General features: G+C 71.5%; 69 protein-coding genes and 2 pseudogenes. 55 read left to right on the top strand and 16 right to left on the bottom strand.

Features of this window, described 5'->3' with window-relative positions:
- Positions 1 to 156 precede the first annotated feature (156 nt).
- The 6 genes from O7620_RS31825 to O7620_RS31800 are packed head-to-tail and all read left to right on the top strand — an operon-like array spanning position 157 to position 4,309.
- Complete coding sequence (locus O7620_RS31825; protein WP_278127289.1) at positions 157 to 2,292, top strand: hypothetical protein; 2,136 nt, start codon at positions 157 to 159, stop codon at positions 2,290 to 2,292.
- Positions 2,293 to 2,305: 13 nt separating this feature from the next.
- Positions 2,306 to 2,758, top strand: a complete 453-nt coding sequence (locus tag O7620_RS31820) for a hypothetical protein (protein WP_278126773.1) — start codon at positions 2,306 to 2,308, stop codon at positions 2,756 to 2,758.
- Between the two features lie 10 nt (positions 2,759 to 2,768).
- Positions 2,769 to 3,548: a hypothetical protein gene (locus O7620_RS31815; protein ID WP_278126771.1), complete on the top strand. Its 780-nt coding sequence runs from the start codon at positions 2,769 to 2,771 to the stop codon at positions 3,546 to 3,548.
- Between the two features lie 6 nt (positions 3,549 to 3,554).
- Entirely contained in the window at positions 3,555 to 3,845 is a 291-nt protein-coding gene (locus O7620_RS31810) for a hypothetical protein (protein WP_278126770.1), read from the top strand.
- Positions 3,842 to 4,072 (top strand): hypothetical protein, encoded by a 231-nt coding sequence (locus O7620_RS31805; RefSeq protein WP_278126769.1) that lies wholly within the window; start codon positions 3,842 to 3,844, stop codon positions 4,070 to 4,072. The genes O7620_RS31810 and O7620_RS31805 overlap by 4 nt, the downstream gene beginning before the upstream one ends.
- 9 nt (positions 4,073 to 4,081) lie before the next feature.
- On the top strand, positions 4,082 to 4,309 hold the full coding sequence (locus tag O7620_RS31800) for a holin (RefSeq protein WP_278126768.1): 228 nt from the start codon (positions 4,082 to 4,084) through the stop codon (positions 4,307 to 4,309).
- A gap of 92 nt (positions 4,310 to 4,401) precedes the next feature.
- On the opposite strand, the gene O7620_RS31795 is transcribed toward O7620_RS31800, so the two are convergent.
- From O7620_RS31795 to O7620_RS31775, 5 genes are all read right to left on the bottom strand, one after another.
- On the bottom strand, positions 4,402 to 4,698 hold the full coding sequence (locus O7620_RS31795; RefSeq protein ID WP_278126766.1) for a hypothetical protein: 297 nt from the start codon (positions 4,696 to 4,698) through the stop codon (positions 4,402 to 4,404).
- A gap of 242 nt (positions 4,699 to 4,940) precedes the next feature.
- Positions 4,941 to 5,366 carry a hypothetical protein gene (locus tag O7620_RS31790; RefSeq protein WP_278126764.1) on the bottom strand — a complete coding sequence of 142 codons (426 nt, stop codon included), beginning with the start codon at positions 5,364 to 5,366 and terminating at the stop codon, positions 4,941 to 4,943.
- 81 nt (positions 5,367 to 5,447) lie between these two features.
- Complete coding sequence (locus O7620_RS31785; RefSeq protein WP_278126763.1) at positions 5,448 to 5,702, bottom strand: hypothetical protein; 255 nt, start codon at positions 5,700 to 5,702, stop codon at positions 5,448 to 5,450.
- A 17-nt stretch (positions 5,703 to 5,719) separates the two neighbouring features.
- Positions 5,720 to 6,040: a hypothetical protein gene (locus tag O7620_RS31780; protein ID WP_278126761.1), complete on the bottom strand. Its 321-nt coding sequence runs from the start codon at positions 6,038 to 6,040 to the stop codon at positions 5,720 to 5,722.
- On the bottom strand, positions 6,037 to 6,201 hold the full coding sequence (locus tag O7620_RS31775) for a hypothetical protein (RefSeq protein ID WP_278126759.1): 165 nt from the start codon (positions 6,199 to 6,201) through the stop codon (positions 6,037 to 6,039). Before O7620_RS31775 ends, O7620_RS31780 begins: the two co-directional genes overlap by 4 nt.
- 132 nt (positions 6,202 to 6,333) lie before the next feature.
- Here O7620_RS31775 and O7620_RS31770 point away from each other — a divergent pair, with 132 nt between their 5' ends.
- On the top strand, positions 6,334 to 7,089 hold the full coding sequence (locus tag O7620_RS31770) for a GntR family transcriptional regulator (protein ID WP_278126758.1): 756 nt from the start codon (positions 6,334 to 6,336) through the stop codon (positions 7,087 to 7,089).
- Between the two features lie 10 nt (positions 7,090 to 7,099).
- Here the strand turns inward: O7620_RS31770 and O7620_RS31765 are convergent, their stop codons facing one another.
- Positions 7,100 to 7,351, bottom strand: a complete 252-nt coding sequence (locus tag O7620_RS31765) for a hypothetical protein (protein ID WP_278126756.1) — start codon at positions 7,349 to 7,351, stop codon at positions 7,100 to 7,102.
- A 116-nt stretch (positions 7,352 to 7,467) separates the two neighbouring features.
- Between O7620_RS31765 and O7620_RS31760 the strand changes: the two genes are divergently transcribed.
- On the top strand, positions 7,468 to 7,707 hold the full coding sequence (locus O7620_RS31760; protein ID WP_278126755.1) for a winged helix-turn-helix domain-containing protein: 240 nt from the start codon (positions 7,468 to 7,470) through the stop codon (positions 7,705 to 7,707).
- Between the two features lie 261 nt (positions 7,708 to 7,968).
- Positions 7,969 to 8,298, top strand: a complete 330-nt coding sequence (locus O7620_RS31755; RefSeq protein WP_278126754.1) for a hypothetical protein — start codon at positions 7,969 to 7,971, stop codon at positions 8,296 to 8,298.
- A 67-nt stretch (positions 8,299 to 8,365) separates the two neighbouring features.
- Here the strand turns inward: O7620_RS31755 and O7620_RS31750 are convergent, their stop codons facing one another.
- Positions 8,366 to 9,214: a tyrosine-type recombinase/integrase gene (locus O7620_RS31750; RefSeq protein WP_278126753.1), complete on the bottom strand. Its 849-nt coding sequence runs from the start codon at positions 9,212 to 9,214 to the stop codon at positions 8,366 to 8,368.
- Between the two features lie 60 nt (positions 9,215 to 9,274).
- Complete coding sequence (locus O7620_RS31745) at positions 9,275 to 9,682, bottom strand: helix-turn-helix domain-containing protein (RefSeq protein ID WP_278127287.1); 408 nt, start codon at positions 9,680 to 9,682, stop codon at positions 9,275 to 9,277.
- A gap of 123 nt (positions 9,683 to 9,805) precedes the next feature.
- On the opposite strand from O7620_RS31745, the gene O7620_RS31740 reads away from it, so the two are divergent.
- From O7620_RS31740 to O7620_RS31565, 36 genes and pseudogenes are all read left to right on the top strand, one after another.
- Complete coding sequence (locus tag O7620_RS31740; protein WP_278121069.1) at positions 9,806 to 10,054, top strand: helix-turn-helix domain-containing protein; 249 nt, start codon at positions 9,806 to 9,808, stop codon at positions 10,052 to 10,054.
- A gap of 113 nt (positions 10,055 to 10,167) precedes the next feature.
- Positions 10,168 to 10,383 carry a hypothetical protein gene (locus O7620_RS31735; RefSeq protein WP_278121068.1) on the top strand — a complete coding sequence of 72 codons (216 nt, stop codon included), beginning with the start codon at positions 10,168 to 10,170 and terminating at the stop codon, positions 10,381 to 10,383.
- Between the two features lie 47 nt (positions 10,384 to 10,430).
- The gene (locus O7620_RS31730; RefSeq protein WP_278121066.1) at positions 10,431 to 11,162 is read left to right on the top strand and encodes a hypothetical protein; all 732 of its coding nucleotides are present in this window, start codon (positions 10,431 to 10,433) and stop codon (positions 11,160 to 11,162) included.
- Complete coding sequence (locus tag O7620_RS31725) at positions 11,159 to 11,446, top strand: hypothetical protein (RefSeq protein ID WP_278121064.1); 288 nt, start codon at positions 11,159 to 11,161, stop codon at positions 11,444 to 11,446. The genes O7620_RS31730 and O7620_RS31725 overlap by 4 nt, the downstream gene beginning before the upstream one ends.
- The gene (locus O7620_RS31720; RefSeq protein ID WP_278121062.1) at positions 11,443 to 11,745 is read left to right on the top strand and encodes a hypothetical protein; all 303 of its coding nucleotides are present in this window, start codon (positions 11,443 to 11,445) and stop codon (positions 11,743 to 11,745) included. Before O7620_RS31725 ends, O7620_RS31720 begins: the two co-directional genes overlap by 4 nt.
- An 80-nt stretch (positions 11,746 to 11,825) precedes the next feature.
- Positions 11,826 to 12,398, top strand: a pseudogene (locus tag O7620_RS31715) (sigma-70 family RNA polymerase sigma factor); the annotation flags it as partial.
- Entirely contained in the window at positions 12,395 to 12,913 is a 519-nt protein-coding gene (locus O7620_RS31710) for a hypothetical protein (RefSeq protein ID WP_278121061.1), read from the top strand. The pseudogene O7620_RS31715 and the gene O7620_RS31710, both read left to right, overlap by 4 nt.
- Positions 12,906 to 13,118: a DUF6011 domain-containing protein gene (locus tag O7620_RS31705; RefSeq protein WP_278121060.1), complete on the top strand. Its 213-nt coding sequence runs from the start codon at positions 12,906 to 12,908 to the stop codon at positions 13,116 to 13,118. The genes O7620_RS31710 and O7620_RS31705 overlap by 8 nt, the downstream gene beginning before the upstream one ends.
- On the top strand, positions 13,115 to 13,354 hold the full coding sequence (locus tag O7620_RS31700; protein ID WP_278121058.1) for a hypothetical protein: 240 nt from the start codon (positions 13,115 to 13,117) through the stop codon (positions 13,352 to 13,354). Before O7620_RS31705 ends, O7620_RS31700 begins: the two co-directional genes overlap by 4 nt.
- Positions 13,351 to 13,776, top strand: coding sequence for a hypothetical protein (locus tag O7620_RS31695; RefSeq protein ID WP_278121056.1), 426 nt, complete (start codon positions 13,351 to 13,353; stop codon positions 13,774 to 13,776). The genes O7620_RS31700 and O7620_RS31695 overlap by 4 nt, the downstream gene beginning before the upstream one ends.
- Positions 13,773 to 15,068, top strand: a complete 1,296-nt coding sequence (locus O7620_RS31690) for a hypothetical protein (RefSeq protein WP_278121054.1) — start codon at positions 13,773 to 13,775, stop codon at positions 15,066 to 15,068. Before O7620_RS31695 ends, O7620_RS31690 begins: the two co-directional genes overlap by 4 nt.
- Positions 15,061 to 15,960, top strand: coding sequence for a hypothetical protein (locus O7620_RS31685; protein WP_278121052.1), 900 nt, complete (start codon positions 15,061 to 15,063; stop codon positions 15,958 to 15,960). The genes O7620_RS31690 and O7620_RS31685 overlap by 8 nt, the downstream gene beginning before the upstream one ends.
- Positions 15,957 to 16,139, top strand: a complete 183-nt coding sequence (locus tag O7620_RS31680; protein WP_030488180.1) for a hypothetical protein — start codon at positions 15,957 to 15,959, stop codon at positions 16,137 to 16,139. The genes O7620_RS31685 and O7620_RS31680 overlap by 4 nt, the downstream gene beginning before the upstream one ends.
- 35 nt (positions 16,140 to 16,174) lie before the next feature.
- Positions 16,175 to 16,480, top strand: a complete 306-nt coding sequence (locus O7620_RS31675; RefSeq protein WP_278121049.1) for a hypothetical protein — start codon at positions 16,175 to 16,177, stop codon at positions 16,478 to 16,480.
- Positions 16,480 to 16,836, top strand: a complete 357-nt coding sequence (locus O7620_RS31670; protein WP_278121047.1) for a hypothetical protein — start codon at positions 16,480 to 16,482, stop codon at positions 16,834 to 16,836. The genes O7620_RS31675 and O7620_RS31670 overlap by 1 nt, the downstream gene beginning before the upstream one ends.
- Positions 16,829 to 17,125 (top strand): hypothetical protein, encoded by a 297-nt coding sequence (locus O7620_RS31665; RefSeq protein ID WP_278121044.1) that lies wholly within the window; start codon positions 16,829 to 16,831, stop codon positions 17,123 to 17,125. Before O7620_RS31670 ends, O7620_RS31665 begins: the two co-directional genes overlap by 8 nt.
- Before the next feature lie 119 nt (positions 17,126 to 17,244).
- Entirely contained in the window at positions 17,245 to 18,474 is a 1,230-nt protein-coding gene (locus O7620_RS31660; RefSeq protein ID WP_278121042.1) for a hypothetical protein, read from the top strand.
- A gap of 31 nt (positions 18,475 to 18,505) precedes the next feature.
- Positions 18,506 to 18,820 carry a hypothetical protein gene (locus O7620_RS31655; RefSeq protein ID WP_278121039.1) on the top strand — a complete coding sequence of 105 codons (315 nt, stop codon included), beginning with the start codon at positions 18,506 to 18,508 and terminating at the stop codon, positions 18,818 to 18,820.
- Positions 18,811 to 19,185 carry a hypothetical protein gene (locus O7620_RS31650; protein WP_278121037.1) on the top strand — a complete coding sequence of 125 codons (375 nt, stop codon included), beginning with the start codon at positions 18,811 to 18,813 and terminating at the stop codon, positions 19,183 to 19,185. Before O7620_RS31655 ends, O7620_RS31650 begins: the two co-directional genes overlap by 10 nt.
- Positions 19,186 to 19,387: 202 nt before the next feature.
- The gene (locus O7620_RS31645) at positions 19,388 to 19,807 is read left to right on the top strand and encodes a hypothetical protein (RefSeq protein ID WP_278121035.1); all 420 of its coding nucleotides are present in this window, start codon (positions 19,388 to 19,390) and stop codon (positions 19,805 to 19,807) included.
- A complete protein-coding gene (locus O7620_RS31640) occupies positions 19,689 to 21,221 on the top strand; it encodes a terminase (protein ID WP_278121034.1) in 1,533 nt (510 codons plus the stop codon). The genes O7620_RS31645 and O7620_RS31640 overlap by 119 nt, the downstream gene beginning before the upstream one ends.
- A 62-nt stretch (positions 21,222 to 21,283) precedes the next feature.
- Positions 21,284 to 24,472, top strand: a complete 3,189-nt coding sequence (locus O7620_RS31635) for a phage portal protein (protein WP_278127302.1) — start codon at positions 21,284 to 21,286, stop codon at positions 24,470 to 24,472.
- 41 nt (positions 24,473 to 24,513) lie between these two features.
- On the top strand, positions 24,514 to 24,942 hold the full coding sequence (locus O7620_RS31630; RefSeq protein ID WP_278127300.1) for a hypothetical protein: 429 nt from the start codon (positions 24,514 to 24,516) through the stop codon (positions 24,940 to 24,942).
- A 12-nt stretch (positions 24,943 to 24,954) separates the two neighbouring features.
- Positions 24,955 to 25,533, top strand: a complete 579-nt coding sequence (locus tag O7620_RS31625; protein ID WP_278127299.1) for a hypothetical protein — start codon at positions 24,955 to 24,957, stop codon at positions 25,531 to 25,533.
- 3 nt (positions 25,534 to 25,536) lie between these two features.
- The gene (locus O7620_RS31620; RefSeq protein WP_278127297.1) at positions 25,537 to 25,950 is read left to right on the top strand and encodes a hypothetical protein; all 414 of its coding nucleotides are present in this window, start codon (positions 25,537 to 25,539) and stop codon (positions 25,948 to 25,950) included.
- 2 nt (positions 25,951 to 25,952) lie between these two features.
- Complete coding sequence (locus O7620_RS31615; protein WP_278127295.1) at positions 25,953 to 26,357, top strand: hypothetical protein; 405 nt, start codon at positions 25,953 to 25,955, stop codon at positions 26,355 to 26,357.
- Between the two features lie 12 nt (positions 26,358 to 26,369).
- Positions 26,370 to 26,693 (top strand): hypothetical protein, encoded by a 324-nt coding sequence (locus O7620_RS31610; RefSeq protein ID WP_278127294.1) that lies wholly within the window; start codon positions 26,370 to 26,372, stop codon positions 26,691 to 26,693.
- Positions 26,694 to 26,736: 43 nt separating this feature from the next.
- On the top strand, positions 26,737 to 26,862 hold the full coding sequence (locus O7620_RS31605; RefSeq protein WP_278127293.1) for a hypothetical protein: 126 nt from the start codon (positions 26,737 to 26,739) through the stop codon (positions 26,860 to 26,862).
- Between the two features lie 7 nt (positions 26,863 to 26,869).
- Positions 26,870 to 27,283, top strand: coding sequence for an HK97 gp10 family phage protein (locus O7620_RS31600; RefSeq protein WP_278127292.1), 414 nt, complete (start codon positions 26,870 to 26,872; stop codon positions 27,281 to 27,283).
- 1 nt (position 27,284) lies between these two features.
- Positions 27,285 to 28,811, top strand: coding sequence for a hypothetical protein (locus tag O7620_RS31595; protein ID WP_278127290.1), 1,527 nt, complete (start codon positions 27,285 to 27,287; stop codon positions 28,809 to 28,811).
- Entirely contained in the window at positions 28,808 to 30,943 is a 2,136-nt protein-coding gene (locus O7620_RS31590; protein WP_278127289.1) for a hypothetical protein, read from the top strand. The genes O7620_RS31595 and O7620_RS31590 overlap by 4 nt, the downstream gene beginning before the upstream one ends.
- 13 nt (positions 30,944 to 30,956) lie before the next feature.
- Positions 30,957 to 31,409 (top strand): hypothetical protein, encoded by a 453-nt coding sequence (locus tag O7620_RS31585; RefSeq protein ID WP_278126773.1) that lies wholly within the window; start codon positions 30,957 to 30,959, stop codon positions 31,407 to 31,409.
- 10 nt (positions 31,410 to 31,419) lie between these two features.
- Positions 31,420 to 32,199 carry a hypothetical protein gene (locus O7620_RS31580; RefSeq protein ID WP_278126771.1) on the top strand — a complete coding sequence of 260 codons (780 nt, stop codon included), beginning with the start codon at positions 31,420 to 31,422 and terminating at the stop codon, positions 32,197 to 32,199.
- A gap of 6 nt (positions 32,200 to 32,205) precedes the next feature.
- Positions 32,206 to 32,496, top strand: coding sequence for a hypothetical protein (locus tag O7620_RS31575; protein ID WP_278126770.1), 291 nt, complete (start codon positions 32,206 to 32,208; stop codon positions 32,494 to 32,496).
- Entirely contained in the window at positions 32,493 to 32,723 is a 231-nt protein-coding gene (locus O7620_RS31570; RefSeq protein ID WP_278126769.1) for a hypothetical protein, read from the top strand. Before O7620_RS31575 ends, O7620_RS31570 begins: the two co-directional genes overlap by 4 nt.
- 9 nt (positions 32,724 to 32,732) lie before the next feature.
- Complete coding sequence (locus tag O7620_RS31565) at positions 32,733 to 32,960, top strand: holin (protein ID WP_278126768.1); 228 nt, start codon at positions 32,733 to 32,735, stop codon at positions 32,958 to 32,960.
- 92 nt (positions 32,961 to 33,052) lie between these two features.
- On the opposite strand, the gene O7620_RS31560 is transcribed toward O7620_RS31565, so the two are convergent.
- The 5 genes from O7620_RS31560 to O7620_RS31540 all read right to left on the bottom strand — a co-directional run bounded on the left by O7620_RS31560 (position 33,053) and on the right by O7620_RS31540 (position 34,852).
- Positions 33,053 to 33,349, bottom strand: a complete 297-nt coding sequence (locus O7620_RS31560; RefSeq protein WP_278126766.1) for a hypothetical protein — start codon at positions 33,347 to 33,349, stop codon at positions 33,053 to 33,055.
- A 242-nt stretch (positions 33,350 to 33,591) separates the two neighbouring features.
- A complete protein-coding gene (locus tag O7620_RS31555) occupies positions 33,592 to 34,017 on the bottom strand; it encodes a hypothetical protein (RefSeq protein WP_278126764.1) in 426 nt (141 codons plus the stop codon).
- 81 nt (positions 34,018 to 34,098) lie between these two features.
- Positions 34,099 to 34,353 (bottom strand): hypothetical protein, encoded by a 255-nt coding sequence (locus O7620_RS31550; RefSeq protein ID WP_278126763.1) that lies wholly within the window; start codon positions 34,351 to 34,353, stop codon positions 34,099 to 34,101.
- Between the two features lie 17 nt (positions 34,354 to 34,370).
- Positions 34,371 to 34,691, bottom strand: coding sequence for a hypothetical protein (locus O7620_RS31545; protein ID WP_278126761.1), 321 nt, complete (start codon positions 34,689 to 34,691; stop codon positions 34,371 to 34,373).
- On the bottom strand, positions 34,688 to 34,852 hold the full coding sequence (locus tag O7620_RS31540) for a hypothetical protein (RefSeq protein WP_278126759.1): 165 nt from the start codon (positions 34,850 to 34,852) through the stop codon (positions 34,688 to 34,690). Before O7620_RS31540 ends, O7620_RS31545 begins: the two co-directional genes overlap by 4 nt.
- A 132-nt stretch (positions 34,853 to 34,984) precedes the next feature.
- Between O7620_RS31540 and O7620_RS31535 the strand changes: the two genes are divergently transcribed.
- Entirely contained in the window at positions 34,985 to 35,740 is a 756-nt protein-coding gene (locus O7620_RS31535; RefSeq protein WP_278126758.1) for a GntR family transcriptional regulator, read from the top strand.
- A 10-nt stretch (positions 35,741 to 35,750) separates the two neighbouring features.
- Here the strand turns inward: O7620_RS31535 and O7620_RS31530 are convergent, their stop codons facing one another.
- Complete coding sequence (locus O7620_RS31530; RefSeq protein ID WP_278126756.1) at positions 35,751 to 36,002, bottom strand: hypothetical protein; 252 nt, start codon at positions 36,000 to 36,002, stop codon at positions 35,751 to 35,753.
- 116 nt (positions 36,003 to 36,118) lie between these two features.
- Between O7620_RS31530 and O7620_RS31525 the strand changes: the two genes are divergently transcribed.
- Together O7620_RS31525 and O7620_RS31520 are read left to right on the top strand one after the other, a co-directional pair.
- Entirely contained in the window at positions 36,119 to 36,358 is a 240-nt protein-coding gene (locus O7620_RS31525) for a winged helix-turn-helix domain-containing protein (RefSeq protein WP_278126755.1), read from the top strand.
- 261 nt (positions 36,359 to 36,619) lie between these two features.
- Positions 36,620 to 36,949 carry a hypothetical protein gene (locus O7620_RS31520; RefSeq protein ID WP_278126754.1) on the top strand — a complete coding sequence of 110 codons (330 nt, stop codon included), beginning with the start codon at positions 36,620 to 36,622 and terminating at the stop codon, positions 36,947 to 36,949.
- Positions 36,950 to 37,016: 67 nt separating this feature from the next.
- Here the strand turns inward: O7620_RS31520 and O7620_RS31515 are convergent, their stop codons facing one another.
- On the bottom strand, positions 37,017 to 37,865 hold the full coding sequence (locus O7620_RS31515; RefSeq protein ID WP_278126753.1) for a tyrosine-type recombinase/integrase: 849 nt from the start codon (positions 37,863 to 37,865) through the stop codon (positions 37,017 to 37,019).
- Between the two features lie 60 nt (positions 37,866 to 37,925).
- Entirely contained in the window at positions 37,926 to 38,333 is a 408-nt protein-coding gene (locus O7620_RS31510; RefSeq protein ID WP_278127287.1) for a helix-turn-helix domain-containing protein, read from the bottom strand.
- 123 nt (positions 38,334 to 38,456) lie between these two features.
- On the opposite strand from O7620_RS31510, the gene O7620_RS31505 reads away from it, so the two are divergent.
- The 7 genes and pseudogenes from O7620_RS31505 to O7620_RS31475 all read left to right on the top strand — a co-directional run.
- Positions 38,457 to 38,705: a helix-turn-helix domain-containing protein gene (locus O7620_RS31505; RefSeq protein ID WP_278121069.1), complete on the top strand. Its 249-nt coding sequence runs from the start codon at positions 38,457 to 38,459 to the stop codon at positions 38,703 to 38,705.
- A 113-nt stretch (positions 38,706 to 38,818) separates the two neighbouring features.
- A complete protein-coding gene (locus O7620_RS31500) occupies positions 38,819 to 39,034 on the top strand; it encodes a hypothetical protein (protein ID WP_278121068.1) in 216 nt (71 codons plus the stop codon).
- Between the two features lie 47 nt (positions 39,035 to 39,081).
- Positions 39,082 to 39,813, top strand: a complete 732-nt coding sequence (locus O7620_RS31495; RefSeq protein ID WP_278121066.1) for a hypothetical protein — start codon at positions 39,082 to 39,084, stop codon at positions 39,811 to 39,813.
- Complete coding sequence (locus O7620_RS31490; protein ID WP_278121064.1) at positions 39,810 to 40,097, top strand: hypothetical protein; 288 nt, start codon at positions 39,810 to 39,812, stop codon at positions 40,095 to 40,097. Before O7620_RS31495 ends, O7620_RS31490 begins: the two co-directional genes overlap by 4 nt.
- Positions 40,094 to 40,396, top strand: coding sequence for a hypothetical protein (locus tag O7620_RS31485; RefSeq protein WP_278121062.1), 303 nt, complete (start codon positions 40,094 to 40,096; stop codon positions 40,394 to 40,396). Before O7620_RS31490 ends, O7620_RS31485 begins: the two co-directional genes overlap by 4 nt.
- 80 nt (positions 40,397 to 40,476) lie before the next feature.
- Positions 40,477 to 41,049: pseudogene (locus tag O7620_RS31480) on the top strand (sigma-70 family RNA polymerase sigma factor); the annotation flags it as partial.
- On the top strand, positions 41,046 to 41,314 hold a 269-nt coding region (locus O7620_RS31475; RefSeq protein WP_278127286.1), incomplete at its 3' end, for a hypothetical protein. The pseudogene O7620_RS31480 and the gene O7620_RS31475, both read left to right, overlap by 4 nt.

Here is a 41,314-nt window from a genome sequence, read left to right as displayed (position 1 = left end):
TGAGGAGATCGCGTCGCGCAGCGCCTCCGGCGGCGGCGAGGCGCGGATCGTCATCGACTCCGCCGGGGCGCAGCTCGACATTCTGCTGCTGGAGGTGCTGCGCCGGGCTATCTCGAACCGCGGCGGCAACGTCCAGGTCGTGCTGGGCGGCGCGAAGTGACCGCCCCGGCCGCCAACGCCCGCTTCCAGGTGAAGATCGAGCTGCACCTTGGGCCGGTCCTCGGCTGGGTGGACATCACCGCCGACCTACGCGGACCGGTGACCATCACCCGGGGCCGCACATCCGAGGGCAACCGGGCCGACCCGGGCCAGTGCGGGTTCCGGCTCGACAACCTGTCGGGGGACTACTCGCCGCGCAATCCGCTCGGCCAGTGGTACGGCTACCTGGGCCGCAACACGCCGGTGCGTGTGTCCGCCGGCCCGGTCAGCGGGGCGCTGGTAGGCCGCTTCTACGGCGAGATCGCGTCGTGGCCGCCCGGCTGGAACATCAACGGCAGAGTCCGGTACGTCGACGTCGACGCCGCCGGGATCCTGCGCCGTCTCGGGCAGGGCGAGCAACCGGAATGGTCGCCGATCCGCCGCACCGCCCAGGCGGGCACGCCGCTGCTGGCGTACTGGCCGCTGGAGGACGAAGCCGACGCCACGGAAGCCGCCTCCGCGGTCACCGGGGTGGCGCCGATGCGCCGCGCGGGCACCGTGGCGTTCGCCGCCGGCGACGTCAACGTGTCCACCGCCGGCACCATCCGCTGGGGCACGCTACCGCTGCCGTCCCTGACCGCCGCCGGTAGCCTCACCGGGCAGGTGCCAATCGGCGTGTCCACACCGGTGGCGTGGTCGGTGCACCTGTTCTGGCAGTCCGTCGGCGGCACCGACGACAACCTGGTGCTGGTCGGCTGGGGCGCCGCCCCGGGCGGCACCTACGTGCGATGGGAACTCGTTCAGGACCGCGGCGGCGTGGACGGCACCTACCTGGTGGGCTACTCGATCACCGGGACCGCGACGGTGGTGTGGAGCACCGCGACGACGTTCGCCGGCCCCGCCGACCTGGTGATCTCCGCCGTCCAGTCCGGCGGGAACATCAGCGTCACGGTCAAGTTCGGCACCCTGTCGTCGAGCGCGTCGGTGGCCGGCACGCTGACCCGGATCACCACGGTCGCACTGAATCCCAACCTGGCGACCTTCGCCGCCGCCGACGACTTCATCGTCGGGCACCTGCGGATCTGGGACACCGCCGCGGTCTCGCCGATGACGTACGGCGAGCTGCAGTCGTACCGCGGCGAGACGGCGACCGCCCGACTGGCCCGGGTGTGCGCAGAGGCGGGTATCCCCCTGACCGGCACCGCGACGCCGTCGGAGACCCTCCTGGGCCCACAGCCCGTCGCCACGCTGGAAGACCTGCTCGACGAGACAGTGCAAGCCGACGCGGGCATGCTCTTCGAGCAGCGCGGCACGCTCGGGCTGGCCTGCCGGACGCGGGCGAGCCTCTACAACCAGACACCCGTCGACGTGCCGTACACGCGGCTGATCCCGCCGTTCGCACCGGTCGACGACGCCAGCCGGGTCCGCAACGACGTGACGGCCAAGCGCACCGGCGGCAGCTCGGCACGGTCGGTGCAGACCACCGGCCCGCTGGCCGCCGTGCCACCACCGGCCGGGGTTGGCGTGTACCGAACCGAGGTCGAGCTGAACCTGTTCGCGGACGGACCCCTGCCAGATCACGCGGCGTGGATCCGGCACCTGGGCACCGTCGACCAACCGCACTACCCGTCGGTGTCGGTGCAACTCGCCGACGCGGACTGGCAGGCGGACCTGCCGGGGACCGCCGCGCTGCTCGCCGCGGACAGCGGCGACGTGCTGCGGGTGCCGACGCTGCCCTCGTGGGCGGCCGGTGACGCACGCCTGCTCGTGACCGGATACACCGAGACGGTCGACGAGTGGCTGTGGCAGATGACCTTCACGGGTGCGCCAGCGCAGCCGTGGGACGTCGCCGAGGCCGACGGCGAGCAACGCGCCCCGGCCGACGGGTCGACGCTCGGCACCGGTGGCCTGTCCTCGTCGGGCATGAGCTTCCTGCTGACCTCGACCGCCGCCAACGGCGTATGGACGACCGACCCGTCGAGCTTCCCGCTCGACGTCCGGGTGGGCGGGGAACGCCTCACGCTGTCCGGGATCTCCGGCACGACCAGCCCGCAGACCGCCGCCATCTCCGCCCGCGGTGTCAACGGGGCACAGCGAGCATGGCCCGCCGGCACTGAAGTGAACGTGTGGCAACCCGCAGTAGCGGCGCTGTAGGAGAGGACCCCCGATGTCTGTCCATACCGGCGACTATCTGACCCCCGCCCGGCTGAACACCCGCAGCGTGCGAGCCCGCCGCTCGACCACCCTGTCGTTGACGTCCGGCACCATCACGGGCGTCACCTTCGACACCGAGGACTGGGACAACGCGGCCATGTTCGCACCCTCGTCGACCGTGATCACCCTGCCCGTCGCCGGCCTGTGGGCCTTCGCGGCGTTCGGCGCGTTCACCTCCAACGCCACCGGCCTACGGCGGCTACTCATCGACGTCAACGCCACCTCCACCTACCCGTACATCGACTCCCGGCCAGCGGTGTCCGGCGACAACACACACGTCACCCTCACCGACACGCACGTCGCCGCCGCCGGCGACACCCTCCAACTATTCGCACACCAAACCAGCGGCAGCACCTTCAACCTGCTCGCCAACTGCCGCCTCGCAGCCTGGCTGATCGAGTCCTGAGGGAGGCATCGTGACCCGTGCAGCGAACATGCAGGCGCTGACCGACGACGTCAAACGCCAGTGGCCCGGCGTCGTCGTGTACGGCATCGGCGACGCGGCACACAAGGCCAGCGCGTCCGGGCACAACGAGGACGACACCCCCGGCAGCCGGCCCGAGCTGGAGGACGCCGACAACCGGCCGGAGCACCGCGCCATCGACATCATGCTCGGCCCGAAGTTCACCAAGGCCGACGCCGACGCCCTGGTGGCCCGGCTGGTCGCCGACCCGAAGGCCCGAGCCCGGCTCTACTACGTCATCTGGAACGGCTACATCTGGTCTCGGTCCAACGGGTGGCGCAAGACGAAGTACACCGGTGCCGACCAGCACACCGGCCACGTCCACGCCTCGGGGTGGGCGGCCGACGATGAGAACGCCGGCCCGTGGCCCGCCGTGGCCGCAAGGACATCTTCAACCAGCAGCACGGAGGACGACATGACTGCGAAGGCCAGCAGCATCATTGAGGCGTGGGGTGTCGGCGACCCGTCCGTGGAGCCGGTGAAGTGGCGCATCCGCGACGAGGCGTGGCAGAAGCGCACCGACGCCACCCTCGCCGCTGTGCTCGCCGCGGCGAAGGGCCTCGACACCAAGGCGATTCTCGACCGCATCGACCAGGTGGCCGCCGTCGAGTCGGAGCGTGACGCCGCCCTGGTCGAGCTGGTCCGCCGCGCTGGCACGGGCGAGCTGACCGCCGAACAGGTCGTCGACGAGCTGGCCGCGCGCCTGGTCGCCGGCGACGATCCGGCGTCGTGACCGTGCGTGAAGATCGAACGCGTCATCAGGATCGCACTGGATCTCGGGTGCATCCTGGTGGGACTCGGGGGGATCGTCCATCAGACCGTGCTCGTGCCGCCGGGGCAGGCGTCCGAGGCGCTGCTGGTCACGTTCGTGTCGGTGCTCGGGATCCCGGCCGGGGTGGGCCTGTTGTCGCTGCGCAGCAGTGGCGGTACTACGACAGCGTCCGGTCCATCGCCGTCTCCGGCGCCGGACTCGCCGCCGCCACCGTCATCATCTCCATCGCCAACGCCGTCCGGGGCGGCTGAACCATGACGTTCCGCGGCTGGCAGACCCTGATCGTCGCCCTGGTCGCCGCGCTCGGCGCCGGGCTCGCGTCGATCGCGTACACGAACGCGTCCGCGCGCGAGTCGGAACGCAAGTGGTGCGGCGTCGTCACGACCTTGGACGACGCGTACGAGGTGACCCCGCCGCAGACGCCGGCGGGCCGGAAGATCGCCGAAGACATCGCCCGCCTGCGGGCCGACTTCGGCTGCCCATGAGGAGGCTCAATGTTCACCCGCACGTTCTGGAAGGCCACCGTCGAGCGCGCCGGTAAGTCCGCCGCGCAGGCCCTGCTGGGCCTGTGGGCCCTCGACGGGTTCAACGTGTTGCACGCTGACTTCCCGCTCGCCGGCGGCGTCGCGGCCGGCGCCGCGCTGCTGTCGGTGCTCACGTCGATCGTGTCGGCCGGCGCGGGCGAGCCCGACTCGCCGAGCCTCGTCGGAGGCGAGCAGTAGCATCGGATCCGCCTGGTACGAACGACAGCGCCCCGACCGCCTCAGAGGCGGGGTCGGGGCGCTGTCGTTGGCCTCTGCCTTGTGGGTGCCGCTCATCGGCTCCGCTGGCACAGAGCCGCGTACGCCTCGGCGAGCGCGGCGTCCACGGTGCCCGGCGCCCATGCCTGCCCGCATCCCAGGACCGCTCGGGCTTGTGCATCTTCCCGGCTGAGCTTGGGTGCCCCGGCGGGGGCGATCTTCAGATAGGCATCGTATGGGTCGGCGGCGGCCGTCGAGGTGGTGACGGGCTGGTCCGCCGGTCCGGTCTGGTCGAGGTAGAGGACGGTGCCGGCGATCCCAGCACCGAGGACGACCACGGCGGCACCGATCATGATGGGAGTTCGGGTCATCGCCGCACCGTACGCAGTGGAGTCAACTCGGGCTGTCAGGTACGCGACCGGACTCGCGTGTCGGCTAGGAACGGCAGCGCCCCCGCTCACTTCGGTGAGCGGGGGCGTTTTCGCGGTGCGTGTTGGATGCCATACTGCCTGTATGACTGCTGGTGGCTGGCGACTGAATCCCCCGGAGCACGTTCTGGCGCTCGGTTGGCGTCAGCGGGTCCGCCGAGCCTGGGCGTGGTTGACGCGCCGGGTCACCGCGAGGTCGTGAGTTTGCACTGCACCTGACCTGCGCCGCGCTCCCGGGCGCGTTTCTCGCCGTCGGCGATCTCGCAGCGGAACATGTCGGTGCGGTGGCCGGTCGCGGTAATGGTGATCTCGATCTTCAGCCCCGACGTGTAGTCCAGTGTCTGCTTGTACTCACCGCCCGCGATCTTGTCGCGGGTGTGGTCGCCTCGCGCCTCGCCGGCCTTCGCAGCCCGTACGTACACGTCGTAGGGGCCGGTGGCCTCGGTGATGCGGATGGTAACGGTGCGCTGAGCTTTCGGGTCGACGGCGCGGTCGCCGGCAGGCCGATCGCTCTTCACGCCGCCTTCGCCCTCGCAGGCGAGCGCCGCGGCGATCGCGAGGACGAACGCCAGGGCCTTGACGGTGCGGCGTGTTCGGTGAGGATGGTGCATGGGTCAGACCTCCCGTGTCTGATCAAGGCCCTGGGGCGGCGGTTGCGTCGCCGTTCCCGGGGCCGTCCAATCTGGGGCGGATCAGGTGCGCGTACGCGGCCGGGCCCGCCGCGCCGGCGCCGTGACAGTGGCGCGGGGCGCGGCGACCTCACGGAGCCCGGCGTGCTGGACGTACAGCTCGCGTTTCTCCAGGGCATCGCCGGTGGGTCCGAGGACGTACCCGGTGAGCCAGATCCAGCCCGGGTAGGTGGGCCGGTCGTCGACGCTGATCACCCGGACCCGCAGTGCGCGACTGTCGGCGAACTGCACGCTGCACGCTTCGCCGACATGGACCACGGTGCCGGGTGTGGGGATTATCGGATCCAGCCGACGATCCGGTCGTACAGCTCGTCCAGGTCGTCGCCGGGCCGCTCCGCCGCGGCGATGTGGTACAGGGCGCCGACGTGCATCGACAGTCCGATCCGGTCACGGCGGTACGCCTCCAAGAGACGCACCTGAGCCGGCGCGCACGGCCAGGGCGTGCCGGGCTCGTCGCAGGTCTGGCACTCCCACTCCGGCCGGCGGGGCACGTGCTCGTCGGCCAGGCGGGCCTCCAGCGCGTCCAGCTCGCGGATGGCCTGCTGGTAGCGGGCCTCGGAGGCGGCGCGGACGCTGGACGGCGTTTCGGCCATCATGCCGACGGCCCGTCGTAGAGATGCGCGGCCCGCCGCCGCGCCGCCAGGTCGCGTAGCCGCTGCTGCGCGGCCTGCCGGTCGGCGGCTTCCCAGGTCCGGCCGGCGGAGGGCTCGCAGCGGGGCCACCGGCGGGTGAATCGGTTGATCAGGTTGCGCCACATCGACGTCCCCTCAACGGTGGTTTGCGTACGCAAACCTCTACCCTGAGTGTGCGCACGATCCGGGGTGTCCGTCAAGCTTCTGCGTACGCATACTGGTGACTGATCGACCGCTCGGGACGGGAGGCAGACCTGATGCCCATGGGCTACCGCGAGATCGCCGCCGCGCTGCGCAGCGCGATCGAGGCCGGCACCCACCAGCCAGGCGACCGGCTGCCGACGGAGCAGGCTCTCGCCGCGGAGTACGACGTGTCCCGCGAGACGGTGCGCCGGGCGCTCGCCGCGCTCAAGACCGCCGGCCTCGTAACCACGGCGACCAGCCAGGGCACGATCGTCGCGCGGCCGCCGGTGCGGGTGACCCTCACTCACTACGCCGGCGCGGTCGACCCGAGCCGCCCGGGCCGGGAGCTGGGCCCGTGGGAAACCGCCTGCGCGGAGCAGGGCGTGCCGTCGCGGGTGGAAGTGACGGGTGTCGGCCGGGAGCCGGCGCCGGCGGACGTGGCGCGGCGCCTGGAGCTGCCGCCCGACGCCGAGGTGGTGCACCGCCGGCGGCTGATGCACGCCGGTGACGACCTGGCGCAGTTGCAGGATTCCTGGATCCCGGTGGACGTCGCCGCCGGCACCGCGCTGGAGCACAGCGCCAAGGTCGTAGGCGGTCTCTACGCCGCGCTGACCGCCGCGGGCATAGAGCTGGCCACTGCGACGGAAGAGGTCGCCGGTCGTGGCCCGACCACGGACGAGCAGGAGCAGCTGGATCTGCCGGACGCGGGCATGGTGCTGGAGACCTGGCGGACAACCCGGGATCGCGCCGGCCGTCCAGTGGAGCTCCTGCGGTCCGTTGCCGACGCACGCCGGGTCGCTCGCGTCTACGACCGGATGCCGCTCGGCTGAGGCGCCAGGGTCAGTGCGTCGGGGGCGGGCTCCCATACAGCCGGTCCATCTCCTCGAGGAGCCGCTGCCGCTCGTACTCACGCCGCTCCAACTCGGTGGCCGGCCGCCACGTCCGTGCCGGCGACGTCGGCGGCGGCTGCAGCTGCGGCGCTGCGGCGCCGATCGCCATGAGGAGCAGTCCGGCCAGGATGGTCGCCAGCGCGAGCTGCACGGCGACGATCTGGCGGAACCCCGCACTCGACTCCCCCGCACTCTCGATCATCAGTCAGCAACTCTCTGCACCCTAGAAAGGCTAGATATCTAGGGCAAGCAGGCCGTTGATGCGGCGATTCGCACATGGTGTGATCCCTGGGCCCAACCCACGGAGATCACGATCCGATGCCCGCCCGCCGGCTGACGTACGAGCAGATTGCTGACGACCTCGCAGCTCGCATCGCCGCCGGTGAGTACCCGCCACACACCTCACTGCCGAGCATGCGCGAGCTGGCCCTGCTCTACTCGGTGTCCGTCCCCACGATCCAGAAGGCGCACATCGTGCTACGTCAGCGCCGCCTGACGTACGGAGTGCCGGGTGCGGGGGTGTTTGTGGAGGATCGCGACTCGTGGCGCGTCCAGTGATATCGGGCAGCGGCCCGCCCGCGCGCGTGACTACAGGCATCAATCTCACGATTACGCACGGTAATCGGAATTAATTCGGTGATACGTCGGCCCCGTCACGGTCGGTCGCTCATATCACAACGATGATCCACATCTCCGCTGACCGATTGGCCCTGGGCCGGTTGGGCCGTCGAGACTCCACCGGTCGGCCCTCCCGTCTCGTCCACGGGACGTTGTCTGATGGTCCTCCCCCGATGATCACCATCACCAAGGGAGCCCCGTATGCCCGACCATGCTGTTGTGTTCGTGCCCGCATCCCTCGCCACCCCAGAGGCTTTCTCCGCTGCCGCCACGCCCTGCATCGAGCGTGTGGAGGCCTGCGGGTACGTCTTCGGCGGCGTTGTCCGTACGTGGGACGATGCGCTGCGGATGATGCGCTCCGGCCGGGCTGATGTTGTGGTGGTCGCCAGTCGCGCGCTGTTGCCTCATGACCGGCGTCCGCGCGTGGAGGCGGCGACTGACCCGGTGCGGGCCGCCGAGTCGGCGAGTCGCCACGTGGTGCCGCCGGAGGTGATGCGCCAGCAGCTGCGCCGGCCGCGCCGGATCCGCTAGCCCGACACAGCAGCGCCCGGGATCATCCATGCAGGGGAGGATGAACCCGGGCGCCGGCGTTATCCGCTCAGATCGGCAGCGGGAGCGCGGTCACCGCGGCCCGCTTGGCCCCGCCGGCGACCGCCACGTAGACCTGCGTCGTCGTCGGGCTGGCGTGGCCGAGCAGCTCCTGCACCACCCGGATGTCGCCACCGGCCGCCTGGTGGACGTACGTGCCGTACCAGTGGCGCAACCGGTGCATGGTGACACCACGGTGGCGCAGTCGGGACTGCAGGTAGAAGTTCGCCCGCTCTCGGACCTGCCGGCGATCCGCCCGGGCTGACCCGTCTGGAGTCCGGGCGATCGGTCCTCGAGGTAGGTCGACGACGGAGGCCCACACCGCGGGGTGGGTGGGCACGATCCGCTCCCGGCCGCCCTTGCCGTAGATCCAGGTGTCCGTCTCGGTGATGTCCTCGCGGTCCACGCGCGAGATCTCGATGCACCGCATGCCTTGGCCCGAGGCCATCAGGTACCACGTGCGGTACGGCTCTCGCGCCCGGAGGAGGATGTCGCCGAGCTGCTGGTGAGTGACGGGCCGGGGTGCGCGGGCCCGAACGTTGGCGGCGGGCAGGTGCTGGGCCGGGTTGTAGTCCAGCCACGGATCGGAGTCCCGGGTCGCCCAGCTGTAAAAGGCGACAGCGGCGGCCCGGTAGAGCGCCGTGGTGGCCGGCTTTCGGTCGCCGGCGTAGATCTGCTCGCGCAGCTCGTCGGTGCACGCGTAGGCCAGGCCCTCGGGCAGGGTGCGGTCCAGCCGGCAGAGCAGGTCGCTGTACGTCTCGATCGTGGTGGTCGCGCGGCTGAGATCGCGCAGATGCCGGACGAACGCGTCAAGCATCTCGTGCGAGTGCGGCGCGCGAGCGGCTGTGATCATGATCATGTGGTGGTCCCCCCGGACGACGACAGGGTGTCGATGGTGTGCCGGTGCGGCGGGGTGCGGCTATCGGCCGGCGGGCCGGTGGATCGGCGAGGGCCGGCGCCTGGTCGGCGGCACGGGGGATACCGGGCGGATGCTGTTGCGGCTGGGTCGGCTCTTCGGCCGGGAGGGTTCGGTGCGCGTCGGGGACGTGGCCCGGACGGGTGAGTCAGCCGAACGATTGTTAGGACGCACCTTAGCTGAGGGCAGCAGGTCGACGACGGTGACGCCGAGCACGTTTGCGATGCGCGCGAGGTCGTCGACGTCGAAGGCGGTATCCCCCGACATGCGCCTCGCCAGGTACGACTGCGTCATTCCGAGCGTGCGCGCGAGCTTGCTGGCGGAGATGCGTTGCCGGGCCAGCAGCACGCGAATCTCTTCGGCGACGAGCTCGCGCATCGGGGTCGCGGTCCCCGCAGCGTTGTCACTCATGGCGTGATTCTGACGCGCTGAGCGAGTAACAGCAAGCCTAGGCGCCATGATCCTTCATCCACGTGCGTGAATAACTCGCTCAGCGACTTGACGCTAAGTCGCTGAGCGAGTAGAAATACCGCCATGCGAACAAGTGCGTCGCCTAGCGATGGAACCGCCACCGACGTTGGCCGTCGGGTCCTCGAAGAGATGGACCGGCAGTGCATCCGGCAGACCACCGTGGCGGTGCGCCTCGGGATCTCCCAGCAGGCCGTCTCCCGCCGGATCCGCGGCGTCGTCCCGTTCAACGTGTCCGAGCTCGAAGAGATCGGGCGTCTGCTGGGCGTACCGGCCGCCCAGTTCCTGTCCCCGTCGCTCAGCCCGGTCGCATGAGCCCGCGCCCGTCTCCGTGGACGCCGGCTCCGGCACCAGGCCCTCGCCCCAGTGCGCCGGTCAGCCCGCGTCCACAGCCCCGGCCGCAGCCGCAGCCGAGGCCGGGTCGCGCCGTGGCGCTGGCCGCGCAGGCGATCGCGCTGATCGCGGCCGGTCTGGTCCTGGTCGTCGCCACGGTCACCGCGCCGGCTCCGCCGTCGGCGGAGCCGCTGCGGATGTGGCTGCGTCCGGCGACCGCCGAAGAGCGGCGCGAGTACGAGCGGCAGCGGCTGCACGAGGAGATGGACCGGATCCAGCAAGAAGGGGTCACGGCGCTCCACACGCCGTGACCCCAGATCTCTACCCGCAACCAACCCAGTCAGGAAGGACGGTCGAGATGACCAACGTACCGACTCCAGCGCAGGACGCGCTCGCCGCGGTAACGCCGGTGCGTCTGCCGGAGCTGCCGCACTGCGCCAACCGGTCGACGACCCGCTACGAGATCCGCCGGCCGGTCGCCCCCGACCTCGACGCCAGGGTGCTCGGCGACCTGGTCGGCACGGTCAACCTGTGCGCCGAGCACTCCGGCCCGGCGGCGAGCATCATCACCGCGGCCGGCTTCACGCCCTTCGGTCTGACCCAGGACGTCCGCAACCGCCCGTGCGGCTCCGGCGTGGACTTCACCGACGCTGAGCCGGTGTCGCTTGCCGACCGCCGCCGCGCTCAGGTCCGCGCCGAGGCCAAGCCGGTCGCCCAGGTATCGGCGGCGCACGTGCCGGTCGCGGCGGCGCCCGCCAACCAGCCGGCGCGGATCCGGATCGCTCGGGCGAACATGCTCCGCGAGATCTCCCGGCTCTGCTTCGCGGTAGACGACCCGGCCCTGCCCGCACCCCGCATCGTCCGCTTCACCGCCGACGAGGCGATCAACGTGGAGCTGGACACCCCGACCGACGCGGCGGAGTGGGCCGTCGTGCTCGGCGTGGCCGCCGACGCGAAGACCGAGGAAACGGTCGACCTGGCCGGCGACCGGTGGCTGATCTACACCGTGCACGCGACCTGGCGCGGCTTCCCCATCACCGTCGCCGCCTGCATCCGCCCGGCCCAGCAGCGGGAAGCGGCCTCGGCATGACCGTCAAGCTGACGGTCCAGCAGGCGCTGGAGCGGATGGAAGAGCGTCGGCGCTGCGTGTCGCCCGAGGGCCGGGCCATGCTCGCCGCCGCCGTGCAGATCGATCACGACTGGGCGCTGCCGTGCAGCAGCGAGGACCTGCTCATCGCTGCGGTCGCGGAGATGTCCGTCAAGGATCTGGAGGCCGCGAACCTGCTCGTGCAGTCCCTCCAGTCGGCGATCACGGTCGCTCTGATCAAGCACGACGCGGCTCGCGACACCGAGACCCGGGACGGTGGCGCGTGATCGCCGGGATCGCCCAGGGCATCCGGGACGCCGCTCCGGAGGTCGGCGGGCTGCTCGTCACCGTGCTGCTGGTCGCGCTGGTCGCGTGGCTGTGCCGCAGGCACGACGTGCGGGTGGCGCAGCGGCGACGGGAAGAGCGCGCCGCTCGCCGGCGTGCCCTGCGTACGTCGGCCGTGCTCCCGCCGGTGTCCGGGGCGTGGGGCGTACTGCCGCCGCCGGCGGATCCGTGGCCGGACACCGACGAGGGCGACCTGGTCCTGTTGACCGTGCTCGACGTGTCCCCGGCGGGTGTCCGGTGACCGCCGCGGTGACCGTGCTGGCGCGGGTGCCGGGGCAGGCCGGCCCGCCGGCGATCGAGCAGACCGACGACGACGGCCGCGAGCGGTGGCAGCTGATCGACGCGGCGAAGACCGGCGACCGAGAGGCCTTCGCCGAGCTGTACCGGCTGTACCACCCGATGGTCTGCAAGGTGATCCGCAGGCGTGTCGGCGATCACCACCTGACCGAGGACCTGGCAGCAGACACGTTCGTGCGCGCTCTGCGCAGCATCGACCGCGTGACCTGGCTGGGCCGTGACCCGGGCGCCTGGTTCGTGACGATCGCCCGGAACCTGTCCGTCGACCACTTCAAGTCGGGCCGGTACCGCCTGGAGCGCCCGACCGACGTCGCCGAGTACGGCGCGGATCGCGTCGACCGCACGCCGGAGGGCCGCCCCGACCAGCTGGTCGTCGACCACATCACGAACCTGACGCTGCTCACCGCAGTGCAGCAGCTCAACCCGGAGCAGCGCAAGTGCATCGTCCTGCGCTTTCTGCAGGGCCTGTCCGTCGCCGAGGTGGCGGCCGAGATGGGCAAGAACGAGGGCGCGGTCAAGGCGCTCCAGTACCGGGCCACCCGGGCGCTCGCCCGACTGCTCCCCACCGGCTTCGAGACCCCGGAGGTCCCCCGATGAAGCTCGACATCTACGCCGTGACCAGTCTGGTGATCGGCGCGCTCATCGCCGGCGGGATCCTCGGTGCCCTGGTCACCGGACTCGGTGCCCGTGCCCGGCAGCTCGACGACGGTGAACGCGCCGGCGCCGCGTACCGGGAGCTGCGCGACGTCGCGCTGCACTGCGCGAACCCCGCCGACGTCCCCAAGCTGATGCGGCAGGCGGCGGACATCTGGGACCAGTGGCGGCCCGACGGGCTGCACCTGGCCGCCTTCTACCGCAACCAGGCCGACGTCCAGGTGACGCCGGTGTACGTGCACCGCATCGTCGACGCATACGGCACCGGTGACCCGGTCGACCTGTCCGGCTGCTGGGTGCCCCCAGACGTCCGTGGCCGCCTCCGGGCGATCCTGATCGGCGCGGCCGAGGCGACCGCCGCGCTCCCCCACCAGCTGGTCCGGCACCCGATCACCGCGGTGCACCCGACCGACGTGATCGACCGCTGGCCGGTCCGGACCGGGCTCAGCGATGGATAAGAACTGCGACCTGTGCGGGCGGAAGCTGCGTACGCCGGAGAGCCGAGCTCGTGGTCGCGGCCCGGTGTGCGACGCGAACACCAGACCGGAACCCGCCGTCCTGCCCGGCCTCGGCCGGGCGGGCGGCGGGCCCGCCCAGACCGGACCGGATCTGCTCGCCGACGTCGACCAGGTGGTCGACGAGACCGAGGGCGGCGACCGGTGACGGCACCGCGCTACTGCGACACGTGGGATCCGGACCCGGGGATCGGCCCGGACCACCGAGGCCGCCGCGTCTGCCGCTCCTGCCAGCGCGTGGGCGCCGCCGGCGACGCCGGCCACACCGCACCCCCGCCCCAAACCGTGCCCGCACCGAAGCCGCAACCGGCGTGGCGCATCGAGGCCGCCGCAGCGCTCGACGCCGCGGTGCTCGGCGAACACGATCGAGAGGAGTACCGGTGAGTGGTCGTGGACTGAACGACGCCGAACTGCGCGTTGCCGCCGCCCGTCGGCCCGGGTACGCCACGTACCCGCAGTACCGGCCGGGCCAGGCCGAACGCCTCGGCCGTCTGCCCGCTGCGGTTCGGCCTGCTGTTCCGGTCGTCGCGGACCGTGCCGAGCCGGCGAACGTCCGGCATCCGCTGGACGGACGTCGCCCGCTGCCGACGTCGTCGCAGACCACCGTGACACTGCTGCTGGAGTCCCTGCCGCCGGCCCGCATCTACGACTTCGTTCCCCGGTTGATCGAAGCCAGACCGTGGTGGCAACCCCGCTGGCATTGGGGCGTCCTCGCCGCCGACGGCCGCAAGCAGCTCGGCTACGCCTGGACCCAGGGCGGCGCCCGCCGCCGCACCGCCCGGGCGGCCCGGAGGGCAGCGCGGTGACCCTCGAAGAGCTGACCGAACGGTCCACGGAAGAGGTCGCCCGGGCCCGCGCCGAGCGGATCCGCCAAGGCCTTCGCGACTACCTAGAAACGGTGGCCGAGTTCGCCCTGGCGTGGGAGCGCCAGGACTGGCAGGTCCTCGGCTACGCGGACTGGCAGGCGTACCTGGACGGTGAGTTCGGCGAGCTGCGCCTACGGGTGCCGAAGGTCCACCGCGACGAGGCGGTGGAGACCCTGCGAAGGGTCGGCATGTCGACCAGGGCGATCGGCAGCACGCTGGGCATCAGCAAGGACACCGCCGCCCGGGCCATCACGACTGTCGCAACTGAGACAGACGACCTCCCGGACACCGTCCGGTCTCTCGACGGCCGCGAGCGCCCCGCCAACCGCCCTCCTACCGCCCCGGCTCGTCCGGCCAAGGGCAAGGACACGTCGGTGTGGGTCGCCGCAGCCCGCAAGGGCATTCCGGTTCACAAGCTGCGTTCCGCCGACTTCACCGTGTGCGGCCGGTCGACCCGCAACGGCTTGACCATGCTGCTCAGCCAGGCCGAGAAGCGTTACGAGGTCGTCCGCTGCCAAGACTGCGACCCACTGATCGTCACCCGTTTCGCGGCGGGTGAACCGGTCCCGACCGGGCCGGCCGGCGAGGCCCACGACCCCCGGGCCTCACGGGAAGCCGGGGCGGAGCGTCGCGACTCCGCCCCGGCAGGCACCCCCACCACCGAAACGGCCACCGGGCACCTCACGTCCCGCCCGGCGGATGGAGCGGACGTCGGACCCGAGGCCCTGAGACCCGGTACGCCGGTGGTGCCCGACGTCGACCACGCCGCTCCAGCTCCCGCCCCGCCGGCCGCCACTTCCTCGGCGGCCGGCGGGGCGGGGGTAACCCCCACTCCCAGCGACCGGCCGAAGCTGGCGTTGACGCAGATCGGCCTGGTCCGCGCTGCGCTCGCTCACCTCAGCGCCTGCGGTGGCAACCGCACCGACGCGCGGAGCTATGAGGTGCCGTACGCGCCGACCGCGCCGTGCCTGACCAGCCCGCAGCCCGTGGACGCCGCCGACGTCACCTGGTGGAGCGACGGGCAGATGCACGTCCGCTTCCTCAGGGCCGGCGGCTACTGCGAGGCAGCCACCGAGCTGTACGCCGCCGACGTCAACCAGGCGATCGACATGCTGTGCGCGCTGCGTCTGTTGCCGGCCCGCCTGTCCAGCCAGTACGCCGCCGGCGTCCAGGCCGGCATGCGCGCCGGCAACGCCATCGACGGCGAGTGGACGGAGACGACCGATGCGTGATCCTCTGCCGAGTGAGCTGCCCGCCTACGAGGGATGGCGGCAGGTGCCGGCCGGCCTGTTCAGCAAGACGCAGCTGACAGGTCTCGACTTCCCCCGCACACCGGGTGGACCGGTCCGCGCGTACGTGCACACCCGCGACTGGAACGACCGCAAGACCAGCGTGAAGCTGTACCGGCTGTCGGAGTCGGTGCCGTCGCCAGCGAGCGCAGCGCAGCTGGAAGCGGCCCGCAACCGCAGCGCCCCGGGCGCCCGCGAGTGTCAGGCGTGCGGCGCGTACCCGGACCGGCCGCCGGCCTCGGCTGGCCTCTGCGTGGCGTGCGCGCAGATCACCCGGTTGCAGAAGGCAGTGGAGTCGGCCCGCCGCTCCCGCGCCGAGGTCGGCGAGTGGGCGCGGACCGTCCTGGACCCGCTGTTCGAGCCTGCGGTGGTGCTGCGCATCGAGCAGGTGCTGCGACCGCCGGCGCTGTCCGGCCGTCAGAACCTCACCCCGGTGGCGCTGCGCGTCGACGCCGTGGACGCCACGGGCCGCCGGCTGCTCGACGCGACCATCCGGCTGGCCGGCGCGCGGGTCAAGGCGGTCCCCGCCGACGCGGTCGCGCCGGACGACGTCGCCGAGCAGGTGCGGGCGGTGCTCGGCTGGCCGGTGCTCGTCACCTGGCACGAGCGCGGCGTCTTCCTGCTCCGCGACATGTACGGCATCAAGGCGCCCGGCGGCTGGTACGGCGGCAACCCGAATGCCCTCGCCGTCCGGGCCGCGCATTGGCGCGGCGACCTCGACCCGGACACCCTGCACCCCCGCGCGGCGATCGACCCGGGCACCGCGGACCGGATGCTGCTGCTCCTGCGTCGCATGGCCGCCACCGAACCGCCCGACTCGTCGGCGGCGCCGTGACGAAGGACAAGCTGATGGAGCTGCTCCTCGTCGAGCGGTACGCGCACCTGCCTCCCCCGCCCGTCGCCCCGGATCCGGTGGTGCGGGCGCCCGCCGAGCTGCCCGCCCCGCCCCCACCTGTCCGCCGCCGGCACCTGCGGGTCGTCGGCGGCGACGCGACCACCACGGCGGCGGCGTGACCGCCCGCCCGCACAACACACGATCGGAGCAACTGATGGAGATCGCCCTGGACCTGGAGCAGGTGCAGCTGCTCACCGCCGTGGCGCAGGGCCGCGTGCACACAGACCCGCAGTTCAACTCGCCGGACTTCGAGAAGCTCGCGGAGTACCCGTTCGGCCAGCGCCGCGCCACCGCGCGACTTCGGCCGCTGAAGGCCGCACGACTGGTGGAGCTGGTCGACGACGACGCCGCCGGCGGGAAGCCCGCCCGCCCGTACAAGCTCACGGACCTCGGCGAGCAGGTGCTCACCGTGGCCCTGGAGCAGGAGCGCATCGCGAACGGACAGGCAGAGGCCCGCTGATGGCCACGAAGATCAAGCAGTCGCTGCCGCCGTACGAGGTCAACGGCCTGTCCGAGATCCGCCAGCAGCTGCTGGAGTACCCGGAGGGCCAGCACGTCGCGATCGTGGTGCTCGACTGCGTGAGCATCAAACACGACGTGGTGGAGGGTGACCTGGTCCCCACCCCCACGATCCGGATCCTGCGCATCGAGCCGGAGACCGACCCGGACGAAGCCGCCCGGCTGCTCGCCCATGCGAAGCGGCTGACTGACAAGCGGATCCCGCCGCCGACGCGGCCGGACCCGCTGCCGGGTATGGACCTGCGCGACGGTGCCGGCGTGCACCTGACCTCGGTCGGCGGTGGCCAGCGTGGCTGACCAGTCGAACGGCATCCGCATTCCGATCCCGACTGAGGATGATTTGCTTTCCTACGGTCGCCCACCCTGTGACCACACCACCGAGCAGCACCGCGCCGTCGCCGCAACTCTGGTCATTCGGCCCGGGGACACCTTGATTGTGGCCTTAACCGGTGACCTGACGATGGCCGAAGCCGACGAGATCAGGGGGGCGCTCTCCGCCAAGCTGCCGGGCCTGGAAAACGTAGTGCTCATCACCAACGCCACGGCGCTCGCGGCGTACCGACCAGAGGATCCACCGATCCCGTAGGCACGGACGTCCCTGCCTGTTCTGCTGCTCCGACCCTCCGGCGCGGCCATCCCCGTCGGGTGGCCGCGCCGCTGCACAACGGGAGATCCATTGACCAAGATCGCTAGACCGGGTGTCCCGTGGCTTGGCTGAAGTCGTCCGACAGCAGCAACCAACATCCGGCGGTGCTAGCCCCGTTGGCGTGGGAGAAAGGGCCGGATGACGACCTGGACGGCTGGGACCTCCGGCTACCAGCCGTCGCCGGCATCGCTTGGCTCTGCGCGACGTACTCCGCCGACCAGACCACCGACTACGTGGTGCCCGCAGCGACAGTCGCGCTCTACGGCGGCCCGCAGTGGCGCCGCCTCGCCGAGTGGGCGACCCGCGCCGGCATCTGGACCCCGCTCGCGGACGGTAGCTACCTGCTCGCCGACGACTCCGAACACCTGTTCCACATCCGCCTCAAGGCCGAACTGGAGTGGGAACGCAATCGCAAGAACGACAACGGCAACCCCGCCCTCACCATCCCGGTACGGCTGCGCGACGGCGATGCGTGCCGCTACTGCGGCCGAGTCGTCAACTGGGACGCCCGCAAGGGCGGTCTGGCCGGCACGTACGACCACCGCAACCCGGGCCGCAGCGCGGCCGGCCCGGACGACCTGGTGGTCGCCTGCAACCAGTGCAACGGCCGCCGCGGCAAGGACTCCCACCCGGAGCGGTGGCAGCTGCTCCCCACGCCCGCGAAGCCGTACTACGGGCAGATCACCGTGACGCACCTCGCGAAGCACGGCTACGACGTGCCGCTCTCCAGCGGCAAGCGGCCCACCGGCCTGCCCGGTGGACCCCGCATCGACGAAGCGCGACCCGACGACCAGCCGGACCCCGCGCTCCAGCAGCACCCGCGTCGACCCGGCACCCGGCCGGACCACGACGACCAGGGCGACCCGGCACCCGGCCGGACCACGCCCACCCGCCGCGAGCGCGCAGCCAGCCGCCCGCAACCCAGCGCGACCCCCACCGAGGGGCACCGCGCTCGCACCGTCAGCGCGACCCCACCACCGGGACACCGCGCTCACACCACCACCAGCGCGACCCCTGCCAAGGGACACCGCGCTTCGCGCGACCGGGCCGCTGGCCCGACACCGCGCAACCCGACCCAAGATCAACAGGTGCGGGGGAAGCCCATCGGCCGATCATCGGCCGATCCGGCAGAACCCAAGCCTCCAGGATCTGGAAAGCCCGGGTCGGGTCGGGACGGGTCGGGCGCTCCACCCCGCCCAGCCCAGACGAACCGCAAGCGAGGACGAAGAGCACCACGCTCCCGCCCCGCTCCCCCACGCACGCCGCCCGAGAACCCTTCGCAGCCATGATCGGTTGTACGGAGACAGCGGGGAGGTGGGCATGAGCGAGGGCTGGCAGGGCGGCAGCACCAGGAGGTGGCGCCGCACCCGCGCCTACGTGCTCACCCGGGATCTCGAACGGTGCCGGGCCCACGCCGACGGGTGGTGTGCACAGGTGGAGGGCGAACACCTGTGCACGGGCGTGGCCGCGCTGACTGGACCAGACGCTGGCCACGCCCACCACACCCTCGGCAAAGCGGTCACGGGCGACGACCCGCGGCACATCGTGGCGGCGTGCGCCCCGTGCAACCTCCACATCGGGGACCCAGCCAAGAGCAGCGACCCACCGAACAAGGCGGTCACCAGATGGATCTGACCATGGTCTACGTGTCCTGGGACGACGGCGGCGGGGCGGTACTCCGGTGCCACCAGCACGACGCCTGGGAGCTGCCTCTCGTCGGCGACAACGACACCGTGCCGAGAGTCGTCGAGCAGGCCGAGCAGCACGTCACCGAGGACCACCGCCCCACCATCGACGACCAGCTGATCGAGGTCACAGCGCCCAAGCCTGAGCTGTACGTGATCAACATGAGCACAGGCGAGGTGACCGGCGGACCAGAGCCGGGCATCGTCCAGCACTGGGACCGCGAGACGTTCGAGCTGGTCGTGCACGAGTACGCACCCGACTCATGCGAACGATGCAAGGAACTGCGGGACCTCGGCTTCGAGGACGCGCCATGATGAGTGGCGACTGTGACCGCGCGTCGGTCCTCGCATTCAGAATGGCGCGGCCTATCATTGCGCTCACGACCGCGAGCGCAGTCGAGTCGACGCGTGACCTGCGGTTTTCCCCATCGGGGGGCCCGGTGGACAGCCCGCCCTGTCCTTTTTCTCTCCCCCCGAGTTTCACGGCCCCACGTTTTTTCGCCATTCCGGGGCAATCGTGACTAATAGCAACAAAGCGGAATCGGCTATCGCCGCGTCGCTTGAAAGGGCGCTGGAATCGACGCCGCTACTCAAGCGCGACTCGGCGATCGCCGAGCTGGCCCGCGTGTACGCCCGTGAGCTGGACGCCCTGTTCACCCGGTTGGGCGAGGACGAGGCCACCGACTCGGCCACGCACCACAAGCGGGTGATCACGGAGATCGACATCATGGGCCGCCGCCTGGAGGCCGTGCTCGATCGACTCGGCATGTCCCCCGGCGCGCGGCCGGCCGTTCGTGGTGGCGGAGAGGGGGAATCAGGTGACCCAGGCACTCGCGCCCTCGACGAGCTCCGAGCCGACGCCGCAGCCGGTACCGCTGGGGTCGATTACGCCGCGGCTGTGGACCCGGCCGTTACGGCCGCTGACGCCGGAGACTAGCTACGGCTTCCGGGTCATCTGGTTCGCCGCGTTCATCCTGCGTGAGCCGCTGGATCCGTGGCAGCAATGGGCCGTCATCCACCTGGGCGAGCTGCTCCCGAACGGGCGCCCGCGCTTCCGCCAGGTCTTGCTGCTCGTCGCACGCCAGAACGGCAAGACTCATTTGTGCAAAGTCTTGGCGCTCTACTGGCTGTTCGTCGAGCGGCAGGCCATGGTGTTCGGCACGTCGACGAACTTGGAGCAGGCCAAGGAGTCGTGGGAGCACACCGTCGAGACCGCCCAGCAGACGGAGGCGCTCGCGGCCCGGGTCAGCTCGGTACGCATCGGCAACGGCCAGCAGGTCCTCTCCACCACGGACCGGTGCCGGTACAAGATCGGCGCGGCCGACCGCAAGGGCGGGCGCGGTAAGACGATCCGGCGGGCGATCGGTGACGAGCTGCGCGAGCAGCACACCTGGGAGGCGTACAACGCGGTGACGTTCGCGACCAACGCGGTCGCGGACGCGCAGATCGTCTACATCACCAACCAGGGCGACGCCCGGTCGGTGGTGCTGGCGGCGCTGCGCCGCTCGGCGCTCGCCGGCGACGATCCGGCGCTGGGCATCCTGGAGTGGTCGGCGCCGCCCGGGTCGGCCGTGACCGATCCGGCCGCGTGGGCGGCGGCGAACCCGCAGCTCGGCCGGCGGATGGACCCGGCCGTCCTGGCCGGCCCGGCGGCCCGGGTGTCGCAGCCGGACGCGGACCCCGCCGAGCTGGCCGGGTTCAAGACCGAGGCGCTGTGCATGTCGGTCGACAAGTTGGATCCGGCGATCGACCCGGTCGCCTGGCAGGCGTGCCTGGACGTCGGGGATCTGGCCGAGCAGCGGGGCCGCCTCGCGGCGTGCATCGACCTGAACCCGGCCGGCACGCACGCGACCCTTGCGGTGGCGGCGGTGCTCGACGACGAGCGGGTGCGGGTGGAGACGGTGCACGAGTGGACCGGCCCGAGCGCGGCGATGGCGTTGGAGCGGGAGCTGCCCGGCTGGGTGCTCGCGGTCAAGCCGAAGGTGCTCGGGTGGTTCCCGGCGGGCCCGGCCGCCGCCGTGGCGTCCAAGGTGGCCGACCGCCGCAAGGAGGGCGTCTACAGCTGGCCGCCGCGCGGGGTGAAGGTCGCCGAGATTCGGGGCGAGACGCCCGCGGTCTGCCTGGGCCTGAGCAAGGAGATCGCGGCGAAGACGCTGGCGCACTCCGGTCAGGAGATGCTCGACGCTCAGGTGCTCAAGGCGGAGAAGGCCAAGCGCGGTGACGCCTGGGTGTTCACCCGCGCCGGCGGCGGCAACGTCGACGCCGTGTACGCGGTCGCCGGTGCTGCCCAGCTGGCCCGCACTCTGCCCAAGACCAGGAAGATTTCGCGTCATACTCGCGCCGCGCCGTAGATTATTCGACGCCACGCGCTGTGGCCGTAGATTCTTCGGCTCCGCGCCGTACACTGCTCGCCATGGGGTGGATCAAGGCGGCGGCGAGTCAGCTGCGCGACCTGCTGTCGCTGCCCCGGCCGCTGGTCCTGGATGAGCCGGCCAACGTCGAGTTCGACTCGACGCCGCGACCGATCGAGCAGGTGTTCGCCGCGCTGAACGCGGCCGGCACGGGCCGGGTCACCCGGGAAGAGGCGCTGTCGGTGGCGGCCGTGCAGAAGGGCCGCAACTCGCTCTGCTCGATCGCGACGCTACCGCTGCGCCAATACCGCAAACTGGACATCGTCCGCTCACCGTTCCTGGATCAGATCGACCCGGACGTCGCCAACGTCGTGACACTCAGCCAGACGATCGAGGACCTGGCGTTCGACGGCATCTCGTGGTGGCTGATCACCGCGCAGGACTTCCAGGGGTACCCGCTCGCGGCCCGGCACCTGGACGTGGCCACGGTGAGCCTGGATCCGCCGAAGGGCCAGCCGAACCCGTTTCCGTCTGGTCGGGACGCACGCGGTATCAAGATCGTGTGGGTGGCCGGGGTGGGCACGCCGGTGGACAAGGTGATCCGGTTCGACAGCCCGAACCCCGGCCTGCTGTCGGCGAACGCGCGGGCAATCCGGCGGGCGTTGCTGCTGGACCGGCTGGCGTCGACGTACGCCGACAACCCGAGGCCCTTGGACTGGTTCACCGACGGCGATGATCCGTCGTTCGAGCCGATGGACGACGACGAGATCGACGCGTTCCTGGCCGACTGGAAGGCGAGCCGCAAGCGTGGCTCCACCGGCTGGATCCCGGGCAACGTCAAGCGCGTCGACGCGAACGCGCCGTCGCCGGCGGAGCTGCAGCTGGTGCAGCTTCAGCAGCAGGTGACGCTGGAGATCGCCAACGGCCTCGGTGTGGACCCCGAGGACCTGGGCGTCAGCACCACGTCGCGCACGTACTTCAACGCGGCCGACCGGCGCATGACGAAGATCAATGAGACGTACGCGCCGTACATGACCGCGATCACGCAGCGGCTGTCCATGGGCGACGTGACTCCGCGCGGGAACACCGTGCGCTTCGACCTGTCGGACTACCTGAAGCCCGACCCGGCCGGGCAGGTCGCCTACTGGAAGGGCCTCTACGACATGAACGTGATCGATGAGGCGGAGATCCGCGCCGCCGCTGGCTGGTCCGGAGCGCCGCCGAAGCCGAAGGCGAAGCCCACCCCGCCCGCGCCGGCGGCCGAGGGCGAAGAGGAATCGGTCGACGCGGCCCGGCCGGCGGGCGTGACGTTCGCCGCCGACGACCAGGGTCCTGCGATGACGTTCGCCGGCGGGGACTTCGCCGGCGGTACTGAGCCGCCGCAGGTCGACGTCGAGCGACGCACCATCACCGGCCTGGCCGTGCCGTACAACAAGATCGCCAACAAGTACGGGCGTGGCTTCAGGTTCCTGCCCGGGTCGCTTCAGTACGCCGACGTGTCCCGGATCAAGCACCTGATGGACCACTACAAGCCGGTCGGCGTGCACGAGTCGGTCGCAGAGACCAAGGCCGGCCCGATCGTGAAGCTGCGGGTGCTCGACGGTCCCGAGGGCAGCCCGGCCAAGTTGGAGCGCGACCAGCTGCTCTACGACGCGGAGCACGGCCTCTACGACGGCTTGTCCATCGGCGTCGACTTCTCAATGAACCCGGACGACGGGGACGTCGAGTGGAACGAGAAAGACAAGGTCTACGACGTCAAGCGCGCTAGCTGGCGCGAGACGTCGTCGACGCCCATGCCTGCATTTGACGACGCGAGGGTCACGAAGGTGGCGGCGTCGCGAGGGAACGGAGACCGATCAATGCCATGTGCCACCTGCGGGCATGTCCACGCGGAGGGCGTGGCGTGCACCGCTCCCGACACCACGTCGAACACCCAGCCGGAGGGCCTGGCCCTCAACCAGGACCAGCTGACCGCGCTGCTGCGCCGCCCCGGCGCGATCCAGGCTCTGGTGGCGGCGCAGCAGCCGCAGCAGCCGGAGCGGCCGGCCACCCCGGACGGGGCGCTGGTGCTCTCCGCCGATCAAGTCGACGGGCTGATCCGCGCCGGCCAGCTGGGCGCGCTGCTCGGTGTGCCGCAGCTGACCCAGACCGCGCAGCAGGAGCCCGAGCGGCGCCCGACGGTCGACCCGACGCGGCGCTCCACGGTGACGGCCAGCGTGACCGAGGAGCTGCCGTACCGGTTCGACCGGGAGGGAAACCTGACCCGGGGGAAGTTCGACTTCTCCACGGACCTGATCGCCGGGTCGCAGGGTGACCCGAAGGCGCTGGAGCGGGCGCAGAACTTCATGCGCACCCAGTTCGACCAGATCCAGTCGGGTCAGTTCGACGTCGACCGCGCCGACACCACGGCGCTGAACCCGAACCGGCAGCGGCCGGACCTGTACGTCGACCAGCTGTCGTACCGCTACCCGGTGTGGGAGGCGATCAACAAGGGCACGCTGCCGGACTCGACGCCGTTCGTGCTGCCGAAGTTCAACACCGCGTCGGGTCTGGTCGCCGCGCACGCCGAGGGCGTCGAGCCGACCCCGGGCACGTACACCGCGACGTCGCAGACGATCACCCCGACCGCCGTGTCCGGCAAGGTCGAGGTGACCCGGGAGGCGTGGGAGCAGGGCGGTAACCCGCAGCTGTCCGGGATCATCTGGCGGCAGATGGTCAAGGCGTGGTTCGAGTCGCTGGAGGCATCGGCGGTCGCCGTGCTGGATGCGGCCACCCCGACCGCCATCGCGTTGACCGCCGGCGGCGGCACCACCGGGCAGACCCTCGCCTCGGAGCTGACCGCCGCGTTCGCGCGGTTGCAGTACGTCCGCGGCGGCTTCTCCATGACCGACATGTTCGCGCAGGTCGACCTGTACCTCGCGCTGACCGGTGCGAAGGACAACGACGGCCGCCCGCTGTTCCCGGCGCTCGGCCCGTCGAACACGAACGGGCAGTCCCGCACGCGGTGGCAGGCGATCGACGTCAACGGCGTCGTGGCGCTGCCGGCGTGGGCGCTGGCCGCGACCGGCGCGGTGGTGGCGTCCTCGTACCTGTTCGACCGGGAGGTCGTGCACGGCTGGGCCAGCGCGCCGCAGCGGCTCCAGTTCGAGTACCGGGTCGCGTACGTCGACGTGGCCCTGTGGGGCTACAAGGCGACGGCGATCACGGACATCAACGGCGTCCGCGAGATCACCTACGACCCGGTGCCGTGAGCCGGACCCGGACTGACCGAATCGAGCAGGAAGGCACACTGATGCCGCAGGATCAGACGCCGGCGCGGCCCGACAGCGCCATGCCGGATGAGACGCAGGACCCGGCTCTGCCGGTGACGCCGCCGGCCACCGCGCCGCCGGCCGCCACCGCGGCGGACGCTCGGGTGCGGGCGCTTGAGGCGGAGGTCGCCGAGCTGCGCGAGCAGCTGGCCACCGCCGACCGGGCGACCAAGCCGGGCAAGGCGACGGAGCCGCGGTTCACCTTCGCCGAGGGGCAGCGCGACGAGTTGGAGCGCACGGGCCGCACCGTCAGCCCGTTCACCGGCAAGCTGTACGTGGGCTCCAGCCCGGAGGACGCCCGCGAGGCCACGGCGGATGAGTACGCCAAGGCCAAGCCGCCGGTGAAGTCGACCACTGCGCCGGCGGCGAAGTCGGCCGGTGGCCGGTCCGCCTCGGGCCGCAGGCGCTGAGGGGTCGCGGCCGTGCCCTGGAAGCCTGACTACGTCACCGCGGCGCAAGCCGCGGCGTTCGTGCGCACCCCCGGCGTGAACGAGGCGGAGCTGGCGACCTGGTGCACGGCCGCGTCCCGGGCCATCGACAAGAAGACCAACAGGCAGTTCGGGAAGGTCGATGCGCCGGTCGCCCGGACGTACCGGCGCCCGGCCTCCTACGACGTGGTGTCGGGGCTGTGGCTGCTGGAGGTCGACGACGTCCAGGACGTCACCGGCATGACCGTCGGCGGTGTGGCGCTCGCGTCGAGCGGAGCGACGCTACTGCCCGACGACGCGGCGTTGGAGGGCAAGCCGTACGAGCGTCTCGGCTTCACCGACCTGCCCGACAGCCCGGTGGTCGTATCGGCGGTCTGGGGCTGGTCGGAGGTACCCGCTGGCGTGATCGGCGCGTGCAAGCTCCAGGTGTCGCGGTGGGACTCGCGCCGGGACTCGCCCTACGGCGTGGCCGGGTCACCCTCGGACGGGTCGGAGGTGCGCCTGCTGGCCCGCCTTGACCCGGACGTGTCGACGGCCCTTGCCGGTCTGTCCCGACGTCGACGGGTGGGCTGAGCCGTGGACGTGCAGGCCATCGCGGACGAGCTGGGCGACGCGCTGAAGACGATCGCCGGTCTGACCGTGCCGGAGTGGGGCGTGCAGCGGGTGTCCCCGCCGTTCGCGCTGATCCCCCTGCCGGACGGTGAGGGGATCACCTACGACCTGACGTACGGGCGCGGCGGGGACCGGATCGAGGACTGGCCGGTGCTGGTGCTGATCGACCGGCCGGCGCGGCCGGAGTCGCGGCGGGCCATCGCCGCGTACGCCGCCGGGTCCGGCTCGAAGTCGGTCAAGCAGGCCATCGAGGACCACACGTACACGTCCTGCGACACGGTGCGGGTGACCTCGTGTGAGTTCGACGTCGTCAGCTACCACGCCGTGGACTACCTGGCGGCGATGTTCCACCTCGACATCACAGGGAAGGGCGCATAGCCATGGGTTGGCAGCACGGCAGGTTCACGAACATCACCGTCGGCGGTGACGACATCTCGACCTGGACGAACACGTCGGAGATGACCCGGGGCGCGCAGTCCCACGATGTCACCGCGTACGGCAAGAACGCCGAGGTCCACGTCGGTGGCCTGAAGAACGGCCAGTTCACCTGCGGCGGTGTCTACGACAACACGGCCGCGACCGGCCCGCACGCGGTACTCAACCCCCTCGTCGGCACGGTCGTCGAGATCGTGCGCCAGCCCGAGGGGCCGGGCGTGGGCAAGCCGGAGCAGACGTTCGACGCGCTGCTGACGCAGTACGTGGAGACGAACCCGGTGGCCGACAACGTCACCTGGTCGGCGCAGTTCACCATCTCCGACGACATCGCCGACGCGGTCCAGGCGTAGGGGGATCTGACGATGGCGGTGGACAAGAGCGCGCTGTTCCGGCCGCGTTGCCCGGAGCAGGACGTCGAACTGCCCGGCGTGGGCACGGTACGGGTGCGGGGTCTGACCCGGGCCGAGGTGCTGGAGATCGGTAAGGGCGTCAACGACGGCAAGAGCATGGAGCCGTACTCGTTGTCGTTGGCGATGGTCGACCCGCAGCTGACCGAGGACGAGGTTCGGCAGTGGGTTCGGGTGGCCACCTTCGGCGAGCTGGAGCAGCTCAACCACGTCATCAACGAGCTGTCCGGGATCGCCGGGCGCGCCGACAAGGAGGCGTACAAAAGCCCTCCAGAGTGATCCCGGGCTGGAGTTCGACTTCTTCCTGGCCGAGAAGCTGGGGATGACGGTGGCCCGGATGCGGGCCGAGATGTCGAACGACGAGTACGTGCACTGGTCCATCTACTACGCGCGCAAGGCGCAACGCCGCCAGCTCCAGGAGCTGATGGCCCAGGGACAGCGGAGGTGAGCAGGGCGTGACGGAGCCGATCCGGGTGCAGGGCCTGGCCGAGTTCAACCGGTCGCTGCGCAAGCTCGACGCTGACGCGCCGAAGGGTCTGCGGCTGGCGCACAACGAGGCGGCGCAGATCGTGGTCGACGCGGCCCGGCCGTTGATGCCGCGCCGCTCCGGCCGCGCCCAGGCGGCCGTGAAGGCCCGCTCGACGCGCACCGCGACCCGGGTGTCGGCCGGGTCATCGCGGGCGCCGTACGTGCCGTGGTTGGACTACGGCGGTGAGGGCCGCCGCAAGGGCCGCCCGGCGTACCGGGAGTTCCGCAAGGGCGGCCGGTACGTGTACCCGGCGTTCCACGCCCACCGCGACGACGTCCAGGGCGCGCTGGAGGGCGCGTTGCTGAAGGTGGTCCGCTCGGCCGGGCTGGAGGTGGACTGACGTGGCGGGCAACGCGGTGACTCTCACCTTCGCCGGCGATGCGACGGCTTTGCAGAAGGCGTCGGACCGGGCGAAGGCGGCCACGGAGAGCGTGGGCGACGCGGCGCAGCGGGTCAGCAAGCAGACCGACCAGGCCGGGGCGTCCACGGCCGCGTACGGCGACCGGATGACCCGCCTCGGTGCCAGCGCCGCCGGCATGTCCGCGGCGATCGGCGACGCCGGCGGCACCGTCTCGGCGCTGTCCGCGTTGCAGAACCGGGGCGCGGACCGCGCCCAGGCGCAGGCCCGCGCCCTGGCCGACGTCGAGCAGGCCAGCCTGGACGCCGAGCAAGCCCTCGGTGACCTGAAGCAGGCGCAGCTGGACCTCAACCAGTCGCAGGTCGACGCGAAGCAGGCCGGCGCCGACGCCGAGCAGGCGATCCTCGACCAGAAGCAGGCCGCGATCGACGCCCGGGTCGCCCAGCAGGACTACGCCGCCGCGGTCAAGGAGCACGGCAAGAACTCGGTCGAGGCCCGGCAGGCCGCCCAGGATCTGTCCCAGGCGCAGCTGGACCTCAAGCAGGCCGGCATTGACAGCGAGCAGGCCCAGGTCGACCTGGCCCAGGCCACCGAGGACGGCGCGCAGGCCGGCCGGGACATGGCCCAGGCCAGCCGCGACGCGAAGGACGCGCAGCTCAACCTCAACGACGCGCAGCGCGCCGCCGACCCGTCGACCCTGTCCAGGTGGGGCACGGAGATCGAGCTGGTGTCCACGGCCGCCCTCGGGCTGGTCGGCACGGCGAACCTGCTGGCGATGGCGAACAACGCGGTGTCCCTGTCGTCGATCAGGGCGGCCGCGGCGGGCACCGCGGCGAAGGCCGCCGCGCTGGCCGGCGCCGCGGCCACCGGTGTTGCCACCGCCGCGCAGTGGGCGTGGAACGTAGCCATGTCGGCGAACCCGATCGGCCTGGTCGTCCTCGCCGTCGGCGCGCTGGTCGCGGCGATCGTCTGGGTGGCCACGCAGACGACCTGGTTCCAGGATCTGTGGCGCGCGATCTGGGGCAAGATCGGCGAGCCGGTCACCGCGGCGTGGAACTGGATCAAGCGCACCGGCGGGCAGGCTCTCGACTTCTACCTGTCGATGCCGGGCCGGATCGGGTCGGCGTTCACGAAGATCGGCGGCTACGTCAGCGCCCCGTTCCGGGCCGGCTTCAACGCCGTGGCGCGTGCGTGGAACAACACGGTCGGCAGGTTGCAATGGACGGTGCCCGGCTGGGTGCCCGGCATCGGCGGCAACAGCGTGGGCGCGCCGCACCTGCCCACGTTCCACTCCGGCGGACGGGTGCCCGGCACCCCGGGCACGCCGGTGCCGATCCTCGCCCTGGCCGGTGAGGAGATCGCGTCGCGCAGCGCCTCCGGCGGCGGCGAGGCGCGGATCGTCATCGACTCCGCCGGGGCGCAGCTCGACATTCTGCTGCTGGAGGTGCTGCGCCGGGCTATCTCGAACCGCGGCGGCAACGTCCAGGTCGTGCTGGGCGGCGCGAAGTGACCGCCCCGGCCGCCAACGCCCGCTTCCAGGTGAAGATCGAGCTGCACCTTGGGCCGGTCCTCGGCTGGGTGGACATCACCGCCGACCTACGCGGACCGGTGACCATCACCCGGGGCCGCACATCCGAGGGCAACCGGGCCGACCCGGGCCAGTGCGGGTTCCGGCTCGACAACCTGTCGGGGGACTACTCGCCGCGCAATCCGCTCGGCCAGTGGTACGGCTACCTGGGCCGCAACACGCCGGTGCGTGTGTCCGCCGGCCCGGTCAGCGGGGCGCTGGTAGGCCGCTTCTACGGCGAGATCGCGTCGTGGCCGCCCGGCTGGAACATCAACGGCAGAGTCCGGTACGTCGACGTCGACGCCGCCGGGATCCTGCGCCGTCTCGGGCAGGGCGAGCAACCGGAATGGTCGCCGATCCGCCGCACCGCCCAGGCGGGCACGCCGCTGCTGGCGTACTGGCCGCTGGAGGACGAAGCCGACGCCACGGAAGCCGCCTCCGCGGTCACCGGGGTGGCGCCGATGCGCCGCGCGGGCACCGTGGCGTTCGCCGCCGGCGACGTCAACGTGTCCACCGCCGGCACCATCCGCTGGGGCACGCTACCGCTGCCGTCCCTGACCGCCGCCGGTAGCCTCACCGGGCAGGTGCCAATCGGCGTGTCCACACCGGTGGCGTGGTCGGTGCACCTGTTCTGGCAGTCCGTCGGCGGCACCGACGACAACCTGGTGCTGGTCGGCTGGGGCGCCGCCCCGGGCGGCACCTACGTGCGATGGGAACTCGTTCAGGACCGCGGCGGCGTGGACGGCACCTACCTGGTGGGCTACTCGATCACCGGGACCGCGACGGTGGTGTGGAGCACCGCGACGACGTTCGCCGGCCCCGCCGACCTGGTGATCTCCGCCGTCCAGTCCGGCGGGAACATCAGCGTCACGGTCAAGTTCGGCACCCTGTCGTCGAGCGCGTCGGTGGCCGGCACGCTGACCCGGATCACCACGGTCGCACTGAATCCCAACCTGGCGACCTTCGCCGCCGCCGACGACTTCATCGTCGGGCACCTGCGGATCTGGGACACCGCCGCGGTCTCGCCGATGACGTACGGCGAGCTGCAGTCGTACCGCGGCGAGACGGCGACCGCCCGACTGGCCCGGGTGTGCGCAGAGGCGGGTATCCCCCTGACCGGCACCGCGACGCCGTCGGAGACCCTCCTGGGCCCACAGCCCGTCGCCACGCTGGAAGACCTGCTCGACGAGACAGTGCAAGCCGACGCGGGCATGCTCTTCGAGCAGCGCGGCACGCTCGGGCTGGCCTGCCGGACGCGGGCGAGCCTCTACAACCAGACACCCGTCGACGTGCCGTACACGCGGCTGATCCCGCCGTTCGCACCGGTCGACGACGCCAGCCGGGTCCGCAACGACGTGACGGCCAAGCGCACCGGCGGCAGCTCGGCACGGTCGGTGCAGACCACCGGCCCGCTGGCCGCCGTGCCACCACCGGCCGGGGTTGGCGTGTACCGAACCGAGGTCGAGCTGAACCTGTTCGCGGACGGACCCCTGCCAGATCACGCGGCGTGGATCCGGCACCTGGGCACCGTCGACCAACCGCACTACCCGTCGGTGTCGGTGCAACTCGCCGACGCGGACTGGCAGGCGGACCTGCCGGGGACCGCCGCGCTGCTCGCCGCGGACAGCGGCGACGTGCTGCGGGTGCCGACGCTGCCCTCGTGGGCGGCCGGTGACGCACGCCTGCTCGTGACCGGATACACCGAGACGGTCGACGAGTGGCTGTGGCAGATGACCTTCACGGGTGCGCCAGCGCAGCCGTGGGACGTCGCCGAGGCCGACGGCGAGCAACGCGCCCCGGCCGACGGGTCGACGCTCGGCACCGGTGGCCTGTCCTCGTCGGGCATGAGCTTCCTGCTGACCTCGACCGCCGCCAACGGCGTATGGACGACCGACCCGTCGAGCTTCCCGCTCGACGTCCGGGTGGGCGGGGAACGCCTCACGCTGTCCGGGATCTCCGGCACGACCAGCCCGCAGACCGCCGCCATCTCCGCCCGCGGTGTCAACGGGGCACAGCGAGCATGGCCCGCCGGCACTGAAGTGAACGTGTGGCAACCCGCAGTAGCGGCGCTGTAGGAGAGGACCCCCGATGTCTGTCCATACCGGCGACTATCTGACCCCCGCCCGGCTGAACACCCGCAGCGTGCGAGCCCGCCGCTCGACCACCCTGTCGTTGACGTCCGGCACCATCACGGGCGTCACCTTCGACACCGAGGACTGGGACAACGCGGCCATGTTCGCACCCTCGTCGACCGTGATCACCCTGCCCGTCGCCGGCCTGTGGGCCTTCGCGGCGTTCGGCGCGTTCACCTCCAACGCCACCGGCCTACGGCGGCTACTCATCGACGTCAACGCCACCTCCACCTACCCGTACATCGACTCCCGGCCAGCGGTGTCCGGCGACAACACACACGTCACCCTCACCGACACGCACGTCGCCGCCGCCGGCGACACCCTCCAACTATTCGCACACCAAACCAGCGGCAGCACCTTCAACCTGCTCGCCAACTGCCGCCTCGCAGCCTGGCTGATCGAGTCCTGAGGGAGGCATCGTGACCCGTGCAGCGAACATGCAGGCGCTGACCGACGACGTCAAACGCCAGTGGCCCGGCGTCGTCGTGTACGGCATCGGCGACGCGGCACACAAGGCCAGCGCGTCCGGGCACAACGAGGACGACACCCCCGGCAGCCGGCCCGAGCTGGAGGACGCCGACAACCGGCCGGAGCACCGCGCCATCGACATCATGCTCGGCCCGAAGTTCACCAAGGCCGACGCCGACGCCCTGGTGGCCCGGCTGGTCGCCGACCCGAAGGCCCGAGCCCGGCTCTACTACGTCATCTGGAACGGCTACATCTGGTCTCGGTCCAACGGGTGGCGCAAGACGAAGTACACCGGTGCCGACCAGCACACCGGCCACGTCCACGCCTCGGGGTGGGCGGCCGACGATGAGAACGCCGGCCCGTGGCCCGCCGTGGCCGCAAGGACATCTTCAACCAGCAGCACGGAGGACGACATGACTGCGAAGGCCAGCAGCATCATTGAGGCGTGGGGTGTCGGCGACCCGTCCGTGGAGCCGGTGAAGTGGCGCATCCGCGACGAGGCGTGGCAGAAGCGCACCGACGCCACCCTCGCCGCTGTGCTCGCCGCGGCGAAGGGCCTCGACACCAAGGCGATTCTCGACCGCATCGACCAGGTGGCCGCCGTCGAGTCGGAGCGTGACGCCGCCCTGGTCGAGCTGGTCCGCCGCGCTGGCACGGGCGAGCTGACCGCCGAACAGGTCGTCGACGAGCTGGCCGCGCGCCTGGTCGCCGGCGACGATCCGGCGTCGTGACCGTGCGTGAAGATCGAACGCGTCATCAGGATCGCACTGGATCTCGGGTGCATCCTGGTGGGACTCGGGGGGATCGTCCATCAGACCGTGCTCGTGCCGCCGGGGCAGGCGTCCGAGGCGCTGCTGGTCACGTTCGTGTCGGTGCTCGGGATCCCGGCCGGGGTGGGCCTGTTGTCGCTGCGCAGCAGTGGCGGTACTACGACAGCGTCCGGTCCATCGCCGTCTCCGGCGCCGGACTCGCCGCCGCCACCGTCATCATCTCCATCGCCAACGCCGTCCGGGGCGGCTGAACCATGACGTTCCGCGGCTGGCAGACCCTGATCGTCGCCCTGGTCGCCGCGCTCGGCGCCGGGCTCGCGTCGATCGCGTACACGAACGCGTCCGCGCGCGAGTCGGAACGCAAGTGGTGCGGCGTCGTCACGACCTTGGACGACGCGTACGAGGTGACCCCGCCGCAGACGCCGGCGGGCCGGAAGATCGCCGAAGACATCGCCCGCCTGCGGGCCGACTTCGGCTGCCCATGAGGAGGCTCAATGTTCACCCGCACGTTCTGGAAGGCCACCGTCGAGCGCGCCGGTAAGTCCGCCGCGCAGGCCCTGCTGGGCCTGTGGGCCCTCGACGGGTTCAACGTGTTGCACGCTGACTTCCCGCTCGCCGGCGGCGTCGCGGCCGGCGCCGCGCTGCTGTCGGTGCTCACGTCGATCGTGTCGGCCGGCGCGGGCGAGCCCGACTCGCCGAGCCTCGTCGGAGGCGAGCAGTAGCATCGGATCCGCCTGGTACGAACGACAGCGCCCCGACCGCCTCAGAGGCGGGGTCGGGGCGCTGTCGTTGGCCTCTGCCTTGTGGGTGCCGCTCATCGGCTCCGCTGGCACAGAGCCGCGTACGCCTCGGCGAGCGCGGCGTCCACGGTGCCCGGCGCCCATGCCTGCCCGCATCCCAGGACCGCTCGGGCTTGTGCATCTTCCCGGCTGAGCTTGGGTGCCCCGGCGGGGGCGATCTTCAGATAGGCATCGTATGGGTCGGCGGCGGCCGTCGAGGTGGTGACGGGCTGGTCCGCCGGTCCGGTCTGGTCGAGGTAGAGGACGGTGCCGGCGATCCCAGCACCGAGGACGACCACGGCGGCACCGATCATGATGGGAGTTCGGGTCATCGCCGCACCGTACGCAGTGGAGTCAACTCGGGCTGTCAGGTACGCGACCGGACTCGCGTGTCGGCTAGGAACGGCAGCGCCCCCGCTCACTTCGGTGAGCGGGGGCGTTTTCGCGGTGCGTGTTGGATGCCATACTGCCTGTATGACTGCTGGTGGCTGGCGACTGAATCCCCCGGAGCACGTTCTGGCGCTCGGTTGGCGTCAGCGGGTCCGCCGAGCCTGGGCGTGGTTGACGCGCCGGGTCACCGCGAGGTCGTGAGTTTGCACTGCACCTGACCTGCGCCGCGCTCCCGGGCGCGTTTCTCGCCGTCGGCGATCTCGCAGCGGAACATGTCGGTGCGGTGGCCGGTCGCGGTAATGGTGATCTCGATCTTCAGCCCCGACGTGTAGTCCAGTGTCTGCTTGTACTCACCGCCCGCGATCTTGTCGCGGGTGTGGTCGCCTCGCGCCTCGCCGGCCTTCGCAGCCCGTACGTACACGTCGTAGGGGCCGGTGGCCTCGGTGATGCGGATGGTAACGGTGCGCTGAGCTTTCGGGTCGACGGCGCGGTCGCCGGCAGGCCGATCGCTCTTCACGCCGCCTTCGCCCTCGCAGGCGAGCGCCGCGGCGATCGCGAGGACGAACGCCAGGGCCTTGACGGTGCGGCGTGTTCGGTGAGGATGGTGCATGGGTCAGACCTCCCGTGTCTGATCAAGGCCCTGGGGCGGCGGTTGCGTCGCCGTTCCCGGGGCCGTCCAATCTGGGGCGGATCAGGTGCGCGTACGCGGCCGGGCCCGCCGCGCCGGCGCCGTGACAGTGGCGCGGGGCGCGGCGACCTCACGGAGCCCGGCGTGCTGGACGTACAGCTCGCGTTTCTCCAGGGCATCGCCGGTGGGTCCGAGGACGTACCCGGTGAGCCAGATCCAGCCCGGGTAGGTGGGCCGGTCGTCGACGCTGATCACCCGGACCCGCAGTGCGCGACTGTCGGCGAACTGCACGCTGCACGCTTCGCCGACATGGACCACGGTGCCGGGTGTGGGGATTATCGGATCCAGCCGACGATCCGGTCGTACAGCTCGTCCAGGTCGTCGCCGGGCCGCTCCGCCGCGGCGATGTGGTACAGGGCGCCGACGTGCATCGACAGTCCGATCCGGTCACGGCGGTACGCCTCCAAGAGACGCACCTGAGCCGGCGCGCACGGCCAGGGCGTGCCGGGCTCGTCGCAGGTCTGGCACTCCCACTCCGGCCGGCGGGGCACGTGCTCGTCGGCCAGGCGGGCCTCCAGCGCGTCCAGCTCGCGGATGGCCTGCTGGTAGCGGGCCTCGGAGGCGGCGCGGACGCTGGACGGCGTTTCGGCCATCATGCCGACGGCCCGTCGTAGAGATGCGCGGCCCGCCGCCGCGCCGCCAGGTCGCGTAGCCGCTGCTGCGCGGCCTGCCGGTCGGCGGCTTCCCAGGTCCGGCCGGCGGAGGGCTCGCAGCGGGGCCACCGGCGGGTGAATCGGTTGATCAGGTTGCGCCACATCGACGTCCCCTCAACGGTGGTTTGCGTACGCAAACCTCTACCCTGAGTGTGCGCACGATCCGGGGTGTCCGTCAAGCTTCTGCGTACGCATACTGGTGACTGATCGACCGCTCGGGACGGGAGGCAGACCTGATGCCCATGGGCTACCGCGAGATCGCCGCCGCGCTGCGCAGCGCGATCGAGGCCGGCACCCACCAGCCAGGCGACCGGCTGCCGACGGAGCAGGCTCTCGCCGCGGAGTACGACGTGTCCCGCGAGACGGTGCGCCGGGCGCTCGCCGCGCTCAAGACCGCCGGCCTCGTAACCACGGCGACCAGCCAGGGCACGATCGTCGCGCGGCCGCCGGTGCGGGTGACCCTCACTCACTACGCCGGCGCGGTCGACCCGAGCCGCCCGGGCCGGGAGCTGGGCCCGTGGGAAACCGCCTGCGCGGAGCAGGGCGTGCCGTCGCGGGTGGAAGTGACGGGTGTCGGCCGGGAGCCGGCGCCGGCGGACGTGGCGCGGCGCCTGGAGCTGCCGCCCGACGCCGAGGTGGTGCACCGCCGGCGGCTGATGCACGCCGGTGACGACCTGGCGCAGTTGCAGGATTCCTGGATCCCGGTGGACGTCGCCGCCGGCACCGCGCTGGAGCACAGCGCCAAGGTCGTAGGCGGTCTCTACGCCGCGCTGACCGCCGCGGGCATAGAGCTGGCCACTGCGACGGAAGAGGTCGCCGGTCGTGGCCCGACCACGGACGAGCAGGAGCAGCTGGATCTGCCGGACGCGGGCATGGTGCTGGAGACCTGGCGGACAACCCGGGATCGCGCCGGCCGTCCAGTGGAGCTCCTGCGGTCCGTTGCCGACGCACGCCGGGTCGCTCGCGTCTACGACCGGATGCCGCTCGGCTGAGGCGCCAGGGTCAGTGCGTCGGGGGCGGGCTCCCATACAGCCGGTCCATCTCCTCGAGGAGCCGCTGCCGCTCGTACTCACGCCGCTCCAACTCGGTGGCCGGCCGCCACGTCCGTGCCGGCGACGTCGGCGGCGGCTGCAGCTGCGGCGCTGCGGCGCCGATCGCCATGAGGAGCAGTCCGGCCAGGATGGTCGCCAGCGCGAGCTGCACGGCGACGATCTGGCGGAACCCCGCACTCGACTCCCCCGCACTCTCGATCATCAGTCAGCAACTCTCTGCACCCTAGAAAGGCTAGATATCTAGGGCAAGCAGGCCGTTGATGCGGCGATTCGCACATGGTGTGATCCCTGGGCCCAACCCACGGAGATCACGATCCGATGCCCGCCCGCCGGCTGACGTACGAGCAGATTGCTGACGACCTCGCAGCTCGCATCGCCGCCGGTGAGTACCCGCCACACACCTCACTGCCGAGCATGCGCGAGCTGGCCCTGCTCTACTCGGTGTCCGTCCCCACGATCCAGAAGGCGCACATCGTGCTACGTCAGCGCCGCCTGACGTACGGAGTGCCGGGTGCGGGGGTGTTTGTGGAGGATCGCGACTCGTGGCGCGTCCAGTGATATCGGGCAGCGGCCCGCCCGCGCGCGTGACTACAGGCATCAATCTCACGATTACGCACGGTAATCGGAATTAATTCGGTGATACGTCGGCCCCGTCACGGTCGGTCGCTCATATCACAACGATGATCCACATCTCCGCTGACCGATTGGCCCTGGGCCGGTTGGGCCGTCGAGACTCCACCGGTCGGCCCTCCCGTCTCGTCCACGGGACGTTGTCTGATGGTCCTCCCCCGATGATCACCATCACCAAGGGAGCCCCGTATGCCCGACCATGCTGTTGTGTTCGTGCCCGCATCCCTCGCCACCCCAGAGGCTTTCTCCGCTGCCGCCACGCCCTGCATCGAGCGTGTGGAGGCCTGCGGGTACGTCTTCGGCGGCGTTGTCCGTACGTGGGACGATGCGCTGCGGATGATGCGCTCCGGCCGGGCTGATGTTGTGGTGGTCGCCAGTCGCGCGCTGTTGCCTCATGACCGGCGTCCGCGCGTGGAGGCGGCGACTGACCCGGTGCGGGCCGCCGAGTCGGCGAGTCGCCACGTGGTGCCGCCGGAGGTGATGCGCCAGCAGCTGCGCCGGCCGCGCCGGATCCGCTAGCCCGACACAGCAGCGCCCGGGATCATCCATGCAGGGGAGGATGAACCCGGGCGCCGGCGTTATCCGCTCAGATCGGCAGCGGGAGCGCGGTCACCGCGGCCCGCTTGGCCCCGCCGGCGACCGCCACGTAGACCTGCGTCGTCGTCGGGCTGGCGTGGCCGAGCAGCTCCTGCACCACCCGGATGTCGCCACCGGCCGCCTGGTGGACGTACGTGCCGTACCAGTGGCGCAACCGGTGCATGGTGACACCACGGTGGCGCAGTCGGGACTGCAGGTAGAAGTTCGCCCGCTCTCGGACCTGCCGGCGATCCGCCCGGGCTGACCCGTCTGGAGTCCGGGCGATCGGTCCTCGAGGTAGGTCGACGACGGAGGCCCACACCGCGGGGTGGGTGGGCACGATCCGCTCCCGGCCGCCCTTGCCGTAGATCCAGGTGTCCGTCTCGGTGATGTCCTCGCGGTCCACGCGCGAGATCTCGATGCACCGCATGCCTTGGCCCGAGGCCATCAGGTACCACGTGCGGTACGGCTCTCGCGCCCGGAGGAGGATGTCGCCGAGCTGCTGGTGAGTGACGGGCCGGGGTGCGCGGGCCCGAACGTTGGCGGCGGGCAGGTGCTGGGCCGGGTTGTAGTCCAGCCACGGATCGGAGTCCCGGGTCGCCCAGCTGTAAAAGGCGACAGCGGCGGCCCGGTAGAGCGCCGTGGTGGCCGGCTTTCGGTCGCCGGCGTAGATCTGCTCGCGCAGCTCGTCGGTGCACGCGTAGGCCAGGCCCTCGGGCAGGGTGCGGTCCAGCCGGCAGAGCAGGTCGCTGTACGTCTCGATCGTGGTGGTCGCGCGGCTGAGATCGCGCAGATGCCGGACGAACGCGTCAAGCATCTCGTGCGAGTGCGGCGCGCGAGCGGCTGTGATCATGATCATGTGGTGGTCCCCCCGGACGACGACAGGGTGTCGATGGTGTGCCGGTGCGGCGGGGTGCGGCTATCGGCCGGCGGGCCGGTGGATCGGCGAGGGCCGGCGCCTGGTCGGCGGCACGGGGGATACCGGGCGGATGCTGTTGCGGCTGGGTCGGCTCTTCGGCCGGGAGGGTTCGGTGCGCGTCGGGGACGTGGCCCGGACGGGTGAGTCAGCCGAACGATTGTTAGGACGCACCTTAGCTGAGGGCAGCAGGTCGACGACGGTGACGCCGAGCACGTTTGCGATGCGCGCGAGGTCGTCGACGTCGAAGGCGGTATCCCCCGACATGCGCCTCGCCAGGTACGACTGCGTCATTCCGAGCGTGCGCGCGAGCTTGCTGGCGGAGATGCGTTGCCGGGCCAGCAGCACGCGAATCTCTTCGGCGACGAGCTCGCGCATCGGGGTCGCGGTCCCCGCAGCGTTGTCACTCATGGCGTGATTCTGACGCGCTGAGCGAGTAACAGCAAGCCTAGGCGCCATGATCCTTCATCCACGTGCGTGAATAACTCGCTCAGCGACTTGACGCTAAGTCGCTGAGCGAGTAGAAATACCGCCATGCGAACAAGTGCGTCGCCTAGCGATGGAACCGCCACCGACGTTGGCCGTCGGGTCCTCGAAGAGATGGACCGGCAGTGCATCCGGCAGACCACCGTGGCGGTGCGCCTCGGGATCTCCCAGCAGGCCGTCTCCCGCCGGATCCGCGGCGTCGTCCCGTTCAACGTGTCCGAGCTCGAAGAGATCGGGCGTCTGCTGGGCGTACCGGCCGCCCAGTTCCTGTCCCCGTCGCTCAGCCCGGTCGCATGAGCCCGCGCCCGTCTCCGTGGACGCCGGCTCCGGCACCAGGCCCTCGCCCCAGTGCGCCGGTCAGCCCGCGTCCACAGCCCCGGCCGCAGCCGCAGCCGAGGCCGGGTCGCGCCGTGGCGCTGGCCGCGCAGGCGATCGCGCTGATCGCGGCCGGTCTGGTCCTGGTCGTCGCCACGGTCACCGCGCCGGCTCCGCCGTCGGCGGAGCCGCTGCGGATGTGGCTGCGTCCGGCGACCGCCGAAGAGCGGCGCGAGTACGAGCGGCAGCGGCTGCACGAGGAGATGGACCGGATCCAGCAAGAAGGGGTCACGGCGCTCCACACGCCGTGACCCCAGATCTCTACCCGCAACCAACCCAGTCAGGAAGGACGGTCGAGATGACCAACGTACCGACTCCAGCGCAGGACGCGCTCGCCGCGGTAACGCCGGTGCGTCTGCCGGAGCTGCCGCACTGCGCCAACCGGTCGACGACCCGCTACGAGATCCGCCGGCCGGTCGCCCCCGACCTCGACGCCAGGGTGCTCGGCGACCTGGTCGGCACGGTCAACCTGTGCGCCGAGCACTCCGGCCCGGCGGCGAGCATCATCACCGCGGCCGGCTTCACGCCCTTCGGTCTGACCCAGGACGTCCGCAACCGCCCGTGCGGCTCCGGCGTGGACTTCACCGACGCTGAGCCGGTGTCGCTTGCCGACCGCCGCCGCGCTCAGGTCCGCGCCGAGGCCAAGCCGGTCGCCCAGGTATCGGCGGCGCACGTGCCGGTCGCGGCGGCGCCCGCCAACCAGCCGGCGCGGATCCGGATCGCTCGGGCGAACATGCTCCGCGAGATCTCCCGGCTCTGCTTCGCGGTAGACGACCCGGCCCTGCCCGCACCCCGCATCGTCCGCTTCACCGCCGACGAGGCGATCAACGTGGAGCTGGACACCCCGACCGACGCGGCGGAGTGGGCCGTCGTGCTCGGCGTGGCCGCCGACGCGAAGACCGAGGAAACGGTCGACCTGGCCGGCGACCGGTGGCTGATCTACACCGTGCACGCGACCTGGCGCGGCTTCCCCATCACCGTCGCCGCCTGCATCCGCCCGGCCCAGCAGCGGGAAGCGGCCTCGGCATGACCGTCAAGCTGACGGTCCAGCAGGCGCTGGAGCGGATGGAAGAGCGTCGGCGCTGCGTGTCGCCCGAGGGCCGGGCCATGCTCGCCGCCGCCGTGCAGATCGATCACGACTGGGCGCTGCCGTGCAGCAGCGAGGACCTGCTCATCGCTGCGGTCGCGGAGATGTCCGTCAAGGATCTGGAGGCCGCGAACCTGCTCGTGCAGTCCCTCCAGTCGGCGATCACGGTCGCTCTGATCAAGCACGACGCGGCTCGCGACACCGAGACCCGGGACGGTGGCGCGTGATCGCCGGGATCGCCCAGGGCATCCGGGACGCCGCTCCGGAGGTCGGCGGGCTGCTCGTCACCGTGCTGCTGGTCGCGCTGGTCGCGTGGCTGTGCCGCAGGCACGACGTGCGGGTGGCGCAGCGGCGACGGGAAGAGCGCGCCGCTCGCCGGCGTGCCCTGCGTACGTCGGCCGTGCTCCCGCCGGTGTCCGGGGCGTGGGGCGTACTGCCGCCGCCGGCGGATCCGTGGCCGGACACCGACGAGGGCGACCTGGTCCTGTTGACCGTGCTCGACGTGTCCCCGGCGGGTGTCCGGTGACCGCCGCGGTGACCGTGCTGGCGCGGGTGCCGGGGCAGGCCGGCCCGCCGGCGATCGAGCAGACCGACGACGACGGCCGCGAGCGGTGGCAGCTGATCGACGCGGCGAAGACCGGCGACCGAGAGGCCTTCGCCGAGCTGTACCGGCTGTACCACCCGATGGTCTGCAAGGTGATCCGCAGGCGTGTCGGCGATCACCACCTGACCGAGGACCTGGCAGCAGACACGTTCGTGCGCGCTCTGCGCAGCATCGACCGCGTGACCTGGCTGGGCCGTGACCCGGGCGCCTGGTTCGTGACGATCGCCCGGAACCTGTCCGTCGACCACTTCAAGTCGGGCCGGTACCGCCTGGAGCGCCCGACCGACGTCGCCGAGTACGGCGCGGATCGCGTCGACCGCACGCCGGAGGGCCGCCCCGACCAGCTGGTCGTCGACCACATCACGAACCTGACGCTGCTCACCGCAGTGCAGCAGCTCAACCCGGAGCAGCGCAAGTGCATCGTCCTGCGCTTTCTGCAGGGCCTGTCCGTCGCCGAGGTGGCGGCCGAGATGGGCAAGAACGAGGGCGCGGTCAAGGCGCTCCAGTACCGGGCCACCCGGGCGCTCGCCCGACTGCTCCCCACCGGCTTCGAGACCCCGGAGGTCCCCCGATGAAGCTCGACATCTACGCCGTGACCAGTCTGGTGATCGGCGCGCTCATCGCCGGCGGGATCCTCGGTGCCCTGGTCACCGGACTCGGTGCCCGTGCCCGGCAGCTCGACGACGGTGAACGCGCCGGCGCCGCGTACCGGGAGCTGCGCGACGTCGCGCTGCACTGCGCGAACCCCGCCGACGTCCCCAAGCTGATGCGGCAGGCGGCGGACATCTGGGACCAGTGGCGGCCCGACGGGCTGCACCTGGCCGCCTTCTACCGCAACCA

Source organism: Micromonospora sp. WMMD710 (assembly GCF_029626045.1).
In the GTDB taxonomy this organism is placed as follows: Bacteria; Actinomycetota; Actinomycetes; order Mycobacteriales; family Micromonosporaceae; genus Micromonospora.
The sequence above is the reverse complement of the archived record's forward strand: the minus strand, read 5'-3'. Positions and strand labels throughout refer to the sequence as shown.

Bases quoted from the DNA above. Each gene is read 5' to 3' on its own strand.
- O7620_RS31820 (WP_278126773.1), top strand. From the start codon at position 2,306: ATGTCTGTCCATACCGGCGACTATCTGACCCCCGCCCGGCTGAACACC.
- O7620_RS31805 (WP_278126769.1), top strand. From the start codon at position 3,842: ATGACGTTCCGCGGCTGGCAGACCCTGATCGTCGCCCTGGTCGCCGCG.
- O7620_RS31800 (WP_278126768.1), top strand. From the start codon at position 4,082: ATGTTCACCCGCACGTTCTGGAAGGCCACCGTCGAGCGCGCCGGTAAG.
- O7620_RS31795 (WP_278126766.1), bottom strand. From the start codon at position 4,698: ATGACCCGAACTCCCATCATGATCGGTGCCGCCGTGGTCGTCCTCGGT.
- O7620_RS31790 (WP_278126764.1), bottom strand. From the start codon at position 5,366: ATGCACCATCCTCACCGAACACGCCGCACCGTCAAGGCCCTGGCGTTC.
- O7620_RS31780 (WP_278126761.1), bottom strand. From the start codon at position 6,040: ATGATGGCCGAAACGCCGTCCAGCGTCCGCGCCGCCTCCGAGGCCCGC.
- O7620_RS31775 (WP_278126759.1), bottom strand. From the start codon at position 6,201: ATGTGGCGCAACCTGATCAACCGATTCACCCGCCGGTGGCCCCGCTGC.
- O7620_RS31770 (WP_278126758.1), top strand. From the start codon at position 6,334: ATGCCCATGGGCTACCGCGAGATCGCCGCCGCGCTGCGCAGCGCGATC.
- O7620_RS31765 (WP_278126756.1), bottom strand. From the start codon at position 7,351: ATGATCGAGAGTGCGGGGGAGTCGAGTGCGGGGTTCCGCCAGATCGTC.
- O7620_RS31760 (WP_278126755.1), top strand. From the start codon at position 7,468: ATGCCCGCCCGCCGGCTGACGTACGAGCAGATTGCTGACGACCTCGCA.
- O7620_RS31755 (WP_278126754.1), top strand. From the start codon at position 7,969: ATGCCCGACCATGCTGTTGTGTTCGTGCCCGCATCCCTCGCCACCCCA.
- O7620_RS31750 (WP_278126753.1), bottom strand. From the start codon at position 9,214: ATGATCATGATCACAGCCGCTCGCGCGCCGCACTCGCACGAGATGCTT.
- O7620_RS31745 (WP_278127287.1), bottom strand. From the start codon at position 9,682: ATGAGTGACAACGCTGCGGGGACCGCGACCCCGATGCGCGAGCTCGTC.
- O7620_RS31740 (WP_278121069.1), top strand. From the start codon at position 9,806: ATGCGAACAAGTGCGTCGCCTAGCGATGGAACCGCCACCGACGTTGGC.
- O7620_RS31730 (WP_278121066.1), top strand. From the start codon at position 10,431: ATGACCAACGTACCGACTCCAGCGCAGGACGCGCTCGCCGCGGTAACG.
- O7620_RS31725 (WP_278121064.1), top strand. From the start codon at position 11,159: ATGACCGTCAAGCTGACGGTCCAGCAGGCGCTGGAGCGGATGGAAGAG.
- O7620_RS31710 (WP_278121061.1), top strand. From the start codon at position 12,395: ATGAAGCTCGACATCTACGCCGTGACCAGTCTGGTGATCGGCGCGCTC.
- O7620_RS31705 (WP_278121060.1), top strand. From the start codon at position 12,906: ATGGATAAGAACTGCGACCTGTGCGGGCGGAAGCTGCGTACGCCGGAG.
- O7620_RS31685 (WP_278121052.1), top strand. From the start codon at position 15,061: ATGCGTGATCCTCTGCCGAGTGAGCTGCCCGCCTACGAGGGATGGCGG.
- O7620_RS31675 (WP_278121049.1), top strand. From the start codon at position 16,175: ATGGAGATCGCCCTGGACCTGGAGCAGGTGCAGCTGCTCACCGCCGTG.
- O7620_RS31670 (WP_278121047.1), top strand. From the start codon at position 16,480: ATGGCCACGAAGATCAAGCAGTCGCTGCCGCCGTACGAGGTCAACGGC.
- O7620_RS31655 (WP_278121039.1), top strand. From the start codon at position 18,506: ATGAGCGAGGGCTGGCAGGGCGGCAGCACCAGGAGGTGGCGCCGCACC.
- O7620_RS31650 (WP_278121037.1), top strand. From the start codon at position 18,811: ATGGATCTGACCATGGTCTACGTGTCCTGGGACGACGGCGGCGGGGCG.
- O7620_RS31635 (WP_278127302.1), top strand. From the start codon at position 21,284: ATGGGGTGGATCAAGGCGGCGGCGAGTCAGCTGCGCGACCTGCTGTCG.
- O7620_RS31630 (WP_278127300.1), top strand. From the start codon at position 24,514: ATGCCGCAGGATCAGACGCCGGCGCGGCCCGACAGCGCCATGCCGGAT.
- O7620_RS31615 (WP_278127295.1), top strand. From the start codon at position 25,953: ATGGGTTGGCAGCACGGCAGGTTCACGAACATCACCGTCGGCGGTGAC.
- O7620_RS31610 (WP_278127294.1), top strand. From the start codon at position 26,370: ATGGCGGTGGACAAGAGCGCGCTGTTCCGGCCGCGTTGCCCGGAGCAG.
- O7620_RS31605 (WP_278127293.1), top strand. From the start codon at position 26,737: ATGACGGTGGCCCGGATGCGGGCCGAGATGTCGAACGACGAGTACGTG.
- O7620_RS31585 (WP_278126773.1), top strand. From the start codon at position 30,957: ATGTCTGTCCATACCGGCGACTATCTGACCCCCGCCCGGCTGAACACC.
- O7620_RS31570 (WP_278126769.1), top strand. From the start codon at position 32,493: ATGACGTTCCGCGGCTGGCAGACCCTGATCGTCGCCCTGGTCGCCGCG.
- O7620_RS31565 (WP_278126768.1), top strand. From the start codon at position 32,733: ATGTTCACCCGCACGTTCTGGAAGGCCACCGTCGAGCGCGCCGGTAAG.
- O7620_RS31560 (WP_278126766.1), bottom strand. From the start codon at position 33,349: ATGACCCGAACTCCCATCATGATCGGTGCCGCCGTGGTCGTCCTCGGT.
- O7620_RS31555 (WP_278126764.1), bottom strand. From the start codon at position 34,017: ATGCACCATCCTCACCGAACACGCCGCACCGTCAAGGCCCTGGCGTTC.
- O7620_RS31545 (WP_278126761.1), bottom strand. From the start codon at position 34,691: ATGATGGCCGAAACGCCGTCCAGCGTCCGCGCCGCCTCCGAGGCCCGC.
- O7620_RS31540 (WP_278126759.1), bottom strand. From the start codon at position 34,852: ATGTGGCGCAACCTGATCAACCGATTCACCCGCCGGTGGCCCCGCTGC.
- O7620_RS31535 (WP_278126758.1), top strand. From the start codon at position 34,985: ATGCCCATGGGCTACCGCGAGATCGCCGCCGCGCTGCGCAGCGCGATC.
- O7620_RS31530 (WP_278126756.1), bottom strand. From the start codon at position 36,002: ATGATCGAGAGTGCGGGGGAGTCGAGTGCGGGGTTCCGCCAGATCGTC.
- O7620_RS31525 (WP_278126755.1), top strand. From the start codon at position 36,119: ATGCCCGCCCGCCGGCTGACGTACGAGCAGATTGCTGACGACCTCGCA.
- O7620_RS31520 (WP_278126754.1), top strand. From the start codon at position 36,620: ATGCCCGACCATGCTGTTGTGTTCGTGCCCGCATCCCTCGCCACCCCA.
- O7620_RS31515 (WP_278126753.1), bottom strand. From the start codon at position 37,865: ATGATCATGATCACAGCCGCTCGCGCGCCGCACTCGCACGAGATGCTT.
- O7620_RS31510 (WP_278127287.1), bottom strand. From the start codon at position 38,333: ATGAGTGACAACGCTGCGGGGACCGCGACCCCGATGCGCGAGCTCGTC.
- O7620_RS31505 (WP_278121069.1), top strand. From the start codon at position 38,457: ATGCGAACAAGTGCGTCGCCTAGCGATGGAACCGCCACCGACGTTGGC.
- O7620_RS31495 (WP_278121066.1), top strand. From the start codon at position 39,082: ATGACCAACGTACCGACTCCAGCGCAGGACGCGCTCGCCGCGGTAACG.
- O7620_RS31490 (WP_278121064.1), top strand. From the start codon at position 39,810: ATGACCGTCAAGCTGACGGTCCAGCAGGCGCTGGAGCGGATGGAAGAG.